The organism is uncultured Brevundimonas sp. (genome assembly GCF_963974615.1).
Classification (GTDB): Bacteria; Pseudomonadota; Alphaproteobacteria; order Caulobacterales; family Caulobacteraceae; genus Brevundimonas.
This window is the reverse complement of sequence record NZ_CAXBDH010000013.1, coordinates 1-55,735: the sequence shown is the minus strand read 5'-3', so window position 1 is coordinate 55,735 and position 55,735 is coordinate 1. Positions and strand designations below refer to the sequence as shown.

Annotated in this window: 57 protein-coding genes and 1 pseudogene (1 of these 58 cut by a window edge); 24 read left to right on the top strand and 34 right to left on the bottom strand. The window is 66.8% G+C overall.

The features are described from left to right. From AAC050_RS10485 to AAC050_RS10455, 7 genes are all read left to right on the top strand, one after another. Window positions 1–285: the end of a hydrolase gene (locus tag AAC050_RS10485; protein ID WP_339915031.1), read on the top strand. The gene continues 966 nt to the left of window position 1, outside the view; only the last 285 of its 1,251 coding nucleotides appear in the window; the start codon falls outside the window, past its left edge; the stop codon is at window positions 283–285. 3 nt (window positions 286–288) lie between these two features. Then, the gene (locus AAC050_RS10480) at window positions 289–1,296 is read left to right on the top strand and encodes an arginine N-succinyltransferase (protein WP_339915030.1); all 1,008 of its coding nucleotides are present in this window, start codon (window positions 289–291) and stop codon (window positions 1,294–1,296) included. Between the two features lie 24 nt (window positions 1,297–1,320). Then, window positions 1,321–2,739, top strand: coding sequence for a succinylglutamate-semialdehyde dehydrogenase (gene astD / locus AAC050_RS10475; RefSeq protein WP_339915029.1), 1,419 nt, complete (start codon window positions 1,321–1,323; stop codon window positions 2,737–2,739). A gap of 178 nt (window positions 2,740–2,917) precedes the next feature. Beyond that, window positions 2,918–4,255, top strand: coding sequence for an N-succinylarginine dihydrolase (astB, locus tag AAC050_RS10470; RefSeq protein ID WP_339915028.1), 1,338 nt, complete (start codon window positions 2,918–2,920; stop codon window positions 4,253–4,255). 79 nt (window positions 4,256–4,334) lie between these two features. Then, window positions 4,335–4,946: a DUF998 domain-containing protein gene (locus tag AAC050_RS10465; protein ID WP_339915027.1), complete on the top strand. Its 612-nt coding sequence runs from the start codon at window positions 4,335–4,337 to the stop codon at window positions 4,944–4,946. After that, a complete protein-coding gene (locus AAC050_RS10460) occupies window positions 4,943–5,374 on the top strand; it encodes a hypothetical protein (RefSeq protein WP_339915026.1) in 432 nt (143 codons plus the stop codon). Before AAC050_RS10465 ends, AAC050_RS10460 begins: the two co-directional genes overlap by 4 nt. Next, window positions 5,371–6,648, top strand: a complete 1,278-nt coding sequence (locus AAC050_RS10455) for an MFS transporter (RefSeq protein ID WP_339915025.1) — start codon at window positions 5,371–5,373, stop codon at window positions 6,646–6,648. The genes AAC050_RS10460 and AAC050_RS10455 overlap by 4 nt, the downstream gene beginning before the upstream one ends. 17 nt (window positions 6,649–6,665) lie before the next feature. On the opposite strand, the gene phhA is transcribed toward AAC050_RS10455, so the two are convergent. Further along, window positions 6,666–7,541 (bottom strand): phenylalanine 4-monooxygenase, encoded by an 876-nt coding sequence (phhA, locus tag AAC050_RS10450; RefSeq protein ID WP_339915024.1) that lies wholly within the window; start codon window positions 7,539–7,541, stop codon window positions 6,666–6,668. Window positions 7,542–7,622: 81 nt separating this feature from the next. After that, window positions 7,623–7,937, bottom strand: a complete 315-nt coding sequence (gene hspQ, locus AAC050_RS10445; protein ID WP_339915023.1) for a heat shock protein HspQ — start codon at window positions 7,935–7,937, stop codon at window positions 7,623–7,625. Between the two features lie 145 nt (window positions 7,938–8,082). On the opposite strand from hspQ, the gene AAC050_RS10440 reads away from it, so the two are divergent. Further along, entirely contained in the window at window positions 8,083–9,189 is a 1,107-nt protein-coding gene (locus AAC050_RS10440; protein ID WP_339915022.1) for a Ppx/GppA phosphatase family protein, read from the top strand. Here AAC050_RS10440 and AAC050_RS10435 read toward each other — a convergent pair. The 5 genes from AAC050_RS10435 to gyrA are packed head-to-tail and all read right to left on the bottom strand — an operon-like array spanning window position 9,168 to window position 15,112. After that, window positions 9,168–10,088, bottom strand: a complete 921-nt coding sequence (locus tag AAC050_RS10435) for a peptidylprolyl isomerase (protein ID WP_339915021.1) — start codon at window positions 10,086–10,088, stop codon at window positions 9,168–9,170. The genes AAC050_RS10440 and AAC050_RS10435 overlap by 22 nt on opposite strands. Window positions 10,089–10,111: 23 nt before the next feature. After that, complete coding sequence (locus AAC050_RS10430; protein ID WP_339915020.1) at window positions 10,112–10,981, bottom strand: peptidylprolyl isomerase; 870 nt, start codon at window positions 10,979–10,981, stop codon at window positions 10,112–10,114. Further along, a complete protein-coding gene (gene coaD / locus AAC050_RS10425; RefSeq protein ID WP_339915019.1) occupies window positions 10,978–11,466 on the bottom strand; it encodes a pantetheine-phosphate adenylyltransferase in 489 nt (162 codons plus the stop codon). The genes AAC050_RS10430 and coaD overlap by 4 nt, the downstream gene beginning before the upstream one ends. 50 nt (window positions 11,467–11,516) lie before the next feature. After that, window positions 11,517–12,320 carry an aminotransferase class IV gene (locus AAC050_RS10420; protein WP_339915018.1) on the bottom strand — a complete coding sequence of 268 codons (804 nt, stop codon included), beginning with the start codon at window positions 12,318–12,320 and terminating at the stop codon, window positions 11,517–11,519. Between the two features lie 2 nt (window positions 12,321–12,322). Beyond that, window positions 12,323–15,112: a DNA gyrase subunit A gene (gyrA, locus tag AAC050_RS10415; protein ID WP_339915017.1), complete on the bottom strand. Its 2,790-nt coding sequence runs from the start codon at window positions 15,110–15,112 to the stop codon at window positions 12,323–12,325. Window positions 15,113–15,237: 125 nt separating this feature from the next. Between gyrA and AAC050_RS10410 the strand changes: the two genes are divergently transcribed. The 3 genes from AAC050_RS10410 (at window position 15,238) to AAC050_RS10400 (ending at window position 17,106) form a co-directional block, all read left to right on the top strand. After that, on the top strand, window positions 15,238–15,804 hold the full coding sequence (locus AAC050_RS10410) for a superoxide dismutase family protein (RefSeq protein ID WP_339915016.1): 567 nt from the start codon (window positions 15,238–15,240) through the stop codon (window positions 15,802–15,804). 109 nt (window positions 15,805–15,913) lie between these two features. Then, on the top strand, window positions 15,914–16,471 hold the full coding sequence (gene lspA, locus AAC050_RS10405; protein ID WP_339915015.1) for a signal peptidase II: 558 nt from the start codon (window positions 15,914–15,916) through the stop codon (window positions 16,469–16,471). Between the two features lie 68 nt (window positions 16,472–16,539). Continuing rightward, complete coding sequence (locus AAC050_RS10400; protein ID WP_339915084.1) at window positions 16,540–17,106, top strand: DUF3035 domain-containing protein; 567 nt, start codon at window positions 16,540–16,542, stop codon at window positions 17,104–17,106. A gap of 108 nt (window positions 17,107–17,214) precedes the next feature. On the opposite strand, the gene AAC050_RS10395 is transcribed toward AAC050_RS10400, so the two are convergent. The 15 genes from AAC050_RS10395 to AAC050_RS10325 all read right to left on the bottom strand — a co-directional run bounded on the left by AAC050_RS10395 (window position 17,215) and on the right by AAC050_RS10325 (window position 30,718). Continuing rightward, on the bottom strand, window positions 17,215–18,120 hold the full coding sequence (locus tag AAC050_RS10395; RefSeq protein ID WP_339915014.1) for a DMT family transporter: 906 nt from the start codon (window positions 18,118–18,120) through the stop codon (window positions 17,215–17,217). A 64-nt stretch (window positions 18,121–18,184) separates the two neighbouring features. Then, on the bottom strand, window positions 18,185–18,652 hold the full coding sequence (locus AAC050_RS10390; RefSeq protein ID WP_339915013.1) for a DUF2269 domain-containing protein: 468 nt from the start codon (window positions 18,650–18,652) through the stop codon (window positions 18,185–18,187). Then, the gene (locus AAC050_RS10385; RefSeq protein ID WP_339915012.1) at window positions 18,652–19,956 is read right to left on the bottom strand and encodes an SDR family oxidoreductase; all 1,305 of its coding nucleotides are present in this window, start codon (window positions 19,954–19,956) and stop codon (window positions 18,652–18,654) included. Before AAC050_RS10385 ends, AAC050_RS10390 begins: the two co-directional genes overlap by 1 nt. Further along, window positions 19,953–20,402 (bottom strand): DCC1-like thiol-disulfide oxidoreductase family protein, encoded by a 450-nt coding sequence (locus AAC050_RS10380; protein ID WP_339915011.1) that lies wholly within the window; start codon window positions 20,400–20,402, stop codon window positions 19,953–19,955. The genes AAC050_RS10385 and AAC050_RS10380 overlap by 4 nt, the downstream gene beginning before the upstream one ends. Before the next feature lie 10 nt (window positions 20,403–20,412). Then, window positions 20,413–20,898 (bottom strand): single-stranded DNA-binding protein, encoded by a 486-nt coding sequence (ssb, locus tag AAC050_RS10375; RefSeq protein ID WP_339915010.1) that lies wholly within the window; start codon window positions 20,896–20,898, stop codon window positions 20,413–20,415. A 73-nt stretch (window positions 20,899–20,971) separates the two neighbouring features. Beyond that, window positions 20,972–21,409 carry a hypothetical protein gene (locus AAC050_RS10370; RefSeq protein ID WP_339915009.1) on the bottom strand — a complete coding sequence of 146 codons (438 nt, stop codon included), beginning with the start codon at window positions 21,407–21,409 and terminating at the stop codon, window positions 20,972–20,974. Beyond that, complete coding sequence (locus AAC050_RS10365) at window positions 21,406–22,080, bottom strand: hypothetical protein (protein ID WP_339915008.1); 675 nt, start codon at window positions 22,078–22,080, stop codon at window positions 21,406–21,408. The genes AAC050_RS10370 and AAC050_RS10365 overlap by 4 nt, the downstream gene beginning before the upstream one ends. Before the next feature lie 79 nt (window positions 22,081–22,159). Next, the gene (locus tag AAC050_RS10360) at window positions 22,160–24,724 is read right to left on the bottom strand and encodes a transcriptional regulator (protein ID WP_339915007.1); all 2,565 of its coding nucleotides are present in this window, start codon (window positions 24,722–24,724) and stop codon (window positions 22,160–22,162) included. Window positions 24,725–25,016: 292 nt separating this feature from the next. Next, window positions 25,017–25,853 carry a flagellin gene (locus AAC050_RS10355; protein WP_339915006.1) on the bottom strand — a complete coding sequence of 279 codons (837 nt, stop codon included), beginning with the start codon at window positions 25,851–25,853 and terminating at the stop codon, window positions 25,017–25,019. Window positions 25,854–25,983: 130 nt separating this feature from the next. After that, window positions 25,984–26,265, bottom strand: coding sequence for a hypothetical protein (locus AAC050_RS10350; protein WP_339915005.1), 282 nt, complete (start codon window positions 26,263–26,265; stop codon window positions 25,984–25,986). Window positions 26,266–26,366: 101 nt separating this feature from the next. Beyond that, a complete protein-coding gene (locus tag AAC050_RS10345) occupies window positions 26,367–27,200 on the bottom strand; it encodes a flagellin (protein WP_339915004.1) in 834 nt (277 codons plus the stop codon). A 398-nt stretch (window positions 27,201–27,598) separates the two neighbouring features. After that, a complete protein-coding gene (locus tag AAC050_RS10340) occupies window positions 27,599–28,012 on the bottom strand; it encodes a hypothetical protein (RefSeq protein ID WP_339915003.1) in 414 nt (137 codons plus the stop codon). 127 nt (window positions 28,013–28,139) lie between these two features. Continuing rightward, window positions 28,140–28,412 carry a hypothetical protein gene (locus tag AAC050_RS10335; protein WP_339915002.1) on the bottom strand — a complete coding sequence of 91 codons (273 nt, stop codon included), beginning with the start codon at window positions 28,410–28,412 and terminating at the stop codon, window positions 28,140–28,142. 154 nt (window positions 28,413–28,566) lie between these two features. After that, entirely contained in the window at window positions 28,567–30,048 is a 1,482-nt protein-coding gene (locus AAC050_RS10330) for a DUF2793 domain-containing protein (RefSeq protein ID WP_339915001.1), read from the bottom strand. 208 nt (window positions 30,049–30,256) lie between these two features. Further along, on the bottom strand, window positions 30,257–30,718 hold the full coding sequence (locus tag AAC050_RS10325; RefSeq protein ID WP_339915000.1) for a DUF4112 domain-containing protein: 462 nt from the start codon (window positions 30,716–30,718) through the stop codon (window positions 30,257–30,259). 43 nt (window positions 30,719–30,761) lie between these two features. Here AAC050_RS10325 and AAC050_RS10320 point away from each other — a divergent pair, with 43 nt between their 5' ends. Next, complete coding sequence (locus tag AAC050_RS10320) at window positions 30,762–31,736, top strand: endonuclease/exonuclease/phosphatase family protein (RefSeq protein ID WP_339914999.1); 975 nt, start codon at window positions 30,762–30,764, stop codon at window positions 31,734–31,736. Here the strand turns inward: AAC050_RS10320 and AAC050_RS10315 are convergent. The 6 genes from AAC050_RS10315 to AAC050_RS10290 are packed head-to-tail and all read right to left on the bottom strand — an operon-like array spanning window position 31,717 to window position 36,608. Continuing rightward, on the bottom strand, window positions 31,717–32,949 hold the full coding sequence (locus AAC050_RS10315; RefSeq protein WP_339914998.1) for a CCA tRNA nucleotidyltransferase: 1,233 nt from the start codon (window positions 32,947–32,949) through the stop codon (window positions 31,717–31,719). The genes AAC050_RS10320 and AAC050_RS10315 overlap by 20 nt on opposite strands. After that, window positions 32,946–33,608 carry a CoA pyrophosphatase gene (locus tag AAC050_RS10310; RefSeq protein WP_339914997.1) on the bottom strand — a complete coding sequence of 221 codons (663 nt, stop codon included), beginning with the start codon at window positions 33,606–33,608 and terminating at the stop codon, window positions 32,946–32,948. Before AAC050_RS10310 ends, AAC050_RS10315 begins: the two co-directional genes overlap by 4 nt. After that, the gene (locus tag AAC050_RS10305) at window positions 33,605–34,174 is read right to left on the bottom strand and encodes a DUF1285 domain-containing protein (RefSeq protein ID WP_339914996.1); all 570 of its coding nucleotides are present in this window, start codon (window positions 34,172–34,174) and stop codon (window positions 33,605–33,607) included. Before AAC050_RS10305 ends, AAC050_RS10310 begins: the two co-directional genes overlap by 4 nt. A gap of 41 nt (window positions 34,175–34,215) precedes the next feature. Further along, entirely contained in the window at window positions 34,216–34,710 is a 495-nt protein-coding gene (locus AAC050_RS10300) for an N-acetyltransferase (protein ID WP_339914995.1), read from the bottom strand. A 34-nt stretch (window positions 34,711–34,744) separates the two neighbouring features. Further along, window positions 34,745–35,518, bottom strand: coding sequence for an enoyl-CoA hydratase (locus tag AAC050_RS10295; RefSeq protein ID WP_339914994.1), 774 nt, complete (start codon window positions 35,516–35,518; stop codon window positions 34,745–34,747). A gap of 1 nt (window position 35,519) precedes the next feature. After that, window positions 35,520–36,608, bottom strand: a complete 1,089-nt coding sequence (locus AAC050_RS10290) for an MBL fold metallo-hydrolase (protein ID WP_339914993.1) — start codon at window positions 36,606–36,608, stop codon at window positions 35,520–35,522. Window positions 36,609–36,840: 232 nt separating this feature from the next. Here AAC050_RS10290 and AAC050_RS10285 point away from each other — a divergent pair, with 232 nt between their 5' ends. The 5 genes from AAC050_RS10285 (at window position 36,841) to AAC050_RS10265 (ending at window position 41,195) form a co-directional block, all read left to right on the top strand. Further along, window positions 36,841–37,800, top strand: a complete 960-nt coding sequence (locus AAC050_RS10285; protein ID WP_339914992.1) for a hypothetical protein — start codon at window positions 36,841–36,843, stop codon at window positions 37,798–37,800. 72 nt (window positions 37,801–37,872) lie between these two features. Further along, window positions 37,873–38,670 (top strand): exodeoxyribonuclease III, encoded by a 798-nt coding sequence (xth, locus tag AAC050_RS10280; protein ID WP_339914991.1) that lies wholly within the window; start codon window positions 37,873–37,875, stop codon window positions 38,668–38,670. A 2-nt stretch (window positions 38,671–38,672) separates the two neighbouring features. Then, the gene (locus AAC050_RS10275; RefSeq protein ID WP_339914990.1) at window positions 38,673–39,188 is read left to right on the top strand and encodes a hypothetical protein; all 516 of its coding nucleotides are present in this window, start codon (window positions 38,673–38,675) and stop codon (window positions 39,186–39,188) included. An 83-nt stretch (window positions 39,189–39,271) separates the two neighbouring features. Further along, window positions 39,272–40,177 (top strand): cobalamin biosynthesis protein CbiG, encoded by a 906-nt coding sequence (locus AAC050_RS10270; RefSeq protein WP_339914989.1) that lies wholly within the window; start codon window positions 39,272–39,274, stop codon window positions 40,175–40,177. Between the two features lie 70 nt (window positions 40,178–40,247). Further along, entirely contained in the window at window positions 40,248–41,195 is a 948-nt protein-coding gene (locus AAC050_RS10265; protein WP_339914988.1) for a glutaminase, read from the top strand. Window positions 41,196–41,467: 272 nt separating this feature from the next. Here AAC050_RS10265 and AAC050_RS10260 read toward each other — a convergent pair whose 3' ends face one another. The 3 genes from AAC050_RS10260 to AAC050_RS10250 form a co-directional block, all read right to left on the bottom strand. Continuing rightward, window positions 41,468–42,265, bottom strand: coding sequence for a hypothetical protein (locus tag AAC050_RS10260; RefSeq protein ID WP_339914987.1), 798 nt, complete (start codon window positions 42,263–42,265; stop codon window positions 41,468–41,470). A 347-nt stretch (window positions 42,266–42,612) separates the two neighbouring features. After that, window positions 42,613–44,313 (bottom strand): DNA repair protein RecN, encoded by a 1,701-nt coding sequence (recN, locus tag AAC050_RS10255; protein WP_339914986.1) that lies wholly within the window; start codon window positions 44,311–44,313, stop codon window positions 42,613–42,615. A gap of 99 nt (window positions 44,314–44,412) precedes the next feature. Beyond that, entirely contained in the window at window positions 44,413–45,228 is an 816-nt protein-coding gene (locus AAC050_RS10250; protein WP_339914985.1) for an outer membrane protein assembly factor BamD, read from the bottom strand. Window positions 45,229–45,472: 244 nt separating this feature from the next. Between AAC050_RS10250 and AAC050_RS10245 the strand changes: the two genes are divergently transcribed. From AAC050_RS10245 to AAC050_RS10215, 7 genes and pseudogenes are all read left to right on the top strand, one after another. Continuing rightward, the gene (locus AAC050_RS10245; protein ID WP_339914984.1) at window positions 45,473–46,408 is read left to right on the top strand and encodes a ribose-phosphate pyrophosphokinase; all 936 of its coding nucleotides are present in this window, start codon (window positions 45,473–45,475) and stop codon (window positions 46,406–46,408) included. Window positions 46,409–46,496: 88 nt separating this feature from the next. Beyond that, entirely contained in the window at window positions 46,497–47,573 is a 1,077-nt protein-coding gene (locus AAC050_RS10240; RefSeq protein WP_339914983.1) for a hypothetical protein, read from the top strand. A 157-nt stretch (window positions 47,574–47,730) separates the two neighbouring features. Then, a pseudogene (locus AAC050_RS10235) lies at window positions 47,731–48,342 on the top strand (50S ribosomal protein L25/general stress protein Ctc); the annotation flags it as partial. A gap of 154 nt (window positions 48,343–48,496) precedes the next feature. Continuing rightward, window positions 48,497–49,114, top strand: coding sequence for an aminoacyl-tRNA hydrolase (gene pth / locus AAC050_RS10230; RefSeq protein WP_339914982.1), 618 nt, complete (start codon window positions 48,497–48,499; stop codon window positions 49,112–49,114). Window positions 49,115–49,289: 175 nt separating this feature from the next. Continuing rightward, the gene (locus AAC050_RS10225) at window positions 49,290–49,817 is read left to right on the top strand and encodes a copper chaperone PCu(A)C (RefSeq protein ID WP_339914981.1); all 528 of its coding nucleotides are present in this window, start codon (window positions 49,290–49,292) and stop codon (window positions 49,815–49,817) included. Window positions 49,818–49,887: 70 nt separating this feature from the next. Then, window positions 49,888–50,985 carry a redox-regulated ATPase YchF gene (gene ychF, locus AAC050_RS10220; RefSeq protein ID WP_339914980.1) on the top strand — a complete coding sequence of 366 codons (1,098 nt, stop codon included), beginning with the start codon at window positions 49,888–49,890 and terminating at the stop codon, window positions 50,983–50,985. A gap of 328 nt (window positions 50,986–51,313) precedes the next feature. After that, window positions 51,314–51,796, top strand: a complete 483-nt coding sequence (locus AAC050_RS10215) for a hypothetical protein (RefSeq protein ID WP_339914979.1) — start codon at window positions 51,314–51,316, stop codon at window positions 51,794–51,796. Between the two features lie 24 nt (window positions 51,797–51,820). Here AAC050_RS10215 and AAC050_RS10210 read toward each other — a convergent pair whose 3' ends face one another. The 3 genes from AAC050_RS10210 to AAC050_RS10200 form a co-directional block, all read right to left on the bottom strand. After that, on the bottom strand, window positions 51,821–52,210 hold the full coding sequence (locus tag AAC050_RS10210) for a RidA family protein (protein ID WP_339914978.1): 390 nt from the start codon (window positions 52,208–52,210) through the stop codon (window positions 51,821–51,823). Next, window positions 52,207–53,832: a M28 family peptidase gene (locus AAC050_RS10205; protein ID WP_339914977.1), complete on the bottom strand. Its 1,626-nt coding sequence runs from the start codon at window positions 53,830–53,832 to the stop codon at window positions 52,207–52,209. Before AAC050_RS10205 ends, AAC050_RS10210 begins: the two co-directional genes overlap by 4 nt. Before the next feature lie 144 nt (window positions 53,833–53,976). After that, window positions 53,977–55,635: a M28 family metallopeptidase gene (locus tag AAC050_RS10200; protein ID WP_339914976.1), complete on the bottom strand. Its 1,659-nt coding sequence runs from the start codon at window positions 55,633–55,635 to the stop codon at window positions 53,977–53,979. Window positions 55,636–55,735 lie beyond the last annotated feature (100 nt).

Sequence of the window (55,735 nt, the reverse complement as noted above, 5' to 3'; positions counted from 1 at the left end):
GCCGCCCTGTTCGCGGCCGTGCGCAAGGCGGGGGCCCTGCTGGGTCAGCCGATCGCCTGGTCACCGTCGGGTGGCGTCTGCGAGGGCAACAACCTGCACGCCGCGGGCCTGCCCAATATCGACACCCTGGGCGTTCGCGGTGGCGACATTCATTCGGACCAGGAGTTCGCCTGGCCCGACAGTTTCGTGGAACGGGCCCAGCTGAGCGCCCTGATCCTGTGCAAGATCGCCTCTGGCGAGATCGACGCCGAACGGCTGAAGGCCCTGCGTCTGGAGACGATGTAATCCATGCTTGTTGTACGCCCCGCCGGCCCGGCCGATCTCGATCACCTGCTTGAACTGGCCATCCTCAGCGGGCCGGGCTTCACCAGCCTGCCCGAGGACCCCGACCAGCTGTCGGAACGCCTCGACCTCAGCCGCGACAGCTTCTCGGGCAAGCTGGAGCCCCAGGCCTGCTGGTACACCGTCATGCTGGAAGAGACCGACACCGGCGACGTCGACGGCATCGGCTCGGTCAAGGCGGCGGTGGGGCTGAACCGGCCCTTCTTCTCGTTCCGGGTCGTGACCAATACCCAGTCCTCGCCCTCGGTCGACGTCAAGCTGGACCACCAGACCCTGGTGCTGGTCAATGAATGCACCGGCTGGTCCGAGGTCGGCTCGCTGTTCCTCAAGGCCGACCGCCGCAAGGGCGGGGCCGGACGTCTGCTCAGCCAGGCCCGCTACATGCTGATCGGGGCCCAGCCCGAGCTGTTCCACGAGAACGTTCTGGCCGAGCTGCGCGGGGTCTTCACCCCCGACGGTGGCTGCCCGTTCTGGGACCATGTGGCCCACAAATTCTTCCCGATGCCGTTCGACGAGGCGGACATGATGACCGGCTCGACCGACAAACAGTTCATCCTCGACCTGGCCCCGCGCCACCCGATCTATGTCGAGCTGCTGCCCGAACCGGCCCGGGCCGTAATCGGCAAGGTCCATCCGCAGGGCGTGCCGGCCATGGCCCTGCTGGAGAGCGAGGGCTTCCGCCCCAACGGTCTGGTCGACATCTTCGACGCCGGGCCGACCGTGGCCTGCGGCCGCGACAACATCCGCACCGTGCGCGACGCCCGCCCCCTGACTGTGGCTGTGGCCGATCACGTCGAGGCTGAATTGCCATCGCTGATCTCGACCGGTTCGGTCAATGCGTTCCGGGCCGTGCGCCAGAAGGTCGGCATCGAGGGGGATATCGCCACCCTGTCCGCCGAAACCGCCGACGCCCTGCGGGTCAAGGCGGGCGATGTTGTGCGTGTGAAGGCCTAGGCCCAAGGAAAGATGAGCAGTTCCATGACCCGTTTCACCTCGATCGATCCCGCCACCGGCGACACCGTCTGGGAAGGCCCTGCTGCCACCGGGGCCGAGGTCGCCGATGCCGTGACCGCCGCCCGCACCGCCTTCCCCGACTGGGCCGACCGCCCGCGTCAGGACCGCATCGATGCGGTCAAACGCTACCAGACGGCGCTGAAGACCCGGGCCCCCGCCATGGCCGAGGCGATCAGCCGTGAAACCGGCAAGGCCCTGTGGGAGACCACCGCTGAACTCGGCTCCATGGCCGGCAAGGTCGACCTGTCGATCAAGGCCTATGACGAGCGCACCGGCGAACGCACCAGCGAGACGCCGTTCGGTAGCGCCACCCTGCGCCACCGGCCGCACGGCGTCGCCGCGGTGCTGGGCCCGTTCAACTTCCCCGGCCACCTGCCCAACGGCCATATCGTTCCGGCCCTGCTGGCCGGCGACACCGTGGTGTTCAAACCGTCGGAAGAAACGCCGCACACCGGCCAGCTGATGGCCGAATGCCTGGCCGAGGCCGACCTGCCGACCGGCGTGTTCAACCTGATCCAGGGCGCACGCGACACCGGCGCGGCCCTGCTGGACCAGCCGATCGATGCCCTGATGTTCACCGGCTCGGGTGCCGCGGGCGCGCATTTCCGCAAGAAATTCGCCGAGGACCCGCACGTGATCCTCGCCCTCGAACTGGGCGGCAACAATCCGCTGGTGGTCTGGGACGCGGCCGACGCCGAGGCCGTGGCCGGAATCGTGGTCCAGTCGGCCTTCATCACCACCGGCCAGCGCTGTTCCTGCGCCCGCCGCCTGATCGTGCCCGAGGGTCCGCAGGGCGACGCCATCATCGAGGCCGTCGCTGCCCTGGTCGACCGGCTGATCTTCGCCCCGTGGAACAGCACGCCCGAACCCTATGGCGGCCCGCTGATCTCGCCGAAAGCGGCCGAGGCCGCCTTGGCCGCCCTGCAGCAACGCATCGCCGCCGGAGCCAAAGTCATCCGCGCCTCGGGCCCGGTCGACAATCTGCCGGGGGCCTTCGTCAAACCGGCCATCATCGAGGTCACCGGCGTGACCGTGCCGGACGAGGAGATGTTTGCCCCCTTCCTCTCGGTGACCCGCGCCGCCAGTTTCGACGCCGCGATCGCCGAGGCCAACGCCACCCGCTACGGCCTCAGCGCCGGTCTGGTCAGCGACAACCCGGCCCACTGGGATCATTTCATCCGCCGCATCCGCGCCGGCGTCGTCAATTTCAACCGCCCGACCACCGGGGCCGCCGGCAACATGCCGTTCGGCGGCCTGGGGGCCAGCGGCAACCACCGCCCCAGCGCCTATTACGCCGCCGACTACTGCGCCTATCCGGTCGCCAGTTTCGAGGCCGGGGCGGTCAAGAACATCGAAGGTGAAATCAAGGGGCTTAAAGGATGAGTTCGGCACTTCTCTTCCTTCCCCCCTTGCGGGGGAAGGTGGCCGGCGGAGCCGGTCGGATGGGGGCTGAAACGCTGACGCGATCAGTTGATCGCGCCTTCAGACACGCCACCTCCCGCCGACAGTCCCCCCATCCGTCACGCTCCGCGCGCCACCTTCCCCCGCAAGGGGGGAAGGCATGAGTGGGGCCGTCGAAGCCAATGCCGATGGCCTGATCGGCCCGACCCATTCCTATGCGGGCCTGAGCCCTGGCAACCTCGCCTCCAGCCTGAACAAGGGTGAGGCCTCGAACCCGCGCGCCGCCGTGCTGCAGGGGCTCGACAAGATGAAAACCCTGGCCGACCTGGGCCTGCCGCAATATGTGCTGCCGCCGCACGAACGGCCCGACATCCCCTTCCTGCGCAGCCTCGGCTTTACCGGCAGCGACGCCGCCGTGCTGGAGCGGGCGTGGAAGGAGGCCTCCGGCTTCGCCGCCGCCGCCTGTTCGGCCTCGCCGATGTGGGCCGCCAATGCCGCCACCGTGACGCCCAGCGCCGACGCCGCCGACGGCCGGGTCCATTTCACCCCGGCCAATCTGCACACCAACCTGCACCGCAGCCTGGAACACGCCCAGACCAAACGGGCGCTGGATGCCCTCTTCCCCGACCCGGCCCGGTTCGCCGTTCATGACGCCCTGCCTGCCGTGGCCCATCTGGCTGACGAGGGGGCCGCCAACCACGTCCGCCTGTGCGCCGAGCACGGCGCGCCCGGGGTCAATCTGCTGGTCTGGGGCCGCGAGGCCTTCGAGCCCTGGGCCGACGCCTTCCCCGCCCGCCAGACGCACGAGGCCTCGCAGGCCATCGCCCGCCGCCATCAGGCCGCACGGCCGGTCTTCCCGCGCCAGTCGCGCGCCGCCATCGCCGGCGGCACCTTCCACAATGACGTGGTCTGCGTCGGAGCGCTGGACACCCTGTTCTTCCACGAGCTGGCCTTCGAGGACACGGCCGGGACCAGGGCCGCCGTCCGCGCCGCCGCCGACGGCCTGTTCGCGCCGCAGTTCGTCGAGGTCTCCAACGCCGACCTGCCGCTGGCCGACGCCATCAGCTCCTATCTGTTCAACTCCATGCTGGTACAGATCCCCGGCGAGGACCGGCTGACCCTGATCTGCCCGACCGAGACCCGCGACAACCCGCGCAGCCATGCGGTGGCGCAAGCATTGGCCGCCTCCAATGGTCCGATCGGGGCGGTGCGCTATGTCGATGTGCGCCAGTCGATGCGCAACGGCGGCGGCCCCGCCTGCCTGCGCCTGCGCGTGGTGCTGACCGAGGCCGAACAGGCGGCGACCAATCCGGCCATGCGGATGACCGAGGAGCTGCACGCCCGCTTGTCGATCTGGGCCGCCAACTGGTACCGCGACAGCCTGGCCCCCGCCGACCTGGCCGACCCGCAACTGCTGGCCGAAAGCCGCGGTGCGCTGGACGAGCTGTGCGACATTCTCGACCTCGGCTCCGGCTTCTATCCCTTCCAGCGCGGCTGACGAGGGGTTTCGCGCGGGCGTTGGCGGGCCTGACAAACCCGGCTAGCGTCGCCGGACCGGTACAAAGGAAAATTCCAGCGTGATCAGAAATCTGGCCTTCGGCTGCGCCGTCCTCAGTGTCCTGATCCTCGCCGGCCTGACCGTGGCCGGGGGCCTGGCCTATCCCGACTATGACCACCTGACCCAGTTCATCAGCGAACTGGGAGCCTCCGGCACCGTCACCGGCCCGGCCGTCAGCCTCGCCTTCATCATTTCGGGCGCGCTGCTGATCCTGTTCTGGCTGCTGTGCATCGGCCTGCTTCCGCGCTCGCTTCTGGCCACGGCCGGCTTTGCCCTGAGTGCCGTGAACGGTCTGGGCCTGATGTTCGGCGGGGTCTTTCCCTGCGCCTTCGAATGCAGCCTGGCCGACCCGACCCCGTCGGCCGTGCTGCACGACCTGTTCGGCGGCATCGGCTACCTCGCCGGGATCGCCGGGATCTGCCTGATCGCCCTCGCCGCGCGCCGCTGGCCCCACGGCCGGATTCTGTATCCTCTGGGTCTGGCCTGCGGCATTCCCGCCGCCGCCGCCATCTGGCTGCTGCATCCCGGCTTTGAATGGTATGGCGCGGCCCAGCGGGTGATCGAGATCGCCCTGGCCGTCTTCGCTCTGGCCGTCGCGGTCACCGTGCGGCGGCCGGAACCCGGCGCGTGAGTTCTTCCAATCCCTGGCTGCTGCTCGCCGCTGGCCTGAGCGCAGCCGCCGCGCTGGCGCATCTGGCCATTATCCTCGGCGGTCCCCGTTGGTATGCTTTTTTCGGAGCCGGGCAGCGCATGGTCCGGCTCGCTGAAAGGGGCTCTCCCATCGCCACCCTGATCACCCTGGGCATCGCCGCCGTACTGACCATCTGGTCCGTCTATGCCCTGTCAGGGGCGGGCGTGCTGCCGCCTGTGCCGCTGCTCAGGCCCGGCTTGGTCGCCATCAGCGCCATCTACCTGATCCGCGCCCTCGTCTTTGTTCCGGTCATGAGTCTTCGAACCGGCCGCGCCAGCCCCTTCGCCTGGATCAGTTCGACCATCGTGCTCGTGTTCGGCCTCGCCTACACTGTGGGAACATGGACGGCATGGGAGAGCCTGCAATGACCCCGAGCCGCCGCCTGCTGAACATCATCGGCGGCTCAGCCGGCAATCTGGTCGAATGGTTCGACTGGTTCGCCTATTCGGCCTTCGCCCTCTATTTCGCCCCGGTTTTCTTCCCCGAGGGCGACGGCACCGCCGGATTGCTGAAAGCCGCCGCCGTCTTTGCCGTCGGCTTCCTGATGCGGCCGATCGGGGCCTGGATTATGGGGGTCTATGCCGACCGACGCGGTCGCAAGGCGGGCCTGACCCTGTCGGTCAGCCTGATGTGCACCGGCAGCCTGATCATCGCCTGCACCCCCGGTTATGCCACCATCGGCCTGGGGGCCCCGGCCCTGCTGTTGCTGGCGCGGATGATCCAGGGCCTCAGCGTTGGCGGCGAATACGGCTCCTCAGCCACCTATCTGTCGGAGATGGCCACAGCGAAGCATCGCGGCTTCTGGTCCAGCTTCCAGTACGTGACGCTGATCTCGGGCCAGCTGCTGGCCCTGATGCTGCTGATCGGCCTGCAACAGACCCTGACCCCTGACCAGCTGGCCGCCTGGGGCTGGCGCGTGCCCTTCTTCGTCGGGGCAGCCCTCGCGGTGATCGTCTTCTGGCTACGCCGCCGTCTGGACGAGACCCGCGCCTTCATCGAAACGGATACGGCCGAGGCCCCGAAGTCCAGCGCCCTGTTGCTGGTGCTGAAACACCCCAAGGAGGCCCTGCTGGTGCTGGGCCTGACCGCCGGGGGCACGCTGGCCTTCTATACCTACACGACCTACCTGCAGAAATTCCTCGTCAACACCACCGGCTTCAGCAAGGCCACGGCGACCGAGATCAGCGCCGCCGCCCTGTTTGTCTTCATGCTGCTGCAGCCGGCCGTCGGGGCCCTGTCGGACCGCATCGGTCGCCGCCCGGTGATGATCGCCTTCGGCGTCGGCGGGGTGCTGTTCACCGTGCCGATCATGACCGCCTTGTCGACGGCCCAGAGTCCGCTGGTCGCCTTCGCCCTGTCGATGAGCGCCCTGGTTATCGTCAGTGGCTATACGGCCATCAACGCCGTGGTGAAGGCCGAGCTGTTCCCGGCCCACATCCGCGCCCTCGGTGTGGCCCTGCCCTATGCGATCGCCAACGCCGTGTTCGGCGGCACGGCCGAATACGCCGCGCTGTGGTTCAAGGACATCGGCATGGAGAGCGCCTTCTATTGGTATGTCACCGGCATGATCGGCGTGTCCCTGCTGGTCTTCATCTTCATGCGCGATACCAAAAACCGGTCCTTGATCACCCACCTGGACTGATCATTCGGGGGTCAGCCTCAGGCGGCGAAACGTCCGCCCCGGGCCGCATAGGCCTGGGTGCCGCGGGTCAGGACGCGATCGTCGGACAGGATGGCGTCGATGGTGATATCGTCCGTCCCCTTCAGCCGCTCATAGACCGGCCCGAAATCCTGCAGCGTGACCTGCTTCAGCGCCTCAATTGAATCGATGACGAAATAGACCTGCTGGAAGTCGTCGATCCGGTACAGGGTGCGCATCACCCGCTCGAGGTCGAAGCCCAGCCGGTTGGGAGAGGCATCCTCAAGCGCGAACACGCTCTCGGTCGCCGAAGAGACGATGCCCGCCCCGTAGATGCGCAGGCCATCGGCGTCCTGCATCAGGCCGAACTCGACCGTGTACCAGTACAGTCGGGCCAGATTCTGCAGCATGCCCAGCGAGGCCGCCCGCTGCCCGCCCTTGCCATAGGCCTCCATATAGGCGGCAAAATCGGGGTCACTCAGCATCGGCACATGGCCGAAGACATCGTGAAAGATGTCGGGTTCCTGCAGATAGTCCAGCTGGTCCGGCTTGCGGATGAACTGGCCGGACGGAAAGCGTTTGTTGGCCAGGTGGTCGAAGAAGACCTCGTCCGGCACCAGGCCGGGCACGCACACCACAGTCCAGCCGGTCAGGGCCTGCAGCTTGGGATTCATCACCGCGAAATCGGGGATGCCGCCAGTGTTCAGGTCCAGTGCCGTCAGCCCCTTCAGGAACACGTCGGCCGCCCGTCCCGGCAGGATTTTCATCTGCCGGGCATAGAGGGTGTCCCAGGTCTGGTGCTCGACGTCGGTATAGGCATCCCAGTCCTGAGGGATGGTCCAGTCGGCGGCCGCGCCCTCGGGCGGGGTTTCAAAGACATGCTCGAAATCGGACATGGACGCGCTCCTGCGCTGGCTCTGACGACTGGGAGCACCATCCTAGTCGTTTGGGGCGATCCCGTCATCATCGAGGTACCGTCAGTGGATCTGGTGCATGCGGGGGGCCAGGCGTCCACGGGCGTCGACATGAAACATCTGGACCTCGTCGCCACGCGGCAGGCGCGCCAGGTCTGCGTCGACTTCCAGCATGGCCTCGGCGGCATAGATCATCAGGCCGCTGTCAGCCCCGATGGCAAAGACCTTGTAGAATGGTCTGTCAGCCTGTTCCGGCGTCGTATCGCCGGGCGTACCGGAATAGGCGGCGTCGACGTCCACGATCACCCCGCGAAATGCATTATTCACGTGGCGAACGATCTGGCCGAGGCCGAATTTGGCGGTCCGGGAGTTTTCCATGAGACCACTGTGAACCCCGCAGCCTGAGCCTAATGCCCGGGGTCCTGTTCATTTTCGCGACAGTTTGTCTTGGCGCGAACGGCAGACCGCGACTACCATGTTCGGGACGGGCGCCGTTCTGGACCGCCCATTTGAAAGTTCGGCCATGCCGGAGATCGACGGCGCGCCAGTCCGGCGCGACGACCGGTCCCAGCCCCAAAGGCCCGCCAGTCAAGGGGCATCAGGCCGGGACGCGCCACTTTACGGTGCGCTCGACCTGGGGACCAACAATTGTCGGCTGCTGATCGCGAAACCCTCGCGGGACGGGTTTCGCGTGGTGGATTCCTTCAGCCGTATCGTCCGGCTGGGCGAGGGCCTGTCGCGCACGGGCCGACTCGACGACAGTGCGATGGAACGCGCCTATGAGGCGCTCAGCCTGTGCGCCGAGCGGGTGGCCAAGAAGGGCCTGGAATCCACACGATTGAGCGCGGTCGCCACCCAGGCCTGCCGTCAGGCGGACAACGGCGAAGCCTTCGTCGAACGGGTGCGCAGCGGCACCGGCCTGCGACTGCGCATCATCGATCCGGCCGAGGAAGCCAGCCTTGCGGTCGAGGGCTGTCTCGATCTGTTCGATACCGCTGCCGAAATGGTGCTGGTGGTTGATGTCGGGGGCGGTTCGACCGAACTGTCGTGGCTGAGGCGCGAGAACGGACGCTTCAAAACCGTGGACTGGTTGTCGGCCCCGGTCGGGGTCGTGACCCTGGCCGAACGTCATCCCGAACCGTCAGCCAATCATGACCAATGGTACGAAGCCATGGTCACCGACATGGGCGAGGCCCTGGCCGTAACGCAGGTCGAGCCGACGCTTCGATCCGTCTTCGTCGCCGGCCAGGCGCATATGGTCGGAACCTCGGGGGCCATCACCAGCCTCGCCGGCATCCACCTCGGTCTCAAACGCTATCAGCGCAATCTGGTCGACGGTCTGTGGATGTCCCGCGACGATTGCGAACGCGCGGCGATGACCCTCCAGCAGCTGGGCCCGGCCGGACGGGCGGCGGAATCCTGCATCGGTCCCGACCGGGCCGATCTGGTGCTCGCGGGGGCCGCCATCATGGAGGCGGTGCAACGGGCCTGGCCGTGTGAACGGGTACGGGTGGCCGACCGTGGCCTGCGCGAGGGTCTGCTGTTGCAAAACATGCGTCAGGACCGGCCGCCGACGAAACGCCGACGGTCCCGCAGTCGCCGGCGAGGTCAGGCCCCGGCGGCGGCCTGACGCGTGGTGACCTCGACCGGCAGGGTAATGTCGCAGACCGAAAAATCCGCGCCCCGCGTGGCCCTGATCCGGTCCGCCATCGCCCGGAAGGTTCCGGACCCGGTGTCCAGTATCCGCACCGTCGGCCGTTCATCCGGCGGCAGATCCACCGCGACGCGAACCCGGGTCATGTGATCCGGGCTGCCGGTGACCATGCCGTTGTCCCCGTCCCCGACCTTGAGCGCTCGCACCACCTCGAGGCCCGACACCACCATCCCCCAGACAGAATAGCGCTTGTCCAGTGCCGGATAGGCCTGTCGCATCAGGAAAAACTGGCTGTTGGCCGTGTCGTTACCCTCGTCCCGCGCCATACCGGCGACGCCCGGACAATACAGGCCCCAGCCGTGCACCTTGCCGTCACCAGTCAGGGCCATGGCCGCATCCGGCTGGGTCTGGACCGGCAGGGAATGCAGAAAACCCACCAGCGCACCGGACGGGGCCGCAACTGACGTGAACGGGGTTTGGGAATCGCGGCGGAAGGTGAATTCGGCCGTCAGGTCGGGATAGGGACTCTGCCCCTCGCCATTGCCCAACGGATCGCCGGTCTGGGCCATGAACCAGTCGATCACCCGGTGCCAGGCGAGGCCGTCATAAAACCCCCGACGCGCCAGCAAGCGAATGCGATCGACATGCAGGGGGGCGACCTCGGGAGCCAGCTCGACCAGTATCTGCCCCCGGTTGGTATCGATGACCAGCAGGTTTCCTGCCGGCACCGTCCGCCATTCGGATACGGCGGCGGGTGCGGCTGGCGCAGTTTGGGGCACGGCCGGCGGTGGCGGCCCGCCGACGTCCTGGGCCATGGCCCCACCCGCGCACGCCAGCGCAGCCAGACCGGTCAGAATAGTTGAGACTCCACGCATGGCCTGCCCTCCCCGAAAAACCATCAGCCGCCGACCAGTTCGGCCGGCGGTTGCACGTCACAGATACTGAAGCGGCTGCCGCGCTCGGCGCGAACCCGGTCGACCTCGGCCTGAAACCCCGGAGCCTGGGGGCTCATAACCCGAACCGTGGGCCGGTCGCCTTCGGTCATGACCGAGGCCGTCCGCACCCGGGTCATGATATCGGGATTGTCGGAGATACGCCCGTCGGTCGCCTCCGGCCCGGTCTTCAGCGCCCGCACGACATCCAGGCCCAGCACCACGCGACCGAAGGTCGTGTAGTTGCCGTTGAGACTGGCGTTCTCGCCCATCATCAGAAAGAATTGGCTATTGGCGCTGTCAGGTCCGGTCGACCGGGCCATGCCGGCGACGCCGGGGCAGAACAGGCCCTCGGCCCCGGCCTTGAAATCAACAGTGACGAACATCTGTGCATCGGGCTGGGTCACGACCGGCATCGACCCCATGATGCCGCGCAGACCCGGTCCGCTGTTCGGGACGGCGACAAAGCCGCTGTCCGAACCGCGACGGAAGCTGAACTCTCCAGCCATGTCGGGCAATTCGCTACCGCCCGCACCTGTGCCCTCGGGATCGCCGGTCTGGGCCATGAAGCCGGCGATGACCCGATGAAATTTCAGGCCGTCATAAAACCCCTGGTCCGCCAGGGTGCGGATCCGCTCGATATGACCCGGGGCCATGCGCGGTTCCAGCTCGACCAGAATCCGGCCCTTGTTGGTATCGATCACCAGCAGGTTCTCCGGCGCGACCAGACGCCAGTCGCCCGCCGCAGCCGGAACAGTCCCCGCCATGGCCGGGGCCAGTCCGGCAATGGTGGCCATGGCGAAGGCCGTGGCCAGAAGTCGATATTTCCGCGTCATGTGTGTCCCTTGACCTTGGCCCGAACCTGTTCGGCAACCGCCGGGCTGACAAAACTGTCGATGGCCCCGTCCAGCCGGGCAATTTCCTTGACCAGCCGCGAGGCGACCGCCTGATGGCGGGGGTCGGCCATCAGAAACACAGTCTCGATGTCGGCATTGAGGCGCTGGTTCATCGCCGTCATCTGGAACTCGTATTCGAAGTCCGCCACCGCGCGCAGGCCGCGCACAATGACCTGGGCCCCGAGGTGCTCGGCGAAATGCATCAGCAGGGTCTCGAACGGTTGAACCACAATGTCGGCCTTGATGCCCGCCACCTCGGCGCGGACCATCTCCACCCGCTCATCGGTGCTGAACAGGGGTCCCTTGTCATCATTCCGGGCCACACCGATGACCAGCCGGTCCACCAGCTTCACGGCCCGGCCGATGATATCCATATGACCGTTGGTCACCGGATCGAAGGTTCCGGGGTAAAGCCCGATACGCATGGCGTTTTCTCTCCGCTTTGGATCGGTTTAGCATCTGCGAAATGGTGAGCCTAGATCAGCTGGCCCGGGTTCGATCGCCAGGCCTCATGCAGGCGGTCAATCAGGGCGGGCGCTGTCGCCAGGATGTGATCATCGATCGCGCTGACGGCGCAGGCCGGCGTGGCGCTGTTGCAGATGAAGGCCGCGTCAAAACCCCCGAGTCCGGACAGGGACACCGGCGCGGTCCGGCTCGACAGGCCGACGCCGTCCAGCCCACGCTGCAGCAGGGCCTGACCGACCCCCGACAACATCGGGGCCATCGGCCAGGTCACGGTGTCACCTCTGACGAAGCCGATGTTCCACAGCGTGCCTTCGGACACCTGCCCCTGGTCATCGACGAACAGGGCGTCGTCGAAGCCGGCGTCGCGGGCCGAACGCCGCGCCCGTATCTGGCCGAAGGTGGCCGTATGCTTCAGATGCGCCGCCTCGCGGGCATGGACCTGGGTCTGCAGCCGCACGCTCTGTGCCAACGGCGGCGGCGGCGGAAAGCGCGCGATCATCACCCGGGGTCGACCGCGCCAGCTGACCTCGCGCGGCCGGATCTCGGGCGAAAACAGGCTGACGCGCAGCCAGCACGGGTCACCGTCTGCCGCAGCAAGGCGTATCAGGTCGCGCAGACGCGGCTCACCCACGGCCTCACCGAACAATTCAGCAGCAGACGCCTCCAGCCGGGCCAGATGCAGGTCCAGCCCGTGAACGCCGCCGTCCTCCACCCGAAAAGAGGTGTAGGCACCGTAGTTGATCAGGGCGAGGCAGGTCAGATCGGCGTCGGTGGCAGGTTCGCCGTCGACCGTGATCTGACGATCCGCGTCCATCGTCAGGCGTCGCCGCCCTCTTCGTCGTCCTGGCCGTCCACATCAATGCCGGTGTCCTCGTCATCGTCACCGGCGACGTCACCCAGACGTTCAACCGAAACGACCCGCTCACCCTCGGCGGTGCGGAAGATGGTCACCCCCTGGCTGGTGCGACCGACGGTGCGGACCTGGCTGACCGGCGTGCGGATCATCTGCCCGCCCGAGGTGACCAGCAACAGGTCGTCACCGTCCTCGACCGGGAAGGAGGCCGCCAGACGGTCCCCTGCCCGTCCGCCCAGACCGTGGGCCGTCAGGCCCTGGCCGCCACGTCCGGTGCGCCGGTACTCATAGGCCGACGATCGCTTGCCGAAGCCGGTCTCGGTTACGGTCAGGATAAACTGCTCGGCTGCGCCCAGTTCGGCGATCCGTTCGATCGACAGGGCAGCGTCGCCGTTGCCCTCGTCCTCGTCGTCCACCTCGACCACCGTGGATTCATCGTCGGCGTCCCCCGCCGCGCGGCGCATGGCCGTGGCGTGTTTGACATAGGCGGACCGCTCGTCCGGCGTGGCATCGACCCGGCCCAGCACGGCCATCGAGATGACCTCATCGCCGACCTTCAGACGCACACCACGGACCCCGGTCGAATCCCGCCCCTTGAACACGCGCACATCGTCGGCCTTGAAGCGGATGGCGCGACCCAGCGCCGTGGTCAGCATCACGTCGTCCTCGGCGGTGCACAGGGCGACGCCAACCATATGGTCCCCGTCATCCAGCTTCATGGCGATCTTGCCGGCCCGGTTGACGGTGGCGAAGTCGCTGAGCTTGTTGCGGCGCACGTCACCCGAGCGGGTGGCGAACATGATGTCGTAATTGCCCCACTCCGCCTCGTCCTCGGGCAGGGGCAGGACGTTCATGATGCTGTCGCCCGGCTCGATCGGCAGCAGGTTGACGAAGGCCTTGCCGCGCGAGGTCGGCCCGCCCAGCGGCAAACGCCAGGTCTTCAGCTTGTAGGCCTTGCCGTTGGTGGCGAAAAACAGCACCGGCGTATGGGTCGAGGCCGAGAACACGCCGACGATGGCGTCCTCGTCCTTCATCGTCATGCCCGACTTGCCCTTGCCGCCGCGATGCTGGGTCCGATAGGCGTTCAGCGCCACCCGTTTGACGTAGCCGCCGTGGGTCACGGTCACGACCATGTCCTCGCGCGGGATCAGGTCCTCGTCTTCCAGCTCGAAATCGCCGTCGCCGATCTCGGTGCGGCGCGGCACGGCGAACTCGGCCCTCACCTCCAGCAGGTCGGCGCGAATCACCGCCAGGATGTTGGCGCGGTCCGACAGCAGCAGCAGGTGTTTGGCGATGGTGTCAGCCAGGCCGCGGGCCTCGTTGAAGATGTCATCGCGACCCAGGCCGGTCAGGCGCGACAGGGTCAGGGCCAGGATCGCCCGGGCCTGTTCGTCGGTCAGGTTCAACTTGTCACCCTCGACCAGCATCGAGCGCGGATCGGCGATCAGCTCGATCAGGGCCATCATGTCCCCGACCGGCCATGACTTGGCCTGCAGTCGCTCGCGCGCCTCGGCCGGGTCGGCCGAGCTGCGGATGATGTGAATAACCTCGTCGATATTGGCCACGGCCACGGCCAGACCGACCAGCACGTGACCGCGGTCGCGGGCCTTGGCCAGTTCGAACTTGACCCGCCGGACCACGACCTCTTCCCGGAAGTCGAGGAAGACCTCGAGCATCTTGCGCAGGCCCATCTGCTCGGGACGGCCGTGGTTCAGCGCCAGCATATTGACGCCGAACGAGCTCTGCATCGCCGTATAGCGCCACAGCTGGTTCAGAATGACGTCGCCCGAAGCGTCGCGCTTCAGCTCGATCACCATCCGCATGCCCTGACGGTCGCTCTCGTCGCGCACATCGGAAATGCCTTCGATCCGCTTCTCACGCACCATTTCGGCGATGCGTTCGATCAGGGTCTGTTTGTTGACCTGGAACGGCAGCTCGGTGACGACGATGGCCTCGCGATCCTTGCGGATGGTCTCGACCGTCGCCTTGCCGCGCACGATGACCGAGCCGCGGCCTTCGCGCAGGGCGTTGCGCGGCGCAGTCCGCCCCATGATCTCGCCACCGGTCGGAAAGTCGGGTCCGGGCACCAGGTCCAGCAGGGCGTCGTCGGTGACCTCGGGATCGTCCAACAGCGCCACGCAGGCGTCGATGATCTCGCCCAGGTTATGCGGCGGGATATTGGTGGCCATACCGACGGCGATGCCGCCCGCGCCATTGACCAGCAGGTTCGGAATCCGCGCCGGCAGGACAACCGGCTCAAGTTCCTTCTCGTCGTAGTTCAGCTGGAAATCGACCGTGTCCTTGTCGATATCGGCCAGCAAGGCCACGGCGGCCGGGGCCATCTTGGCCTCGGTATATCGCATCGAGGCCGGCATATCGCCGTCGACCGAGCCGAAATTGCCCTGGCCGTCGACCAGCATCAGCCCCATCGAGAAGGGCTGCGCCATACGCACAAGGGCCATATAGACCGAGGCGTCGCCGTGCGGGTGGAACCGGCCCAGCACGTCACCGACCACACGGGCGCATTTCGAATACGAGCGCTCGGGCGTCATGTTCAGGTCGTGCATCGAATACAGGATGCGCCGGTGCACCGGCTTCAGCCCGTCACGCGCGTCCGGCAGGGCCCGCGAAACGATCACGCTCATGGCGTAGTCGAGGTAGGAGCGTTTCAGCTCTTCCTCGATCGTGATGGTGGAAATGTCGCCGTGCCCGCCGGACGGGGGCACAGGGGTCTCAAAGGTGTCGTCGGTCAAGGAAATCAGGCTTTAAATGGCCGGAATCGGAACGTGATCCGCTATAGGTGTTTTCTAGCATCCACGCTCGACAGAGGCAAAGTCCCACCACCCGTCAAAGCCCGTCCCTGAAAGGAATTTCAGCCATGCGCCCCATTCTTCTCGCCAGCGCCCTCCTCCTGCCCCTCGGAGCCTGTGTCAGCCTGACCGAAAACCACTACGGACCACAGCCCGCCGAGCAGGCGGCGATGGGGGATTTCGGCGAGGCGACGCTCAGAAACGCTGCAGGAGAAGCCATCGGACGCGCCGCCCTGACCCAGGGGCCGACCGGCCTGCTGATCCGCATTGAAGCCTCGGGCCTGACTCCCGGCTGGCACGGCGTCCATATCCACGCCACGGGCCGCTGCGACGCCCCCTTCACCTCGGCCGGCGGCCATATCAACCACGCCGCCCCCGCCGCCCCGCACGGTCTGCTGAACCCCGACGGCCCCGATGACGGTGACCTGCCCAATATCCATGCCGACGCCGACGGACGGGTGAATGCCGAGGTCTTCACCTCGCGGGCCCGAATCGCCGCCACCGGGCCCGGTCAGTGGTTGTGGGACGCCGACGGCTCGGCCCTGGTCATCCATGCCGGGTCCGACGACCACCGCAGCCAGCCCATCGGCGGAGCCGGTGGCCGCGTCGCCTGCGGCGTGATGGCCGCAGGCTGAGCCTGACGCACGCTCCATTGCCGTCGACCGGAACCGCATCGTCAGATTTGATCTTCGCGCCCCGGCCTGCGCCTGCTACCCCCCGGGCCTCATTCCAAAAGCGATCCGCATGAAAATTTCTCGCCTTGCCTACGCCGCCTTCGGCTTCGCCCTGGCCGTCATCGTTCTGGACCAGCTGACCAAGGCCTGGATCCTCGACGCAATGAACATGCTGACCGTCTCGGGACAGTTGATCGAGCGCGAACAATGGTTCTTCCAGTCGCTGCCGGTCCTGCCGCCCTTCCTGCGGTTCAGCTTCGTCCTCAATGACGGGGTCAGCTTCGGCCTGCTGGGCGGCGGGACCGCGCGCTGGCTGCTCAGCGGCTTCTCCATCGCCGTCGCCGTCGCGCTGGGCTGGTGGGCGACCCGGGTCGACCGTCGCCTGCTGATCACCGCTATCGGCCTGGTCATGGGCGGGGCTGTCGGCAATGTGATCGACCGCATCCGCTTCGGTGGCGTGGTTGATTTCATCGACTTTTCCGGCACGGTCATCGCCGGACACAGGGTCTTTCCGTGGATATTCAATATCGCCGACAGCGCCATATCAGTGGGTGTGGTGCTGTTGATCGTCGACAGCCTGTTGTCGGAACGTCATCCTCCGGTTGGCGAAGCCGCCGAAAAGTCGTAATCAACTCTCCTTCTAGTCGTTCCAGAGCCGCGTCGATGACGCGCGTCCAACGAGCCGAGCCCCTGATCATGCGAATTCGCAACGCCGCCGTCCTGACCCTTGTCGCCGCTTCGGCCCTGTCTCTCGGGGCTTGCACGAGCCTCCAGCAGAGCATCGGCATGACCAAGATCACGCCGGACGCCTTCCTGACCGTCTCGACCGCCCCGCTGACCGTGCCGCCCGAATACGGCCTGCGCCCGCCGGCACCCGGCCAGCCGCGCCCGCAGGAACTGGCTCCCGAGAGCGCCGCGCGCCAGATCCTGCTGGGTCAGCGTCAGTCGATCACGCGCACCCCCGCCGAGCAGTTGTTCGTCGCCCAGGCCGGCGCCGACCGCGCCGACCCCCTGGCCCGCTATGTGATCGATGATGAATTCGGGGACCTGGCGCACAAGGAAGAAAATTTCGCCAGCCGACTGCTGTTCTGGCGACACGACGTGCCCGCCTCACAGTCGGCGACCGTCAGCCAGACGGCGGCGGGATCGATGACGATCGATGCCGCCAGCGAATACGAACGGCTTCAGGCCCTGACCGGCGGCCGGAGCGGAATCACCATCACGCCGCGGCGCTCGGTCGGCTTCAAGATCCCCGGCCTCTAGACCGGCATCGGCCTCAACTGACGCCCTCACCCAGGGTTCGGGTCTGCGCCATTCTGACTCCGGAACCTGTTCCGACGTCTGACTGACTCCGTCAGGTGCGGAAAGACGCTAGGCCCTGGCCGCCCCGGCCCGGAGCCCGCGCTCGGCCAGGGCCACCACCGCGACCCCGCCCATGGTCAGGGCGGCTCCAGTCAGGATCTGCACGGTCAGCACATCACCGAGGAACAGCCAGCCGATGGCGATCGACACCACCGGCGTGGCCAGCAGATAAGGGGTCACCCGCCCCGCCTCACGCCGCTGCACCAGCCAGAACACCAGGGTCGTGGCCGCCACGGACGACACCAGACCAGCCCACAGCACACAGGCCCAGATCAGCGGCGTGGCCGCCCGCACCGCCTCCAGCTGGCCGTGTTCGAAGACCGCCGATCCAAAGGCCAGGGTCGGCAGGGCTACGAGGGCCAGCAGACCCTGCATCTTCAACGGCGGGATAGAGGTCGTCCGCCGCGCGATCACCGTCGTCATGCCCCAGGACGCCGCCGCTGCGATACCAACAGCAATGGCCTTCCAGTCCTGCAGCACATGGGGGTCCCCCATCATCCAGGCGACGCCGACGAAGGCGATGGCCATCCCGACCAGGGCGTATTTCGACAGCCGTTCACCCAGCAGCAGAAAGGCGAATAGCGCCGTGAACGGAATCCACAGCTGCGCCGCCACCGAGACGGGGCTGACGTCCTGGGCCAGCCAGAACGCCAGATAGATCAGCCCGTAATGCACCGGTCCCCCCAGCACGACGATGATTGCCAGACTCTTCCAGTTTGGAAAGGGTGGCCGGACAAACGGTACAAGGCAGGCCGCCGCGAAACCGAACCGCATCGCTGCCATCAGCAGCGGCGGCAAAACCTCGGTCCCCACCTTGGCCGCAGCATTGTTGACCCCCCAGATCACCACCACCGCGGCGATGGCGAGGATTTCCGGCAGGGCCAGGGACGGGGACGGGGATGAGGATTGGGTCACCACAGGCCTATGGCACAGCTACTGACACCCGACTCATCACATCGGGTGAGCACCTGTGACTGGCTCAAAATACCGGTTTGGCGACCATCAGCACATAGATGCCCATCACTCCGGCGAAAGCCGGCCAGCCGAGCACGAACCACCATGCAAACAGACGATGATAGGCTGCAGGCAGCGGCGCTCCGTCCCTGACGGCCGTCTCGGCCAGACGCAACATGCGGATCTGGATCCACACCACGGGCAGCCAGCACAGTCCGACCAGACCATAGAGGCCGTATGCCACCACCAGCCACGGCTCGAACGGCGACCATCCCTGAAGCAGAACCAATCCGAGCCCGCTCAGGGGCTGAACGACAACCGCCGTCGCGGTGAACACCATATCAGCCAGAACAACGATACGGCCGACCGCCACAACGGTCCGGGCCTCACGGGTCGCGTTGGCCCGCAACATGAAGAAGGCGATCCCGGCACCGGTGCCGAACAACACGGCACCAGACAGGACATGCACGATCTTCAGTACGAAAAAGAGCATCAGCGCCGCCGGTCCGTAGCGGCGACAAACAGGCAAAGCGCCATCATCGGCAGCACCTTCAGCCAGGGGCCAAGAGGGTCGACCCAATACTGGGGCAGGCTAATCGTTGCAGCGGCCAGATAGCCGACCGTCGACACGGCCATCGCCAGGGCAACTCGCGCCGTCCACGGTCGCACGAACAACGCTAGGCCCAGAACGACATCCAGCAATGCCCCCCACCAGGCCACCGGCACGGCGGCGGTGCCGTAGCCACCCTCGTGCAGAATCGCCACGGCAGCGGCCCAGCCGGGTCCAAAGCTGATCACACCGGTCAGCAACCAGAACAGGCCCAGCGTCATGATCGCGACCGGTCGCACAAACCACAGTCGGGCATGCCAAACGTCCTGCACCGTAGCCGGAGCCTGCGACAGTTGGTCGGCGAGACTGTGGGGCGTCACCTTGAGCGCATGCACCCAAGCCTCGGGGTCTCCCTCGACCCCGTCATCCATCTGCCGAAGGGCTGTCGACCGCAACGGGGATGCCCACCCCAGGCGGCCGACAACGTCACCCAGAGCAACAACCGGCCAGGCCAGGGCTCGCGGAACCCGGAAGACCGGTGCCGACGGCAGACCAAACCAGCCGCGGTACAATTCCAGAATCTGCACGAGAGTCAGACTCTCGGTTCCGGCGACGTCATAGGTTCGGCACACCGGAGCTTCCGACTTTAAGGAAGCCACAACGGCGGCACAGACATCCTCCATCGGTACCGGCCGAAAACGCTGGTCTCCGCCGATCACCGGAATCACCCCCGGAAACGCCGCTAGCGCCCGGATCAATCCCGTGCCGCCAAACACCGCGCGCCCGACAACCAGCGAGGGTCGAAGAATGGTCCAGTCCAGATCGGACGCCGCCACCAACCGCTCGGTCACGGCCTTCGAACGCCCATAGGCCGTCCTGGCCGCGTCTTCGGCTCCGACGGCCGACAGATGCACGAAACGGCGAATACCGACGGCCTCACAGGCCGCAATGAGCGCCCGGGGGCCGTCGACGTGGGCTATGCGGGTACTGTCTCCGCCCCCGTCCTGAAGCACGCCGACGCAATTGACGACCGCCGACACCCCGACCAGCAGCGGGGCCCAGGCCTCTGCCGTGGTCAAATCGCCGAAGTCCACCTTGACCCAATCATGGCGCGGTGCGCGGCGACGGGCTTCGTCAGGCTTGCGTGCCCCCGCCCGGACCCGCCAGCCCTGACGGGCCAGTTCCGCTGCGACATGCGCCCCGATAAAACCATTGGCACCCAGCACCAGAACGCGGGGCCTCGTCATCCCAGCATCCGGTCGGGATCGATACCGGGGGACAGCACGCAGACCGCGCCCCCCAATCCCAGTTGCATCCGATGGCGGGCGACGAAATCATAGCCCCGGTCGCGCAGCCCGGCGGGAATAACCCTGAACACAGCGGTCAGACGAAAAATGCCTCCCAGCCTCGCCGCGATACGCAACACGGCCTCCGACCGCAGCCATGGCCGGCCGTCCTGCAGCAGGATCATGGTCGGCCGGTCATCGAGGTCGAGGCCATAATGGGCATAAAGCGCGCGACCCAGCTCAGACCCGGCCGCCATCAGGCGAAACCGGGCCGTACGATCATGGCGTAGTATCAGGCGCGCCGACCGGGAGCAGATCGGACAATCGCCGTCGAAAACTACCACCGGGCGATCATCGGCAAAGGCCGGGACGGCCGGGTCGCTGCGATAGCTGAACGCCGGCCGCACCGTTGTCGTCCTAGAACGGGATGTCGTCGTTCAGGTCGTAGCTTTCCTTGGGGCCGCTGGGCTTGTTGGCCCCGCCGGTCGAGAAGCCCGAGGCATAGTCGTCGTCGCCGCCGCTCCGGCTCGCACCGCCGCCGGCCGAATCATTGCGGCCGCCCAGCATGGTCAGCTCGCCCTTGAACTTGCCGACCACGACCTCGGTCGAATATTTCTCGACGCCCGACTGGTCGGTCCATTTGCGGGTCTGGATCGCGCCCTCGATATAGACCGTCGAGCCCTTCTTCAGATAGTTCTCGGCCACCTTGATGATGTTGTCATTGAAGATGACCACCCGGTGCCACTCGGTCTTTTCCTTGCGCTCGCCCGAGGACTTGTCGCGCCACTGCTCCGAGGTCGCCAGCGACAGGTTGCAGACGCGCTCGCCCGAGGTGAGCGAACGAATCTCCGGATCCTTGCCCAGATTGCCGATCAGAATGACCTTGTTGACGCTGCCCGCCATAGCCGAGCTCCCATGCTTGAGTTTGAAGCGCGCAACCTAGTCGATCACGCGCCAATGTTCCAGTTTTGTTCGTCTAGTTTGCCGGTTCCGGCGGTGGCGCGGCCACGGCGATCGGCGTCCCGTCGATCTCCCGCTGGATCGCCGCCGGAATCGCCAGTCGGCCGTCCCCGGTCCGCGCCAGGGCCATAAAGCGGTTGCCCTCCAGCGTCTTCGAGAAGGAGACGCCGAAACGGTCGATGAAAATAAACTGCCCCTGATAGGCTCCGATGACGTCGCGCCGGGTACCGCCCATACGCAGGAAGCGCAGGCGCATTTCCTCAAGACGCGCGGCACAGAATTCGATCTGGGCCTGATCCCGGGCCAGGACGCTGAAATCCGGCACCCCTTTGCCGTCTTCCGCCAGGTTGACGGCGTAGCAGACTCCCGGCGTATAGGGGGCCTCCGTCGCGCCCTGACAGGCTGCGGCGGCCAGACCGGCGGCAGCGACAGCGGCGACGGTCAGGGCTCTCATCGACCCAGTCCCGGAAACTGACAATTGCGATCCTGCTCGGCCAGGGTGCGGAACCGGGCATTGTCGCTGGACTGTTCCACCCGGCGCGGCACCAGCCGCAGCGTGGTATCGCCCCAGCGACCGTACAACGCCTCACCGGGCCGTACGCAGGTGCCCGAATACAGGGCCTGGACGCAGGCGTTGAGGCCCATGTTCGATGACAGCGAACGCCAGTCGGATCCGGTGTGACGCAGACAGGCACTGCCGGCGGCCACCGGCGTCGACGCGGGCTGGGACGGCTGGCTCGGCAATGTGACGCTGGGAGCGGGATCGATCTCGACCATCTCGACTGGCGGCAGGCGCGGCGGCGGCGCAAAGGCTGCGGTCGGGGCCGCGGCCAGGGCCCCGGTCTCATCCAGCCCGACATCGAGCGCATCCGTCGCCAGACCGTTGCGGCGAGCGCAATCGGTCAGGGTGGCCATGCCGATGAACTGGCCGTCGACAAAACAGCGCAGTTCCCGCGTCGGTTCGAGGCTCGGTGCATCCGCGACATCGACCGTCAGCCCGCCCATCGACGCAGGCGGTGCCTCCGATGACCGCCGTCCCCCGCTGAAGATCAGGGCCGCGACAATAGCCAGAAGCACGGCGACGCCGGCACCGATCGCCAGGATAGTACGGTTGTTGAAAGGCATTGAAGGCTCGCGCAGCTGAGGCGACCCAATAACCCCGTCCGGGGCCGGGGCGTCAACCGGGAAGGTTCAGTGACCGGCGCTATCCACCGAGACGGGCGAGGCCTGCCCTGTAGTTGGCGAGTTGCGCCGTCAGATAGGCCGGGGCCGTACCTGTTATGGCCGGCTTGGTCGAGGCGGGGGACAGCGAACGATAGGCGCTGCGCAGAGCCTTCATCGCCGCCTGCAGCCGGTCGCCGGTCGCCTTCAGATCAGCCGGAGCGAGCGAAAGGGTCCTCGGCAGATCCAGGCCGAAGGTCTTGATCGCTGAGTTCGTGCCGTCGGAACCGACAAACCCCGGGGACAGGCCGAGTCCGGCGAGCGCGTCGCGCCCCGTCTCGCCGGCCGTCAGCACCGCACCGGTCTTGCCGTCACGGGCCGCCACCGTCAGGCGCTGCAGACCGGTGAGCAGGGCGGTACGGATATCGCCCGACATGGCCGTCGACGCCGCCTCCGAGGAGACGGTGACCTTCAGCGTATTCCGCGAGGCCTGCTCGATCTTGCGGGCAAGGCTTTGCAGGGTGTCACGCGCCTCGATGGTGACCGCCATCGGGCGCCCCCCGCTGGCGGGTGCAACGTAGAAACGATCACCGCTGCGAAGCGAGGTCGAATCCAGCAACCTCTTGGAATCGTTCTGATCGATCTCACCCTGCGGCAGACCCAGGCGGTCCAGCACACTGGCCCCACCCGTGGTGACGGCGAGGGTGAGCGGCGCTGCCTGCTGGCCGTCTCCGGCCCAGGAGCGGGTCCATTCGACCACACCGGTCAACGGATCGAGCCGGGTCAGATAGCCCTGGGTCGGGTCCTCGGGCTTGGCCCCGATGGCCCGGTCGGCCACACCGGTGATCCAGACCTTGCCGTTATGCACCTTCACATCCGCCGCCGTATCGTCGCCGGCGGCTCCGTAATAGGTGAGACGGTCCGCCGCCGAGGCGACCAGGGTCGTGTCCAGCACCGCGACAAAGGCATCGGTGCCGCCCGAATGGACCGTATTGACGGTGGCGACGCCCAGCGCCGCATTACGCGTCGTGCCCGTCAGAATAACCTTACCTGCGGACACGGCGATTCCGGCGATCTTGCCGCTGGCGACGCCCAGGTCCCGGGTCGCCGTCAGGGTCGGCGCGCCGGCACCGAGCGCGAACTGGCGCACAACGATGCGACCGTCCTCGACCCCGGCAGAATACAGGTTCGTACCGTCGATGGTGATGGACTGAACGCCATCGTCGCCTGTGGTACCGAACTGGTTTACCCCCGACGCGGTCGCGATCGTCGGAGCCGAAGGGTAGGCTTGGCTTTCGGTGAAGGACTGAACATAGCCGTCCCAGCCACCGACGCTGCCGCCCCCCGGAATGGCGGACCGGGCCCGCCCGCCGACATAGACGGTTCCGGTGGGGCCGAAGCTGACGGATGTGGCTTCGTCCGCCGCCCGCGCGCCCCGGCGCTGGGTCCAGAGCTCCTCACCGTTGGCATCGAAAACCGTGACAAAGCTGTCCGCGACGGTCGCCACGTCACCGGTCTTGCCGGGCTCAAGTGCCCCTACAACCGATCCCGCGACCGCGACACGCCCGTCCGTCCCCACGGAAATCGCATAGCCGCTCGCGGTCGATGCCGCTCCGAGGGCGCGGGTCGCCACCAGACGACCGGCGGAATCATATTTCATCAGCGCCACGTCACGCTGGCCCTTGATCGGCTGATTGGCCGGACCGGCGTCGATGTCCGCGACGACCCATAGCGAACCGTCCGGCCCGGTCGCACTTGCGCGCACGGTTTCCACACCCGGCGGCATGGCCGTCTGCAAGGCACGCCCGTCCACCCAATGGGTGTCGCCGGTGTTCGGGCCCGTAATTACCGGGGCGGTGCCGAGGTCCGACTGGAATTTCAGCAGCTGATGCCCGCCCGTAAGGCCGGCGTTCTGAACCACATAGACAGCGTCAGAGGTCTGGGTCGTAGTGAAGCCCACGACCTCGCTGCTGTCTCCCCGGATCGAAAGGGCCCAGCGGTCAGGTCCCGCCGGCAGGGTCACGGCCTTGCCCCCCACGGTAATGGTCTGGGGTTCAGCCTTGAGAAGCTCGCGACCGACCCGGGTGACGACACCGGCCGTTTGGAGCTGTGTATTGATGTGGGTCAGCACATTGGTCAGGCTTCGGGGTGTCGTCCCCATACCGGCCAGGTCGATCGGTACCGCGGTCGTCACCCCGGCGTTGCGGATCGTGATGTCGAAGACGACGGTGCCTGAAAAGGCCGCCACGACAGAGTCCGGATCGCCTTCGTGAATGGGGCCGGTGATCGAATTGGTATTGTCCCGGGGGACACCCGCAGTCGTCTTGCTGAGCGCGGACGTCGTGCCCTGCACCAGGCGCAGCGCATCAAAACTCGTCGCCGACAGATATTTGCCGACCTCGTCCAGCCCGGAGGCGAACCGCTTCTCGATCAGGGACAGTTCCGGTGAGGATACGCCCTTTACCCCCGAACGACTTACGAGCGCGTTCAGGGTTTCAAGGCCTTGATACAGTGCGAATAATTTCCGATAATCCGAAGACGCCCCCTTCAGGTCGAGCTGGGCGGCCCCCTCATCGACAATGCGACGCCCGGCAAGAGCCGTGCGCACCAAGGCATCAGGCTTGGGAAGCCCGTAGGCCGCGCTCCACGGCGCGGTCGGCTGCTTTTTCTGGACAGCCGCGGACCTACCCGTAAAGGACCCGGAAGCCCCCGAATAATCCAGACCGAATAGTCCTAGAACATAGCTGTTGTTGATCACCACAAACTCCCGTCCCTCAGTGTGGGCGGCGCCGGGTAACAACCCCTTAACAGATTGACGGCGGGGCATTAACCGAGTCGGGGTCGGACAAGGAAATCAGGGCCGTGCGCTTACGACCGGGAGCCTCAACTCAGGGCGGGCGTTAGCCGCCCCGGAACAGCGACAGGATGATCTGCGGAGCCTGGTTGGCAATCGACAGGGACTGGGCCCCCAGCTGCTGCTGCACCTGAAGGGCCTGCAGACGAGCACTTTCCTTGGCCAGGTCGGCATCAACCAGATTGCCGATGCCCGACTCCAGTGTGTCCATCAATTTGCTGACGAAGGTCTTGTGCGCCGCGATCTGCTTGGCCTGGGAGCCGATTTCTCCGAGCGCCGCGTTCAACTGGGTCAGCGAGGCGTCGAGCTTGGTCAGCGCCGTTGACGCCCCCGTGGTCGTCAGCAGGCTGTCTGTCAGCGAAAGCGTAATGATCGACCCGCCCAGCGAGAGGTTTTTTGCAGACAGGGTGATGGTAGACGAGGCGTCGGCATTGGCCAGGAACTCGATTCCGACCGTCAGGCTGCCGTTGAGAATATTGCCGCCGTCGAACGCCGCATTCTGCACCGCAGAACCGATCGCGCGAAGCAGGGCCTTGAAGTCCGAATCCAGCAACTGGCGCGACTGGGTGCCCAGCGAAGTATCCTTCGCGGCGACCACCTTTTCCTTGAGCTGGATCAGCAGATCCGAAACCGATTCACCGGCAGACAGGGCCACATCGGCGATCGAGGTGGCGCGGTCCAGGCTCTGCTTGACCGCCCCCAGAGCCCCGACGTCTGCCCGTTGGCCCTGGGCGATGGCCCAGATCGCGGCATTGTCCTTGGCTCCCTGGATCTTCAGTCCGGTGCTGATGCGATTCTGCACATCGCCCAGACGTTCATTCGTCCGGGTCAGATTTTGCAACGCAATGGCGGCGGCTACATTGGTATGGACGCTATTCGTCATCCGACTCGATCCCTCAGCAATTACTCGCAAGCTAGAGGTCGATTCGTGTCCGTATGGTTAACGCGCGCTAACCACGCCGATTAACCGCGCGGATCGCTCCTGCGCGGCGGTAGGGATTTTTTCGCCCCGTTCAGACGGAGGTGTCGATCACCGCTCCCTCGACGTAGTTCCCCTCCTTGAGGAACTCGACGATCTGCTCACGAGGCAGTTGGCGGACGACTTCACCGGTAACCCGGTCCAGCGTCTTGTAGATGAACTGCCCTTCACGGGCGCCCTCCTCAATGACCAGGCGGTAGCGATTGGCACGCTCCGCATCTTCAGAGGCCTTGGATCGGGAGAAATCACCTCCGGTGGCGGAACCACTGACGGCGACTACGGGCGGTACGATGTCTATCCTTGCATTGTTGTTCATGGGTCCTGCCGGTGGCTTTCGACCGCCGGCTCCCGGTTAGTGCCCGGTGAATGGTCGGGCGGAACCGCGCTGTGCGGTTCCGCCCTTCCCATTCAGTGTTCCTAGCGGAACAGGCCGAGCAGGATGGAGGTCGAGGAGTTGGCAATCGACAGAGCCTGCACACCGAGCTGTTGCTTGGTTTGCAGTGACTGCAGTCGGGCGCTCTCCTTGGCCAGGTCGGCGTCCACCAGGTTACCGACACCGGCTTCAATCGAGTCCTGAAGCTTGCTGATGAAGGTGAGGTGAGTTCCAAGCGAGTTGGAGCCGGTACCCAGACGGGCCAGCGAAGCACCGATATTGGTGATCGACGCATTGACCAGGGCCAGGGCGGCCGTCGCATTGGTCGAGGTATCGACGACCGTCGTCGCAGCGACCGTCACGTTCGCACCGCCCAGAGACAGGTTTTCACCCGCCACCTTGATGGTGCTGCCAGTGGCATTGGCCAGCGCCTTAAAGCCGGCAGTGCCGGTCGAGCCGTTGATCAGGTTAACGCCGTTGAACGCAGCATTGGACACCACGGTGGCGATCTGGTCACGGATGGATTTGAAGTCCTCGTTCAACGCACTGCGACCGGAAGTCGACAGCGACGTATCTGTAGCGGCGAGAGCTTTTGTCTTCAGTGAGTTCAGCAGATCCGCGATCGACTCACCGGCGGCCAGGCTGACATCCACGGCCGACTGGCCACGCTGCAGGCTGTCCTTAACGGAGTTCAGGGCACCAATTTCAGCACGTTGCCCCTGGGCAATTGCCCAGATGGCACCATTGTCTTTGGCGCTCGAAACTTTTTGACCGGTGTTGATGCGGTTTTGAACCTGCGTCAGTTCCTTGTTGGTAACTTGCAGGTTCTGCAGGGCAATCATTGCGCCTACGTTTGTGTTCACGCTGTTCATAGCCATGACACGTCATTCCTTCTTCTGGTGTCCGACGCCATTTTGGCTGCCGGGAGCGTTCTGCTCAGACCCTTCGCAGCAAGGACGAGGCCACAGCACCGGTTGAAGGCAGATTCACAACGCGCTGTTATTTATACGGTAGTTCTTGTTTACCACGTCGATCGCCCGGCAGGATGTGCCGGTTTGGCGATCAGGGCGGCAGATTTTGCCGGGCCCCCGGCATTTTCTGCCGGTTCGGACGCCGTCCCGGCCCATCGTCGGGCTCCCCACGCAACCGCCACCGGTCCTGAAGGGCCCTTTCCGCCCGCAAGGTCTCAACCGCCAGACGCCGGGCGGCGTCACAGGCGACCAGATCCGCGCCCCGCGTCATATAGGCGACTTCCAGATCGGCCAGACCGGGCTGTTCAACCAGTTGTTCCAGTCGACACGGTGTCGTCGCCGTCTCCGGCAGGGTCAGCCGCGGCGGTATCGGCGCAGACGGCGGGCGATATCCGGCACAGCCGGCGATCATGAGCATGCAGACGCCCGGCGCGCTCCGGATCCAGGGGTTCAAGGGCATCTTCGGCGCTCCTGGCCTGGGCCAGGGCCGGTGCGGTCACCCGCATCACAGCCAGGGCCTGTTGATGATGACGGTCCAGGGCCAGCCGTTGACCGGCCTCCCCCTCGATTTCCAGCCGACGGGCAGCGGCATCCGCGCTCGCGACCTCGGCCCGGGTCTGGGCCGCCTCCAGACGTCGTCCGGCGAGATTCAGCGGGTCCCAGCGAAAGCCCAGTCCCCGCCCGGCCACGACCACAACGAGGATGAGCAGGACAAGCACAACACTTCCCCACCCGGTCGCCGTCAGGACTCCTGGCAAGGACGGCCGCTTCACGGGAAAACCTTCCGGTTCAGCTCGAAACGGGGGCCGTCGAGCCGGGCATACGAACGACGGCTGAGCCGGAAACTCATGACCGTCCTCCCCCGCCCAGCCGCAGGCGCAGATTGGCCAGAAGGGCCACCATCTGCTGCGCCGTCGGAGCCACCAGATAAAGCACCAGGATCAGGGCCAGCAGCGTCATCAGCCCGTCGACCATCCGGGGCATAGTGTCGGCCGGTACCCGCGCCACAGCCCGGTCCAGCACCGTCATCAGCCCCGCACTGATCGCGAACACATAGAGTCGTCGCCACAGCCAGCGCCCTTCGGCGAGAGAGGCCGGCACAGTCATCGGGTCGGTCATCGGTCGTCCTCCGGATCGGTCGGCGGGCCGGGTGACCTGTGCCAGCCGGGTCCCGTCTCATCGCGACATTGTTCAGGTGAAAGGTGGTCGGGGGCATCCCGGACGGATTCATCCAGAAGCTCGGTCTGTCGGGGTCTGGGGGTCATGATCCGGCTCATCCGGACACCACCAGCCAGACGACCCCGGCACCGCCTGAGCCGCCGGTTCCCCCCTGGGTCAGGCCAGCTCCGCCACCACCGCCGCCCGCACCGTGGAGTCCGCCCGCGCCACCGTCCTGTCCGGAACTTGCGGCCGAGGCCCCGCCCCCGCCGCCACCACCACCGGCCCAGTGAAGCGTCGGCAGCGGAGCCGCCTGTCCGCTGGCTCCGGCCCCGCCGGATCCGCCCACGCCGCCGTCGGCCGCAATCCCCAGCACAGCCCCGACTCCGCCCGGGCCGCCCTCATGGGCGATGTCGGCCGGATCCAGTCCGCCTCCGGCACCCCCTCCACCGGAACCGTCAGGACGGATCAGAGCCTGACCGGCACTGCCCGGTCCGGCAGGGGTCGCCCCGCCACCGTCATTGGCCGGAACGACACCCGCGCCGCCCGCGCCCCCGGTGCCGGAAACGCCGTCCCCGACCGCGCCCCCCTGTCCGGCCATTGCAGTCAGCAGCACCTGTCCGCCCTGTGAGACCTGACTGATCCCCCCGGCCTGACCGGCGATCCCGACACCCCCGGTTCCGCCACCACCGACCTGGACCGTCAGTGGTCCCGCGAGGGCTGTGGCAGACCAGCGGGCCCGGCTGATGCCGCCTGCGCCGCCGCCACCGCCGCCGAAGCGGGCGGTTCCCCCCGCCCCCTGCGCCCCGGCACCGCCGCCGCCGCCGCCGCCGACGCAGACGGCCTCGACCGTCGATGCCCAGTCCGGTGGCGTGAACACTCCGTCCGCGGTGAAGACCATAACCGCGACCCGGCCACTCCCTTGCGGGAAGCTGACCCGTCCGGAACCGGCGTCCACCGAAAAGGCCTCGTACCAGCTGGTGCCATCGGCACTGACCTTGAGCCGAAGATCGTTGTCACCGATCAGACCCAGCTCGGCCCGGCCGCTCCAGCCACTCTGGAACAGCAGCGACAGCACATCGGCCGCGCCCTCCTTGTTCAGGGTCAGACGCAGATCGCCGTCCCCGCCCTGCCCGGCTTCAAGGGCCGTCCACAAGGCCGTGTTCAGTCTGGCGGCAAAGGGATTGGTCGCATCCGCCGTGGTGTTGACGCCCAGCCGGCTCAGTCCCTGGACCTGACCCAGGCGATCACCCAGAGCTTCCCAGACCCCGCCGCTGCGCACCACCAGTTGATCCTCATCGAGAATGGCGGCGATCACCCCGTTCGGCACCGCGACGGCGGTCCACCCGCCCGCCTCGGCCCGCATGAGGTCGCCGGGCGCGGCCAGGGCCCAGGCCGTACCCGTCGCGCCCGGCGGCAGGATGTAGAGATCGCCGTCTGACGGCGAGACCGGCTGACCCTGCTGCGTGCGACTGATCACCGCCGGATGAACGAGGGCATCCAGCCGGGTCAGCGCCTCATTGAGGGTGACGTGTTTCTGCATCTGGCCGGCGGCGAGATAGGGCAGGCCCAGTCGGGCGCTGGTGTCGTCGCTCATGAAAATCTCCGTTTCAGCTTTCGGAGATCAGTCTGGTGCCGCGCCGGACCAGGGCGGGAAGATGCAGGGCCTCAAGACCGCAAGACCTTGCGGCTCAAGCGATTGCACGACATCCGGAAGGTGGATTCAGCTCAAACATGTCGCACGCGCCCGGGCCGCGACAGCCTGTCTCGCGGCGTTCAGCCGGTCTCAGGCGATCGGGGGCCGCTCAGCTATGCAGATAAACGATCCGGCGTTTCTGCCGGTCCTGACGCATCGCCTCAACGTGCCGTTCATGATCGCCCGAAGCGCGGGCCTCGCGTTCGCCGTCCTCGACCCAGTGGGTGGTCTCGATATGTTTCTGCAGGGCGTTGGCGGCCATCAGCTGGCCCGGGAAAAAAGTGTCGACCAGGTCGCCCGCGACCGGCACGGTGCCAACCGCGGTATCCACCGCCATATAGGCCGCCATCCGCGCCAGGGTGGACGGCGTGGCCTGGACCCGTATTCCCTGCAGCAACAGCCAGCCCCCGGTCGCCACCGTATAGACAGTCCCGACCACGGGGATCCAGGTCAGCAAGGCGTCCAGACCCCAGCCGAACGGGCCGATACCGATGATCCGGTCGGAAAGCTTCTTCACGCCCTCGACATTCGTCCAGATCTTTTCGATATCCCCGATGCTACGTCTGGCCATTCAGTCGTCTTCCATTCGAGATCGCAACAGGACATCCCGATCAGTGATCACCGAGATTGGCAAGTCCGTGCGTCCGCTGCTGAAGCCGGCCATCGCCCTCATCATCAGTGCATTCACGGGCGTTTTGTTGCTGATCGCGATCGCCGCCCTCAGCCGGATCGAGCATCGCTGGGCCGACATCCTTGCCCAGTTCACCGCCCCGGCCCTGGCCATGGCCCTGATGCTTCTTGCCCTGTCGTTGCTGCTGCGCCGGCCAGCGACAGCCGGTCTGGTCGCCATCGTCGCCGGGGTCCTGCTGATCGCCGTCTGGCCGCAGTGGGCCCCCTCGGACAATATCGCCCGACCCGACGCACCGATGGTCAGACTGTATTCGGCCAATCTGTGGGCCCGGAACACCGATGTCGAGGCGATCCGCCGCTCCATAGCGACCGCCGATGCCGACGTCGTCATTCTGATCGAGCTGGGTGACGTTCCGGCCGGCCGGCTCGACGACATTCTGACCGGCTATCCGCACCGGGTGATCACGCCGCGCGTCGACCGGTACGGCGGGGCCGCCCGCTCCCTGATCGCCTCGCACTATCCGCTGACCGCGGTCGCCGACGTGGCCGACGGTCTGCAGGACGTGGTCGCCGTGGCCGAAACCCCGCTCGGCCCCGTCAATGTCGTCGGCGTCCACCTGACCCGGCCATGGCCGTTCCAGTACCAGTGGGGCCAGATCAGCCAGGTCCAGGCCCTGGCCCGACGGCGCGCCACCCTCACAGGGCCGGTGATCGTCGCCGGGGATTTCAACAGCGTTTCGACCGGCCGCATCGGTCGTCAGGTCCAGGCTGAAGCGGGTCTGGTTCCCGCCCCGGGCTGGCCAGGGACATGGCCGTCGATTGCCCCGGCAGCCGTGAGCATGACCATCGACCAGGTCTATCGCTCGCCGGACCTGGCCTTCGTCAGCCGCCGGCTGGGCCGTCGGACCGGGTCAGACCACCGGCCGGTCGTCACCGAATTCACCCTGGCGGCGGACTGAGCGCCGGGTCGAGCAAAGCCCTCAGCCGGGCCTCGTGACCGTCGGCGGGAAAATCGTCGGCGATCCACCCGGCCTCGAAAGCCTTCAGTAACCGCCCTGTTTCCGGCCCCGGGGTCACGCCCAGCCGCGCCAGATCGCGTCCACCGACCGGCAGGGACGGCACCGCCCAGCCGGCGATGAGCGTCGTCAGCCGCTCGTCGTTGGCCGGGTCGCTGGACACGGCCGCCCGCTGGCGCATCAGCGCGTCCTCCACCGCCCGCCCCCCCAGCCGGTACACGGTCGCCCTTGCTGCCCGGTCACTCATGTCCGGCTGTACAGCCGTCGCGGCTTCCGCCCCCGCTACCAGCCGGTCCCGCACCGCATTCGACAGGCGCAGCCGCACAGCCAGCGCCCGCAGACCGTCGGCATCGGCCGGCACCAGGCCCGCCAGCCGCAGGACCGGGTCGGTGGTCAGGTCGCACAGGCGCTGGAACACGGTCCCCGCCATCGCCTCGGGCAGAAGCTGCGCCAGCACACCCGTCGCGGCCATGGCCTGAACGGCGCGATGCGGGTCAGGCGCGGCCAGCAGTTTCATCAGCTCCGTCGACACCCGTTCCGCCGACAGACGCGCCAGCCCTTCGACCTCGGCCGCGCAGGCGGCCATCGCCGCCGCATCCGGCACGTCCCGACCGTACCAGGCGTAAAATCGGAAGAAGCGCAGGATCCGCAGATAGTCCTCGCGAATGCGGACCACCGGATCGCCGACAAAGATGACCCGCCCGGCCAGGGCGTCCGCGACCCCCTCGCCCGTGGGATCGTAGATCCGTCCCGTCAGGTCCGCGTACAGGGCATTCAGGCGGAAATCGCGCCGCGCCGCATCCTCGCTCCAGTCGTCGGTGAAGGCGACGGTGGCCTTGCGGCCGTCGGTCGACACATCCCGGCGCAGGGTGGTGATCTCATAGGGCCGGTGACCCGACACGGCCGTCACCGTGCCGTGCGCCAGACCTGTCGGCACCGCCTTAAGCCCCGCCTTCCGGATCGCTGCAAAGGCCGCCTCCGGCTCCAGCGTCGTGGCGATGTCGATGTCGGCGACTGCCTGACCCAGCAGGGCATTGCGCACACTGCCGCCGACGAACCGGGCACAGTCGGGCCCGCCCGCCGCCTCCAGCGCCGCGAACACGGCCCGCGTCGCCGCACTGGTCAGCCAGGGCTGGTCCTGCAGGCGCGCGGTCACGCGGCATCCTCCGCTGTCGCCACATCGGCCTCCGGATCGTCGCCGTACAGGCGGGCACGTAACGCCCGGACGATCCCGGCGGTCACGCCCCAGATGTAGCGTTCTTCCCACGGCACGGCCCAGTACCAGCGTCGCGGCTGCCCCTCGCGATCGTAAAAGTCCTGACGATGATTCAGGCCGTCCATCAGAAAGTCCCACGGCACTTCGAACAGTTCGGCGACCTCGTCCGGGGCCGGCACCACCTCCGGCGGCCGGTCCAGCCAGCCGATTACCGGCGTCACCAGAAAGCCGGTCCCGGTCTCATAGGCGTCGCCCAGTCCCAGCACCTCGACCCTGTCAGAGGCCAGGGCGACCTCCTCCCAGGCTTCGCGCAGGGCGGCCACGGTGGCCGTCTCTCCGGCATCCAGTCGACCGCCGGGAAAGGCGATCTGTCCGGCGTGACTGGCCAGACTATCGGCACGACGCGTCAGCAGCACGGTGGCACCCTCCGGTCTGGCAATCACCGGCACCAGCACGGCGGCCGGCTTCAGCGTCCGTTCCGGCCGGTCCGCGTCCGGATTCAGATCAAAGTCCGACCGGCCCGCCGTTCGGTCCGGCGACCAGTCCACGACCGGTTCCAGCCGCGCGGTCAGACGCTGTTTCAACGACGGCAGGCTCATTCGACCCCGGCCCCGACCGGTCCCAGCGCAAAGAACTCGCCGTCGCTGCGAACGACCAGCCGTCCGCCCTCAACCGTCGCCGTCTCGACCAGCTCATAAAACAGCGAGCGGACGATCCGGGCCCACAGGTCGCCGCGCACATGCAGGCGCGGGGCCGGCTCGCCGGTTACCGGATCGGTCTCGACCACGATCGGATGGTCGGCTCCGGCCTCGACCGTGTCGCCGACATCGGTGGTGAAGCGCAGCCGTCCATCGTCGCGCTCCAGCGTCACCGCCCGAAACGGCAGGTCCTCGACCTTGATCTTCAGCTTCTCGACCGGCGTGACCAGATGATAGCCGTCAGGGTCCTTGCGCAGCACGGTCGAGAACAGCCGCACCAGCTCGGCCCGGCCGATCGGCGAACCCTCATGCATCCACACGCCGTCGGCGCGGATGATGATGTCGATGTCGCCGCAATGCTCCGGATGCCACAGATGCACGGGCGGCAGGCCGCGCCCCGGAGCCTGTTTCGCCGCCCCGGCCACGGCGGCCAGTCCTCCGGTCTGTTTCTCGGCTCGATCGCTCATCCGTCAGACTTAGGCGTGCCCGGCCTTTCGGAAAAGGCGTGTCAGCCGATCGGCCGCACCGGACCACTCACCGACGGCACGGTCAGGGGCAGCCACAGCAACCGGCGTCGGTCCACCGGCCCCGGCAGATCGACGTCCGGTGAGGGCGCAAAGCCGAAGCGCGAGAAATAGGGCATGTCCCCGACCAGCAGAACGCCGGACACACCCTCGGCCCGGGCATGGTCGACACAGGCGGCCACCAGATCCGCGCCCAGACCGGCGCGACGACTGACCGCCTCGACCGCGATCGGCCCCAGGAACAGGGCGTCGGTGTCCCCGACACGGATCGGCCACAGCCGCACCGAGCCGATGACCCGGTGGTCCTCGCGGGCCACGAAACCGGCCAACGACACCATCTGTTCGCGCAGGCGTTCCGCCGTCTTGGCGAATCGGCCCGGGCCGAAGGCAGCCAGCACCACGGCCTCGACCGCCGCAGCGTCAGCGGCGGTTTCGACGTCTATGCGCACGGTCGGGTCATGGGCGGCGGAATGGGTCATGGGCGGGCGCTGATAGGGCCATGGCCCGACCAGATCAATCGGCTTTGAAAAAATCCGGCACCCGCTTCTGACTGAAGGCCATAAAGGCCTCCATCGCCTCCGGGCTGCGCATCTGGCTGCCGAAGGCCTCGCCCTCGCGCTGCATCAGGGTCCAGAGGTGTTCAGCGTCGCGCATCAACTGCTTGGTCTTGCGGATCGAATTGGGCGCGCGGGTCGCCAATTTGCGGGCCAGGTCCTGCGCCGTGGCCTCCACCTGATCGGCAGGAACGGCCCGGTTAGCCAGACCCCAGGCCAGGGCCGTGCGCCCGTCGATGGCCTCGCCCAGGGCGAACAGTTCAAAGGCCCGAGGGTGGCCGATTGCCGCCGGCAACAGCATCGACGACGCGGCCTCCGGGGCCAGGGCCAGATTGATGAACGGAGCCGACAGCAGCGCGTCCTCGGCCACCACCACCATGTCGCAATGCAGCAGCAGCGTCAGGCCGATGCCGACCGCGCGCCCCTGCACCGCCGCCACCGCCGGCTTGTCCAGATCCGCCAGCGATTTCAGGAAGCGAAACACCGGCATGTCTGCGGCTTCCGCGCCCTGCGACCCCAGGGCGATGAAGTCGGCGATGTCATTGCCGGCCGAAAAACTGTCGCCTTCGCCCCGGAACAGCAGCACCCGCACCGCATCGTCGGTCCGCGCCCGCTCGGTCGCCTCGGCCAGAGCGGCGTACATCGCTTGGGTGATGGCATTCTTCTTCTCGGGCCGCGCCAGGGTGACAGTCAGGATGCCGCCGTCGAGGGTGGTCAGGATATGATCGGTCACGTCAGGTCTCACTGCTTGAGGTCAAGGTCCACCAGTCCACGCCATCGGCGTCGCGGGCAACCTGTGCCCGGCCGTTGCGGGCCAGATAGTTGAGATGCGCCAGGCTTTCGCCGGTCGCCATGCCCAATAGCTCGTCGCCGATGGCGCGGGCGAACAGGGCACCGAACACGTCCACGGCACGACAGGGCTTGGCCAGCGTGCGCTCCAGCCGCTTCAGGCCGGTCTCATGGCCCCGGATCAGGGCATCGAGCCGGGCCTGAACGCCGTAGAACGGCTCGCCGTGCGACGGCAACACCAGGGTCGTTTCCGGAAACACGGTCTTCATCCGCTTCAGCGAGACCAGCCAGTCGCCCAGCGGGTCGGCGGCGGGCTCGGTCGGCCAGATGGCCACGATCGACGAAATGCGCGGCAGGATCTGGTCCCCGCCCAGCACCACATCGTCGGACTGCCGCCACAGACAGGCGTGCTCCGGACTGTGGCCCTCGCCGATCACCACGCGCCAGGCCCCGTCGCCGATCGTCAGGACCTCGCCCTCGCTCATGCGGGTGAAGACTGTCGGCAGCGGCCGCACGACCTTGCCGAACCCGCCGAAATGCTTGCGGTAGCCGGCGACCTGAGCCGCACTCCAGCCTGCGGCGTGATAGAAGACCGCCCCGTCCTCGGGGGCCGGCTGGCCGGTGTCGGCGATCAACATGCGCGCCATCACATATTCCAGCCGCGTCATCAGCAGCGGCACCTGGAACCGCTCGCACAGCCAGCCGGCCAGGCCGATATGGTCGGGATGCATATGGGTACAGATCACCCGCTTGACCGGTCGCCCACCCAGTGGTCCGGCCAGGGCAGCCTCCCAGGCGGCAATCGAGGCGGAGGTGTTCAGGCCGGTATCCACCAGGGTCCAGCCGTCACCGTCTTCCAGCGCATAGACATTGATGTGATTGAGCGCCATCGGCAGGGGCAGTCGCAGCCACAGCACGCCCGGGGCCACCTCGACGGCCTCACCACTGCCGGGACGATGCGGAAACGGATAGGTCAGACCCCGGCCGTCGACCGGTGCCGTCGCTTCGTCGGGAAGGACCACGCCGTCCGCCAATGAAAGTCTCCTTTGAAAACCTAGCCACCATGCCCCGCCCGGGCGACGGGGTCCAGAGCCGAACGACCTGAATGCCACCGTCACCGGCCAGCCACGTCGAGCGCGGCGCGGACCCGGCAGGTAGCAGGCTCGTGTTCATCCGATGACCACAGACTGGTCTCATCCGCGCCTTGACCGCGCCCTCGACGGACGCCAAGGCTGGGGGACAAGAGTCTAGTCCAGGAGTTTTTTGGTGCTCAGAAGCAAATTTACCGCTGCCATCGGGGGCGCGTTCGTCCTCGCCATGACGACCGTTCAGCCGGCCGCCGCCCAGACCAACCCGGACTATACGACGGATTCCGCCGCCAAGCCCGAGGCCACACAGGAGGAGTCTCCCAACCGCCGCCTCGGTCGTCATGAACGTCCGCGCCGGCAACCTCGCCCGACTGCGCCGGTCGCCCCGACGCCCGAAGAGCTGGTCGCCAGCGCCCAGCTCATAGCGACAGCCGCCGCGATCAATTGTCAGGTCACCGAAGCCGTCGAACTGGGTCTGACCACGGAACAGGAAGCCGTATACGAAGCCGCCTGCGCCACCGGCCCCGGCTATATACTGATCTCCTCGACCCCGCCCCAGGGCGTCGACTGCGTCCTGCTGGCCGGTCAGGGTCAGATCGCCCGGGCCGCCGATCCCGCCGCTGATGTCGGTCAGCAATGCACCCTGCCGGCCAACCAGAACGTCATCGCCGTGGTCCAGGCCTATGCCAACGAGGCCGGCGTCGACTGCACCGTCGACCGGGGCTCCGCTATCGGCAAGACCTCCGAAGAGCATCTGATGTATGAGGTCGGTTGCGCCAACCAGGGCGGCTACTGGCTCGAACAGACCCCGGCCGGCTGGAAGACGACCGCCTGCTGGGAACTGGTCGGACGTCAGTACACCTGCCGCTACACCACCGAACAGCAAGCCAACAGCGCGTGGAAGTCGGTCCTGGCCGGCACCGATGCCGCGGCCTGCGACGTGACCCACAGCCGTCGGGTCGGCACCGACGCCGCCCAGCTGGCGATCTATGAGGTCAAATGCGCCGTCGGCGATGGTTTCTTCGTCCGGGTCGGCGATGATCGCCACGCCCAACGGGTTCACCCGTGCGCCGAAGCCACCCATATCGGCGGTGGTTGCACCATCGGCGTACCGGCTGCCGTAACGCCCGCGGAATAGAACGCCCCGAAGCCGGTCCGGCAGGCGCACGACGCCTTGCCGGACCGGCCGGCTCCGCCTAGCGTCCGCGCCATGCGCATCGCCACCTGGAACGTCAATTCCGTCAACGCCCGCCTGCCCACCGTGCTCGAGTGGCTCGAGGCGGCCAGTCCCGACGTCGCCTGCCTGCAGGAAATCAAATGCGTCGACGAGAAATTCCCACGCGAGGCCTTTGAGAGCCTCGGCTACAACGTCGAGACCCACGGGCAGAAATCCTACAACGGCGTCGCCCTGCTCTCGAAATATCCGCTGTCCGACATCCGCCGTGGCCTGCCCGGCGTCGACGCCTCAGGCTTCGAGGCCGAGTTCGAACAGGCCCGCTATATCGAAGCCCTGATCGAGGCACCCCGCCCTGTCCGGGTCGGCGGCCTCTACCTGCCTAACGGCAATCCGGTCGGCACGCCCAAATTCGACTACAAACTGGCCTGGTTCGACCGTCTCCACGCCCACGCCCGCGACCTGCTGGCGCTGGAGGAAGCCTTCACCCTGTGCGGCGACTACAACGTCATTCCCGAACCCCGGGACGCCGACAAGCCAGAAACCTGGGCCGGTGACGCCCTGTTCCAGCCCGAAAGCCGCGCCGCCCTGCGTGCCCTGAAATTCCTCGGCCTGTCCGATGCCGGCGAGCTCGGGAACCAGCCTGACGGCACCTATACCTTCTGGGACTATCAGGCCGGGGCCTGGCAGCGCGACCACGGCATCCGCATCGACTTCCATCTGCTGTCGCCCCAGGCCGCCGACCGGTTCCGCGGTATCGTGACCCATCGCGACGCCCGCGACATGGAAAAACCCAGTGATCACGTCCCCGTCGTCGTCGAACTGGAGGACTGAGCGTGGCGGACGCCTTGCGGGTTTTTCTTCTGGTCGCCCTGACCGCGGCGGCCCTGACTACGGCGGCCCTGGCCCTGGCCTGGTGGATGGAGCCCGGCCGTCGCCTGCGCCGCGCCCTGATGAAGTCACTCGGTGTCACGCCGGAAGCCGAAGCCCTGTCTCCGGGCGAGGGTCGCGCCGCCGGTCTCGATTTCGACGGTGCCCAGATCGCCGTGCTCTGGAACCGGGGCAGCCACGGCCTGGTCTATGGTTTCGAGGAGATCGAGGGCGGCGAGATCATCGTCGACGGCCATGTTCTGGCGCGAATCCGGCGCGGCGAGGTGCGCAAGGCGCTCGACGTTCTGGCCCCGGATGCCGAAATGGTGGTGCTGCGGCTGCTGTTCGACGACGCCCGTCATCCGGAATTCGAACTGGCCTTGTGGAATGCGACCCTGCCGGCCCAGACCGGCTCACCGGCCGAGGCCCTGCGTCTGGGCCGACGCTGGCTGTCGCATCTGGAAGCCCTGCTGAAGCCCTGAATAATGCCCGGGCCCTTCCGGTCCGGCGGGCCGGGCGCTAGAACCTCGCATTCTGTTCGTCCCGAGTTCCTGAGGAGCCCGCCGTGGCCCGCCTTTTCGACGCCTACATCATCGCTGACTGGACCGCCGCCGAGGGCAAGAAGCTCGGCGATCAGTCGATCTGGATCGGCGTGGCCAAGCGCGACGTCCGCTTCCGCCTGTACAGCGAGACCCACAATGTCGCGACCCGGGTCGAGGGCGAGAAGCTGCTCACCTCCCTGCTAGCCGACCACCGCAAGCGCGGCGACCGGGTCATGGTCGGGTTCGACTTCAACCTCGGCTTCCCGACCGGCACGGCCGAACGACTGAAACTGACCGGCACGCCGTGGGCGGCGATGTGGAAATTCCTTGCGTCCAACGTCGTCGACAAGGCCGACAACACCAACAACCGCTATCAGGTCGCGGCCAAGATCAACCGGCTGATGACCGACAACGCCTGGCCGATGTGGGGCGCGCCGGCCAGCCAGGCCCAGCGCTGGCTGACCACGACCAAGCCGCCCGCGGGCTCGTCGGCCGACATCCCCGAACACCGCGCCACCGAGATCGCCGCCCGTCGCGGCAAGCTGCAGCCCAAGGGCGTCTGGCAGATGCACGGGGCCGGGGCCGTCGGCGGCCTGACCCTGGTCGGCATCCCGATGGTGCGCCGTCTGGTCGAGGCGCTGGGCACCGCCGCGGCCGTCTGGCCGTTCGGCACCGGCTGGCGCGAACTGGCCCCCGACGACGTCGAGCCGCTGTCGACCCTGGTGGTCGAGGTCTGGCCGGCCCTGTTCGAGGCCACGCCCGCCCCCGGCGAGTTCAGGGAACAGGTCCAGGTCCGCACCGCGGCTGAAGCCTTCGCCAAAATGGACGACAAGGGCACCCTCGCCCGCGCCTTCGCACCGCCCAAGGGCACCGATGAAGCCGTGATCGCGCAGGTCGAGTCCGAAGAAGGCTGGATCCTGGGGGCCTGATCGCCGCAGGACGTCGGGTGTGAAGACAGGCTAGGGTGGACATGCCGATAGCGGTGAGCGACCGAGTTTCATGCACGACCTGAGCGCCATCGTGGCCGACATAACCGAAGAGATGCAGGCCGCCCCGGATCGGGGCCGGCCGGCCGGTTACATCCCCGCCCTGGCGCGGGCCGATGTCAGCCAATTCGGCATGGCGATCGTCACCGCAGACGGCAGCGTCCATACCGGCGGCAGTGCCGACGCGCCGTTCTCGCTGCAGAGCGTGACCAAGGTCTTCGCCCTGACCCAGGCGCTGGGCCGGGTAGGCGACCAGCTGTGGGACCGTGTCGGCCGCGAGCCCTCCGGCAGCGCCTTCAACTCCATCGTCCAGCTGGAATCCGAACACGGTATCCCCCGCAATCCCTTCATCAACGCCGGGGCCATCGTGGTCGCCGATGTCAATCTCGCCCGGGGTGCGCCGGGTGCCGCGCTGGCCGAGCTACTCAATTTCGTCCGCTACCTCGCCGATGACGACACCATTGCCGTCGACACCGAGGTCGCCGCCAGCGAGCAGGAGACCGGATTCCGCAACGTCGCCCTTGCCAACTACATGAAATCTTTCGGCAATTTGCGCCGCTCGCCTGAAGAGGTCCTCGATCTCTATTTCAGTCAGTGCGCGATCGCCATGAGTTGCCGCCAGCTGGCGATGGCCGGTCGCTATCTGATGGCCGCCGGCCTCAACCCCACCAGTGGCCACAGGGTCGTCCCGGAAGCCCGGGCCCGGCGGATCAACGCCCTGATGCTGACCTGCGGCCACTACGACGCCAGCGGCGACTTTGCCTTCCGCGTCGGCCTGCCCGGCAAGTCGGGCGTGGGCGGCGGAATCCTCGCGGTCGCCCCCGGACGCGCCGCCATCGCCGTCTGGTCGCCCGGCCTCAACGCCCAGGGCAACTCCCAGCTCGGCACGCTGGCCCTCGAGCGGCTGGCGACCCGCACCGGCTGGTCGGTGTTTGACCGGGGTGCCATTCCGGATAGCTGAGCCTGCGGTACCTCACCCCCGTCATCCTCGGGCCTGTCCCGAGGACCCATTCATCCGTCCGCACAACGGTTGAAGTCTCGCACGTCATCATCCGCCTGCGTCCCCCTACGGATCGCACCCGCTGACCGATGGGTCCTCGGGACAAGCCCGAGGATGACGGAGGTGAGATTGTCGGGGTTGAATGATGCGCGCGCGTTGGGTCAGCCCGGCTTGGCCGGGTCAGACTGACGGGTCGCGATCGAGAATGTCAGCTATGGGGTGGGAAGCGGACCTTAGGCAAACAGCCCCTTCCGCGCCCGTTCGATCGCAAAATCCGCCTCGATCGCCCATTCTCGATCGAACGGGAACATATCGTCCTTCAACACCGAACTCGTCCTAGGCAGGTCGAGTTTGGAATAGTCGGCAGGGATCGCCAACGCCAGTTCCCACGCCTCTGAGTCGACATTCTGGGACAGCCTGCTGAGGACGAAGCGCATCCAGTATAGGATGAACCATTGGTTTTCCGCTATTTTTGGCGAACCCCGTCGCTTCCCGGCGTGGATCTCATCTATCTGGATTATAGCGGTTCGAGCGGCCTCATAGGCCACTTCCACCGCACCGGTTCGCTCGCAGAGATCGGCATAGAAGGCGTTGAGCATGACCGGCGCGCGAGACGATGGCACCTCTGCTCCATAGGCCCGATACGCTTTCTCGGCAGACTCTTTCGCTTGTATGCTTTTGCCCGCATTTCTGAGAACAACAGCGTGGGCTAAACGGACGCCCGCAACGGGGTGTCTCATCATCGCTTCCCTCGTTCTGCCCACACCTCTGGATGCGCTGCCCCCAGAATAGAAAAGCCTCAAGATCACCGTAGCGATCAACATTCCGGCTGGGACTACCATCCAACCAAACAATGGAGGCGTGCCCGCGCGAGTGGCCCAGATGCCCAGAAGGCTGGTCGCAAGGCTGAGAGTTGCGACGGCTAGGGCCACCACTATCCGTATGCGCCATAGGGCTTTGACAAAGAGGAGGGCTGTCAGTGTGAAGACCGCTGGTGGCCCAAAAAATTGATAAAGCTCCCACTCGGTCATGCGATTACACGGCTTTCATCAGGGGCGCAGGGCAAAGACAACCTACGCTAGGGCGATGCCTCTGTCGCCCTGTGTTGAGACAGGTGAGCAAGGTCCGCAATGGGTCGAGAGCCGCCAGTCGCTTACGGCTGGACAACGGACGTTCGCGAGCATAGCCGTAAACGATGAAAGCCAAGCGGATCGTATTGGTCGTGGCGACCTTGTTGGCCCTTATTGTCACCGCATGGGTTGGGCTGACTATCGCCGCGAATGTCGGCGTCGATTTCTCTCTGCCCCACATCAACAGTGAGTGACTGAACGTCCTCTCCGGGTCGAAAAGCGGTCATCTTGGTCCTCGCCCCGGCCCCCTACCCGATCAGCACCTTCGCCGCCGCCCGCGCCTCATCGGTGATCGTCGCGCCGGCCAGCATACGCGCGATCTCTTCCTGACGGTCAGCGGGATCGAGGGTGTCGACCGTGGCCGTCGTCACCCCGTCGGCATCGGCCTTGCGCACCTTCCAGTGGGCGTGGCCGCGTGCCGCCACCTGCGGACTGTGGGTGACCACCAGCACCTGGGCCCCGGTCGACAGCCGTTTCAGGCGCTGGCCCACGGCCTCGGCCACCGCCCCGCCGACGCCCTGATCGACCTCGTCGAAGATCATCACCGGCTGGCGCTGGTCGGCGCGGCTGGCCAGGGCCGCCTTCATGGCCAGGGCGAAACGCGCCAGCTCCCCCCCCGAGGCGATGGCGTCCAGCGGCCCGAACGGGGTCCCGGCATTGGTGGCGATCTGGAAGCGCACGGTCTCGAGGCCATGCGGCCCGCGCCGACCCTCGGCCACCGGCTCGAAATCGACGCGGAACCGGGCCCGGTCCAGCTTCAGCGGCCCCAGCTCGCCCATCACCGCCGCGGCCAGCCGCTCACCCGCCGCCTCACGCGCCGAGCTCAGAAAGGCAGCCGCCACGTCATAGGCCTCGCGCGCCACGCTGGTGGCCCGCTCCGCCTCGGTCAGCGCCTCGGCCCCGTCCTCGATCAGCCGTAGCTGGTCGCGGAACCGCTCGCGCAGCACCGGCAGCATCTCGACACTGGTGTTCAGCTTGCGGGCCGCGGCGCGCAGGGCGAACAGCCGCTCCTCGGCCTTGTCCAGACGGCCGGGTTCGAAATCGAAGGCGGCGGCGGCGGCATCGACCTCGGCGATCGCCTCGACCGCCTCGACCAGGGTGCGGTCGATGGCCTCGGCCGCAGCCAGCAGCCGGGCGATCACGGGGTGATCTTCCTCGGCCCCGGCCTGCAGGGCCCGCTGGCGCGCATGTTCGACCGCGCGCAGGGCCGACGACAGCTTCTGACTCAGCTTGTCCCCGCCCAGCGCCGTTCGCGCGTCCGACAGATCGGCTAGGGCTTTTTCGGCGGCCCCCAGAATGGCCCGCTCCCCGGCCAGTTCGGTCTCCTCCTCGGCGCGCGGGTCCAGCGCGTCGAGGTCGGCGAGGTTCAGCGCCAGATCCTCGGCATGGGCCGCGGCCTCGGCGGCGGCGGCGCGCAGCTCGGCCAGCCGGGTCGTCGCGGCCTTCAGCTGTTCGGCGGCGGCCGCGACATCGGCCAGCTGCGGGGCCAGACCGCCATAGGTGTCCAGCAGGGCGCGGTGGGTCTTCCAGTCCAGCAGGCCGACGGTTTCGTGCTGGCCATGCACCTCGACCAGCGCCTGACCGATCTCGCGCAGGGCCGTGACCCCGGCGGGCTGGTCATTGATGAAGGCCCGGCTGCGTCCGTCGGTCGACAGGATGCGGCGCAGGATCAGCTCTTCGCCCGCCGCGACGTCAAAGCCACGCTCGGCGATCAGGGCGATCAGTTCGGGATCGTCGGGGGCCGAGAACACCGCCGTGGCCACAGCCTGCCTGGCCCCCTCACGCACCAGACCGGCGTCGCCGCGCCCGCCCAGGGCCAGACCCAGGGCATCGAGGATGATCGACTTGCCGGCCCCGGTCTCGCCGGTCAGCACGGTCAGGCCCGCCTCCACCTCGAGGTGGAGCGCGTCGATCAGGACGATGTCGCGAATGGTCAGGGCGGTCAGCATGGCGGAATGATTCGTGGCTTTCCCTATACTAGCCACGAAAGCCGACGTTCGGGGCGCGTCAAGACGCGCCCCGAACTGCGGGACCATCGTTAGTCAGGCTCAGCCCGGAATGATCCGGCGCAGCCAGCTCTCGCGCTGCCCCTCGGGGGCGACCTCGGGGCGTTTGCCCTGTTCGGTCAGCAGCTTATAGGCCTGGGCGTACCAGGGGCTGCCCGGATAGTTGAAGCCCAGCACCGCGCCGTTACGCACGGCCTCGTCCTTCAGGCCGATGCTCAGATAGACCTCGACCAGTCGATAGAGCGCCTCGGGCGTGTGCGAGGTGCGCTGGAAGGCCGGATTATCGATGACGGTCTTGTAGCGGTTGATCGCCGCCAGCGGCTGGTCGGCACGCTGGTAGTAGCGACCGATGGTCATCTCCTTGCCGGCCAGCTGGTCGTTGACCATGTCGATCTTGACGGTGGCGTCGATCGCATAGGGGGTGCCGGGATAGCGGCGGGCCACCTCGCGCAGACCGACCAGGGCGTTCTCGGCATAGGCCTGGTCGCGACCGACGTCCGTGATCTGCTCAAAATAGCAGGTGGCCTTCATATAGTAGGCATAGGCGGCCGACGGATTGCCCGGGAACAGCTGGATGAAACGGTCCGACGCGGCGATGGCGTCCACATAATTATTGGCCTGATAGTAGGCGTAGATCTGCATCAGGATCGCGCGACGGGCCCATTCCGAATACGGGTGCTGGCGCTCGACTTCCTGAAAGTAATCAACGGCATCGCTCCAGCGCCCACGCTCGAGGCGCTGGTAGCCGGTGCTGTACAGCAGCTCGACCGGCCGCTCTTCATAGGCCAGCCTGGGGCGATCCCGGGTGCCGGAGCAGGCGGCGACGCCGAACACTGTCAGGGCGACGGTCGCAACCATCAGAACAGTACGAAACTTCGAAGCAGACAAAGGCGACCTCATGACATGCCGACGCGGGTTGGACCCGTACGGTGCCCCAAACGTAGCGCGACCTCTACACCAGCGACCCCAACTCGCCAATGCGCACGCAAACGGAAGAATTGCGTCACAGCGACTTGAAGCGAACCTGTCCGCTGTTATGAAGCGCGCCAGTAGAAGCGCCCTCCCCATTGGCGGTTCGATGACGGCGAAAGGATGACCGGCGATGAAGCTGCTTGCAGGCAACTCCAACCGGACCCTGTCCCAGGCGATAGCCGACCACCTCGACATGCCGCTGACCAAGGCCCAGGTGAAACGCTTCGCCGACAATGAGGTGTTCGCGGTCATCGAGGAAAACGTCCGCGGCGAGGACGTCTTCATCGTCCAGTCGACCAGCTATCCGGCCAATGACAACCTGATGGAACTGCTGATCATCACCGACGCCCTGGTGCGGGCCTCGGCCAGGCGGATCACGGCGGTCATGCCCTATTTCGGCTACGCCCGGCAGGACCGGAAGACCGGCGGTCGCACGCCGATCTCGGCCAAGCTGGTCGCCAATCTGATCACCCGCGCCGGTGCGGACCGCGTCTTGACCATGGATCTCCACGCCGGACAGATCCAGGGCTTCTTCGACATTCCCACCGACAACCTGCTGGCCACGCCGGTGCTCGCCCGCGACATCAAGGACCATTATCCGCGCAGCAGCGAACTGATGATCGTCTCGCCCGACGTCGGTGGTGTGGTGCGCGCCCGGGCCCTGGCCAAGCGGCTGGATGCCGATCTGGCCATTGTCGACAAGCGGCGGTCCAAGGCGGGCGAGAGCGAGGTCATGAACATCATCGGTGAGGTCGAGGGCCGCCGCTGCATCCTGTTCGACGACATCGTCGATTCCGGCGGCACCCTGGTCAACGCCGCCCAGGCCCTGATGGACCAGGGGGCCGAGTCGGTCTCGGCCTATATCAGCCACGGGGTCCTGTCGGGCCCGGCGGTCCAGCGGGTCAGCGACGGGCCGCTGAAGGAACTGGTCATCACCGACTCGATCGAAGTGCCCCACGAAGTTTTGAACTGCAAGAAAATCCGGCGCGTAACGGTGGCACCATTGATCGGTGAGGCAATTCGGCGAATCGCCAACGAGGAATCGGTCTCCAAGCTGTTCGATTAACGGTCGGAAAACCCCTTCGACCACGTTATACAGGTCAACAGGATGCCGGTCTCCACCGGCGTTGCGCTTTTACGTGGGGTTTATGCCTATGTTTCAGACCACTGTACGTTCCGGTCTGTCGATCGCGGCCGTCGCCGCAACCGTCCTCCTTGCAAGTTGCGCCACGCCCGAACCCGAACCTGTTGCCGCACCGCCACCGCCGCCACCTGCCCTTACCCTGAACGAGGGCGTGGCCGAGGCCGCCTCCATCTATGTCGCCTTCATCAAGGAGGTCGGATCAATCCAGGCCGGCTTCCCGGACGCGGAATCGATCCAGGCCGCCCTCCGCCGTGGTTCGTCCTATGAACCGGCCCAGCTTTCCCGCGGCATGATTGCCTATGGCTCGATCCTGGCCCTGCAGTCGCCGGAGTTCGTAGCCGGAGTCCGCACCTTCGCCGTCGACCCGGCCCAGCGTCAGCGGATGGTCGAACGGATCATCGCCAACCCCGCCTATGCTGCCACCCTGCCGGGGGCCGATGCGGCCGCCGGTTTGATCATCGAGGTGATCGGCAAGGATTCCACCGCCCTGATGACCATCGCCAACGCCGTCGAGGAAGACGCCTACACCATCCAGGGCCGCGGCGATCCCCGCCGGCGCTGGGCCGTAATCCACGTGCCGAACCGCGAAGATCGTCTGGAAGGGGCCAAGGCCCTGTCCGCCATCGAGATGTTGCCTTCGCCCGAGGAAGCCGCGCGCCTGTTCGCCGCCGCCAACACCGGTTCGGGCCTGTCCCTGACCGCCGCCCAGGCGGGACCTCCCTATACGCCGGCGGTGACCAACGCCCTGGCCATTGCCGCCCTGGCGGCCCTGGGGGCCGGGGGAGACGATGCCCGGGCCAATACCGAAGCCCTCGTCGTCGAATCGAACAGCGAATTCTGCCTGAACATGTCCAAGTTGATGCTGTTCCAGTGCCTGGCCGCCTCCCGTCCGCGCTATGAGGATATATTCTGCGTCGGTCGGCACGTGATGCGCGACCTGGCGACCTGCACCGCCGGCAACATTACCCCGGTCCCCACACTGACTCCGGTCCCGGAAACGGCTGTGGCCGGAAATACGCCGGTTCAGACCCCGGTCGCGGCCAGTGCGGCGGCGGCATCGTCCCAGGCGGTCACCGCAATGAAGTAATCGTCCCGGTTCGTACGGCGCGGAAATGTCCGTGTCGTGCGCGAGCGGTTGCGTCCCGGGTCATGACCGTGTAATGACCCGCGCTCTTGAATTCGAGGGTCCAAGACCCCGCCGCGCGGGCCTGCCCAGCGGCGTTTGTGTTATTGAGGCGAGCCAGATGGCCGAGATCATCCTGAACGTCGACGTCCGTGAAGGCGTAGGCACCGGCGGCGCACGCGCCGTACGTCGTACCGGCGGAGTACCGGGAATCCTGTACGGTGGCGACAAGGCCCCCGTGTCTATCTCGGTGAACGAGAAGGACTTCCGCAAGTCGCTCTACACCGGCAAGCTGCTGGGCCACCTCGTCACGCTGAAGTACGGCGACGAGAGCCAGTCGGTCATCGCCAAGGCGGTGCAGTTCGATCCGGTTTCGGATCGTCCCCTGCATTTCGACCTGATGCGCGTCGACATGAAGCAGATCATCAAGATCGAAGTGCCGGTCCACTTCATCAATCAGGACCTGTGCGAAGCCTTCCGTCAGGGCGGTTCGCTGGAAATCGTCCGTCACACGGTCGAGGTCTCGGTCCGCGCCGATCACATTCCGGAAGACCTGACGGTCGACCTGTCGAACCACAAGCTGGGCGACGCCATCCGTATCTCGGACATCAAACTGCCCAAGGGCGTTGAGCCCGCGATCTCCGACCGCGACTTCATGATCGCCGCGATCAAGGTCTCCTCGGCCGCCATGTCCGAAGCCGCCGATCAGGCCGCCGATGAAGCCGCCGAGGCCGAAGCCGAATCCGTCGAGGTTCCGGCCACCGCCCAGGGCGACGAAGTGGCTGCCGAAGGCGAAACGTCGGAAGACTGATCGCCTGCCGGTTGACTGTTCTGGAGCGGCCCATTCCTTTGCGGGGATGGGCCGTTTCCTTTTCCGGAGCTGAGCGATGATCATCCTGGCCGGGCTCGGCAATCCGGGCCCCAAATACCAGAACAACCGCCACAACATCGGCTTCATGGCCGTCGACGAGATCGCGCGCCACTGGCGGTTCGGAACCGCGCGGGCCAAATTCCAGTCGGTCGTGGCCGATGGCGAGGTCGACACCGCCGACGGACCCGTCAAGGTCCTGCTGATGAAGCCACAGACGTATATGAACGAGAGCGGGCGGGCCGTCAGCGAGGCCGCGCGCTTCTACAAAATTCCGCCGGAGGACATCATCGTCTTCCATGACGAGATCGACCTGGCCCCCGGCCGGTTCCGGATGAAGACCGGGGGCGGGGCCGCCGGCCAGAACGGGGTCCGCTCCCTGATCAGCCAGCTGGGCCCGGATTTCCGGCGCGCGCGCATGGGCATCGGTCACCCCGGCGAGGCCCGGCTGGTGCACGGCCACGTCCTCAGCGACTTCCACAAGGCCGACCAGCCCTGGCTGGAGGCCCTGCTGGACGCGGTCGCCACCGCCCTGCCCTTCGCCCTGGCCGGGGATGACGAACGCTACCAGGGCGAGGTCCTGCGACTGGCTCCGGCCCCGAAATTCAGCCCCCGTCAGGTGGCCCGGGACGATTAGGTGTGGAAAGCTTGGCTGAAACGGTCGAAACAGACGGCCCATACAGGGCATGGTCCTCGCGCCCACCTTCGTCTGACCACAAGCGGGAACTAGACTGAGACTCACCGCACGTCAGAGCGTGCTGTCCAGACCGAACGTCGGCGTCCTCACGGACTCCGGAAAGAGGAGATTGACCATGAAGCCCAGCCTTGTCCTTGCCACCGCCCTGTTGGGGCTGACTGCCTGTCAGCCTGGTGACCAGGGGTCGACCACGACCTCGGTCAATGCCGACGGCACACGCAGCGCGATCCGGACAGCCGGCGCCTGGTGCCGTCCCTCCCCGGCCGGAGCCCAGACCGGGGCCTGCTACCTGACGCTGGAATCCTCTGCCGGAGACCGTCTGACCGGGGTCGCTACGCCGGCGTCGACCGCGACCCAGATCCACAACATGACCACCGAAGACGGCATGATGCAGATGGGGGAAATGGCCGAAGGCCTGCCCCTGCCGGCCGGCGAGACCGTGCTGCTGGCCCCCGGCGGACGGCATCTGATGCTGGTCGGCCTGACTGCCCCCCTCGTCGTCGGCGACCAGGTGCCCCTGACGCTCGGCTTTGAAAAGTCGCCCGCGCTGACGGTGCAGGCCGAGGTGCGTCAACCGGAACCCGCCCCGACCGACACTCCGGCCGCCGCCGCGGCCGCGGTCGCCCCCGCCAAGAAACACTGACCCTCGCTGCAAGCGCGAACCTGACAAACGGACCGCGACCGGCTAAAGGCTCGCGCTCACGAGGAATACCATGGCTCTTAAAGTCGCGATCGTTGGACTGCCCAATGTCGGCAAGTCCACCCTGTTCAATGCCCTGACCAAGACGGCGGCGGCCCAGGCCGCCAACTATCCGTTCTGCACCATCGAGCCGAACACCGGCGACGTGGCGGTCCCGGAACCGCGCCTGCAGGCCCTGGCCGACATCGCGGGCTCGAAGGAGATCATCCCCTCGCGCATCACCTTCGTCGACATCGCCGGCCTGGTGCGCGGCGCGTCCAAGGGCGAGGGTCTGGGCAACCAGTTCCTGGCCAACATCCGCGACTGCGACGCCGTGGCCTTCGTCGCCCGCTGCTTCGTCGATGACGACGTCACCCACGTCGAGGACCGGATCGATCCGGTCAGCGACCTCGAGATCATCGAGACCGAGCTGATGCTGGCCGACCTCGAAAGCCTCGAGCGCCGCGTCACCGGCGTCGAGAAAAAGGCCAAGGGCGGCGACAAGGACGCCCAGCAGACCCTGCGCCTGATCAACCTCGCCCTCGTCCCCCTGCGCGCCGGCAAGCCCGCCCGGACGGCCACGATCGACAAGGAGGACGAGAAGGCCTGGCACATGCTGCAGCTGCTGACCTCCCTGCCCGCCCTCTACGTCTCCAACGTCGACGAGGCGTCGGCTGACAAGGGTAATGAGCTGTCGGATCTGGTCGCCAAACGCGCCGCCGAGGACAACGCCAATTCGGTCGTCATCTCGGCCAAGATCGATTCCGAACTGGCCGTGCTGGACGAGGACGAACAGAAGGAATTCCTCGAAGGCCTGGGTCTGGCCGAGCCGGGCCTGAACCGCCTGATCCGCGAGGCCTACAGCCTGCTGGGTCTGCAGTCCTATTTCACCGTCGGCCCCAAGGAAGCCCGCGCCTGGACCATCCCGGTCGGGGCCACCGCCCCCCAGGCCGCCGGCGTCATCCATACGGATTTCGAAAAGGGCTTCATCCGCGCCGAGACCATCGCCTACGACGACTTCGTCTCCCTGAAGGGCGAGGCGAAAGCCCGCGAGGCCGGCAAGCTGCGCGCCGAGGGCAAGACCTATGTGGTCAAGGACGGCGACGTCCTGAACTTCCTGTTCAGCGGCTGACGGCGGACGGACGGCGGGGCGTAGAGCGGTCGGTTTGATCAGTCGTTGGCACTTTAGTCCTACACGTTCCCACCACCCGTCATCCTCGGGCCTGTCCCGAGGACCCATTTCGCCGCCGCACCGACGATTGAAGCTTCGCGTCGTCATCAAGCGGGCACCCCTGATCAACAGGTCGTAGCCGTTCAACGATGGGTCCTCGGGACAAGCCCGAGGATGACGGGATATATAGTCATAAAAGACAGACACTTCGGTTTCGCTTGTGCTGACCGATAACGCAGTGCGGATCTCAAGGGTGGTGAACCGGCATTCCCCCACGTAGGCTGATCGCATGGATCACCCCCGTTTCCTGTGTGTTCTTGCGGCCACCGCTACGGTGACGTTGCTCGCAGGGGGCTCGGCCTTGGCATCACAGCCTGAATGCTTCGATGCCGAAGTGTCCGCCCGGATTGCCCGACAAACGCCGACCGTCATGAATGATTGTGGACCTGACTGCATCGTCATGGCGTGGCCGTGGATCGTGGAGTTGGACGTCAGGCGGGTCTATTCAGGCGACCTTGCGCGAGGACCGGTCACCGTTCTGACGGTGCAGCACACCTACTATAACCAAGTTCGGAACGGTCGGCACTGGTGGCTGAGACGAAATACGCTCGGCACCTACAACGTCTTGCAGCCTGCCCAGGGCGAAACGCTTCAGAAATGTGCTGCTGATAGCCCGGCCGCGAGCCCATTTATTCAACCGCCCGATGGCAAGACGCTGGATGACCTACGTCGTGAGGGCGAAGAGTATTACGGTCCCGCACCCTACACCTGAGGCCCGCAACGCCCCCCCCCAACCTCACCCCGCCGCCACCGCCTCGATCTCGACCATCCAGCCGGCCTCAAACAGGCCGGTGACGATCACCGTCAGGGCCGGCTGGCGGCCGGCCAGCCATTTCAGTCGCGCCTCGCGGTTCTCCAGCGCATGGCGGCGGTCGGCCAGGAAGGTGGTGACCTTGACCAGATTGTCCATCGTCATGCCCGCCGCGACCAGCTGGGTCTCGACATTGGCCCAGACCTGATCGCACTGGCCGCGGAAATCCGTCGCCAGCGACCCGTCGGGCGTGACCGGGATCTGGCCGGACAGGAACAGCCAGCGGGTCGCCCCGGTCACCTCGACGGCCTGCGGATAGCTGCCCTCGACCGGCGGCGAACCGTCTCCGGTCAGGGGCTTCAGGCTCAGCGTCATTGACGGGCGGCGGCGCTGCGGGCGCGCACGATGGCGAACTCCGACTCCGGCTTCCAGCCGGGCCAGTCGCGGCTGTTGGCGAGATCGAGACCCAGACGATACAGCAGGGTCAGGTTTTCGACCGCCGAGGTGAAGTCCATCTCCGCCGACCATTCATCGCTGGCCTTGTGATAGACGGCCCCGAATCTGGCGCGCCACGCGGCCTCACCGGCCTCCATCCCGCCGTCGACCCAGTCCCAGCCGTGCCAGGGCATGATCGCCGGCACACCCATGCGGGCGAACGGGAAGTGATCCGACCGGTAGTAGAAGCCCTGCTCCGGCATATGGTCGTCCGAGACATAGCGCCCCTCGGCCGCGGCCAGCACCTCCAGCCGGTCTTCCAGATCGTTCTGCCCCTTGCCGAAGATCGGCACGTCCCGGGTCGGACCCGACAACGGCAGCATGTCGATATTGATGTCGGCGACGGTGGTCTCCAACGGATAAACCGGGTGCGCCGTATAGCCGTACGACCCCATCAGCCCCATTTCCTCGGCCGCCATATGGGCGAAGACGATCGAGCGTTTCGGACGCGGCGCATGGCTCAGTTCACGGGCCATCTCCAGCACCCCGATGGTGCCCGAGGCATTGTCCCACGCCCCGTTGAAGATGGTGTCGCCATTGGCCCCGGGATGTTCGGTATTGACCCCGATATGATCCCAGTGCGCCGAATAGATGATGGTCTCGTCCGGCCGCTCGCTGCCCGGGATGCGGGCCAGCAGATTGTGGGTCACCAGGGTATCGCTGGTCTCGGTCGCCTTGACCGACAGGATCACGCCTTCCAGCGGGATCGCCCGGAACGATCCGTCATCGGCCGTCGCCAGACGGCCGGGGTCCAGTCCGGCGGCCATGGCCCATTGCGTCGCGACGTCCCGGTTGATCGAGCCCGAAAACTCCAGATCCGCCGCCCCGGGTGTCAGGGTCCGGGTGCGACCGTTGAACCGCGCGGCCCGCTGCCATGCCGGGCTGTCTGCCGGCTGGGCCACCAGGGTGATGACCCCGACCGCCCCGCGCCGGAACGCCTCGTCCGCCTTGTAGGCCCCGGACTGATAATTGGTGTCGTACGCGCCGTTGAAGCGCTCACCCTCGGGCTCTCCGGACATGACGACGACGACCTTTCCGGCCACATCGACGTCACCGTAGTCGTCCCACGACCGTTCGGGGGCGAAGATGCCGTATCCGGCGAAGACCAGCGACGCCCCGGTGATCGCGGCGACGCCGTCATTGGTCGCGGCCCGCAGCAGGATATCGGTGCCCACATCCAGGTCATGCGTCTGGCCGTCCGGTCCGGTCCAGCCGGCACTGGCCGCCCCTTCCACCGGGGTGAAGCGCTTCAGCGCGACCGGTTGCAGCCACTGGCCGTCGGGGCCACCGGGCTCCAGCCCCATGGCCTCATACTGGGCCTGCAGCCAGGCCAGGGTCATGCGCTCACCCTCGGTGCCGGGATAGCGGCCCTGATAGGCGTCGGCACTGATGGTGCGAATTTCATCGCTGATGCGCGTCGCCGAAAAATCCTGCGCCGCGGCACTTCCGGCGACGAACAGCAAGGCAGCGGCAGCGACGCCACTCATCATGCGACCAAACATGCAGTACCCATCCACAAATGCCCCGCGGGCGTTGACGCGGCACAGTAGGGCGGCCCCGCGGAGCCGCCCGTTAAGTTTTGGTCATGTTCCTCGCCAGCCGCCCCGGACCGGAGTCGGGGACGGCCTCGACGGGATTGGCTGCCCCTAGCGGCGCGCCGCCGCGCTTACGGCACGGGCCGGACCGAACTCGGACCCCGGCATCCACGCCGGCCAGTCGCGGCTGTTGGCCAGGTCCCGACCGATCCCGTAGATCAGCTCGAGATCCTCGATCTGGCCGCGCAGATCCCAGTCGGGCGACCATTCGTCATCGGCCTGATGGTAGCGGCGCGTGACATAGGCGTCGCGTTCGGCATTCCGTTCGGCGATCGGTTCATCGCGGAACTCACCCCCGCCGTCGACATAGGCCATCGGCACACCGCGCTTGGCCAGGGGGAAATGGTCCGACCGGAAATAGCTGCCGGCGGCGGGATTGCCCTCGGGCCGGGCGGTACGCCCCTGCGCCGCCGCGGCCGCCGTGACCCGCGCATCAAGGTTCGACTGGCCCGAACCGACGATGTCGACATCCGACACCCGGCCGTAGACGTTCATCGAATCGATGTTGAAGCCCCCGACCGTCGTGGCCAGCGGATAGACCGGATTGGCGGCATAGAATTCCGAGCCCAGCAGACCGCTTTCCTCGGCGGTGAAGCTGATCATCACGATCGACCGCTCCGGTCGCGGCTCCGCCCCGAAACGACGGGCCAGCTCCAGCAGGCCGGCGGTGCCGGTGGCGTTGTCGACGGCCCCGTTGAAGATGGCGTCGCCGTTCGCATCGGGTGTGCCGACACCGATATGGTCCCAGTGCGCCGTATACAGGACGGTCTCGTCCGGATGGGTCGCCCCGGGCAGCCGGGCGATGACATTGTGGGTGGTGATCTGGCTGGTCGCCACGTCGAAATCACCGGTGAAGCTCGCCCCGGTCAGGGTGACCGGCTGGAAGTCACGACGGCGCGCGGCCAGCTTCAGGGCGTCGAAATCCTGACCCGCACGACGGAACAGATCGACGGCCACGTCCCGCTGGATCCAGCTCTCCATCGCCACACGCTCGGCGGCGGCGTTGGCGCGCACGATATCGAACTGCGGTCCCGACCAGCTGTTGGCCACGGTGGTCCAGCCGTAGGAGGCCGGGGCCGTCTCGTGGACGATGATGACGCCGGCGGCCCCCTGACGGGCCGCCTCCTCGTATTTGTAGGTCCAGCGCCCGTAATAGGTCATGGCCCGGCCGTTGAAGGTATCCAGCGCCGGCTCCTCGAAGTCGGCGTCATTGACCAGCACGACGATGACCTTGCCGCGTACATCGACGCCCTTGAAATCATCCCAGTTCCGCTCCGGGGCCTTGATGCCGTAGCCGACGAACACCAGCGGCGCATCCGTCAGGGCCACATGATCGCCGGGCAGCCGGGTCGAGATGACGATCTGCTGGCCCGGCGTCAGCGGGAGGGTCGCATCACCAACGTGGAAATGGGCATTGGCGTTGGAGACCGTGAACCGGTTCAGGGTCACGTCCTGGGTCCAGCCTCCGCCCGGTCCGCCGGGCTGGAAGCCCGCGGCGGCATATTGTTCGCTGAGGTAGCGAATGGTCATGGCCTCGGCCGGGGTGGCGATGCCGCGCCCCATGAAGCTGTCGTCGGACAGCACGCGCACATGTTCCGACAGGCGGGCAGCATCGAAGCCGGCGGGTGCGGACGCGCCCCCGTCAACAGTGGCGCAGGCGGCGAGCAGCGCCCCCGCAGCAAGAACGGCGACAGACGAAACAAGGCGCATGGACAGGAATCCTCAGGCGAATGAACGATCTCGGCTCACCCTAGGCCATTTTTGTTTCAGGTCGACTCGACCTGAATCCAAAAAATGGTCCAGATTCAAA

What these genes read in the sequence shown, in the direction of transcription:
- AAC050_RS10480 (WP_339915030.1), top strand. Translation starts at nt 289, where the DNA reads ATGCTTGTTGTACGCCCCGCCGGCCCGGCCGATCTCGATCACCTGCTT.
- astD (WP_339915029.1), top strand. Translation starts at nt 1,321, where the DNA reads ATGACCCGTTTCACCTCGATCGATCCCGCCACCGGCGACACCGTCTGG.
- astB (WP_339915028.1), top strand. Translation starts at nt 2,918, where the DNA reads ATGAGTGGGGCCGTCGAAGCCAATGCCGATGGCCTGATCGGCCCGACC.
- AAC050_RS10455 (WP_339915025.1), top strand. Translation starts at nt 5,371, where the DNA reads ATGACCCCGAGCCGCCGCCTGCTGAACATCATCGGCGGCTCAGCCGGC.
- phhA (WP_339915024.1), bottom strand. Translation starts at nt 7,541, where the DNA reads ATGTCCGATTTCGAGCATGTCTTTGAAACCCCGCCCGAGGGCGCGGCC.
- hspQ (WP_339915023.1), bottom strand. Translation starts at nt 7,937, where the DNA reads ATGGAAAACTCCCGGACCGCCAAATTCGGCCTCGGCCAGATCGTTCGC.
- AAC050_RS10440 (WP_339915022.1), top strand. Translation starts at nt 8,083, where the DNA reads ATGCCGGAGATCGACGGCGCGCCAGTCCGGCGCGACGACCGGTCCCAG.
- AAC050_RS10435 (WP_339915021.1), bottom strand. Translation starts at nt 10,088, where the DNA reads ATGCGTGGAGTCTCAACTATTCTGACCGGTCTGGCTGCGCTGGCGTGC.
- AAC050_RS10430 (WP_339915020.1), bottom strand. Translation starts at nt 10,981, where the DNA reads ATGACGCGGAAATATCGACTTCTGGCCACGGCCTTCGCCATGGCCACC.
- coaD (WP_339915019.1), bottom strand. Translation starts at nt 11,466, where the DNA reads ATGCGTATCGGGCTTTACCCCGGAACCTTCGATCCGGTGACCAACGGT.
- AAC050_RS10420 (WP_339915018.1), bottom strand. Translation starts at nt 12,320, where the DNA reads ATGGACGCGGATCGTCAGATCACGGTCGACGGCGAACCTGCCACCGAC.
- AAC050_RS10410 (WP_339915016.1), top strand. Translation starts at nt 15,238, where the DNA reads ATGCGCCCCATTCTTCTCGCCAGCGCCCTCCTCCTGCCCCTCGGAGCC.
- lspA (WP_339915015.1), top strand. Translation starts at nt 15,914, where the DNA reads ATGAAAATTTCTCGCCTTGCCTACGCCGCCTTCGGCTTCGCCCTGGCC.
- AAC050_RS10400 (WP_339915084.1), top strand. Translation starts at nt 16,540, where the DNA reads ATGCGAATTCGCAACGCCGCCGTCCTGACCCTTGTCGCCGCTTCGGCC.
- AAC050_RS10390 (WP_339915013.1), bottom strand. Translation starts at nt 18,652, where the DNA reads ATGCTCTTTTTCGTACTGAAGATCGTGCATGTCCTGTCTGGTGCCGTG.
- AAC050_RS10385 (WP_339915012.1), bottom strand. Translation starts at nt 19,956, where the DNA reads ATGACGAGGCCCCGCGTTCTGGTGCTGGGTGCCAATGGTTTTATCGGG.
- ssb (WP_339915010.1), bottom strand. Translation starts at nt 20,898, where the DNA reads ATGGCGGGCAGCGTCAACAAGGTCATTCTGATCGGCAATCTGGGCAAG.
- AAC050_RS10370 (WP_339915009.1), bottom strand. Translation starts at nt 21,409, where the DNA reads ATGAGAGCCCTGACCGTCGCCGCTGTCGCTGCCGCCGGTCTGGCCGCC.
- AAC050_RS10365 (WP_339915008.1), bottom strand. Translation starts at nt 22,080, where the DNA reads ATGCCTTTCAACAACCGTACTATCCTGGCGATCGGTGCCGGCGTCGCC.
- AAC050_RS10355 (WP_339915006.1), bottom strand. Translation starts at nt 25,853, where the DNA reads ATGACGAATAGCGTCCATACCAATGTAGCCGCCGCCATTGCGTTGCAA.
- AAC050_RS10350 (WP_339915005.1), bottom strand. Translation starts at nt 26,265, where the DNA reads ATGAACAACAATGCAAGGATAGACATCGTACCGCCCGTAGTCGCCGTC.
- AAC050_RS10345 (WP_339915004.1), bottom strand. Translation starts at nt 27,200, where the DNA reads ATGGCTATGAACAGCGTGAACACAAACGTAGGCGCAATGATTGCCCTG.
- AAC050_RS10335 (WP_339915002.1), bottom strand. Translation starts at nt 28,412, where the DNA reads ATGACCGACCCGATGACTGTGCCGGCCTCTCTCGCCGAAGGGCGCTGG.
- AAC050_RS10330 (WP_339915001.1), bottom strand. Translation starts at nt 30,048, where the DNA reads ATGAGCGACGACACCAGCGCCCGACTGGGCCTGCCCTATCTCGCCGCC.
- AAC050_RS10325 (WP_339915000.1), bottom strand. Translation starts at nt 30,718, where the DNA reads ATGGCCAGACGTAGCATCGGGGATATCGAAAAGATCTGGACGAATGTC.
- AAC050_RS10310 (WP_339914997.1), bottom strand. Translation starts at nt 33,608, where the DNA reads ATGAGCCTGCCGTCGTTGAAACAGCGTCTGACCGCGCGGCTGGAACCG.
- AAC050_RS10305 (WP_339914996.1), bottom strand. Translation starts at nt 34,174, where the DNA reads ATGAGCGATCGAGCCGAGAAACAGACCGGAGGACTGGCCGCCGTGGCC.
- AAC050_RS10300 (WP_339914995.1), bottom strand. Translation starts at nt 34,710, where the DNA reads ATGACCCATTCCGCCGCCCATGACCCGACCGTGCGCATAGACGTCGAA.
- xth (WP_339914991.1), top strand. Translation starts at nt 37,873, where the DNA reads ATGCGCATCGCCACCTGGAACGTCAATTCCGTCAACGCCCGCCTGCCC.
- AAC050_RS10265 (WP_339914988.1), top strand. Translation starts at nt 40,248, where the DNA reads ATGCACGACCTGAGCGCCATCGTGGCCGACATAACCGAAGAGATGCAG.
- AAC050_RS10260 (WP_339914987.1), bottom strand. Translation starts at nt 42,265, where the DNA reads ATGACCGAGTGGGAGCTTTATCAATTTTTTGGGCCACCAGCGGTCTTC.
- recN (WP_339914986.1), bottom strand. Translation starts at nt 44,313, where the DNA reads ATGCTGACCGCCCTGACCATTCGCGACATCGTCCTGATCGACGCGCTC.
- AAC050_RS10250 (WP_339914985.1), bottom strand. Translation starts at nt 45,228, where the DNA reads ATGGTTGCGACCGTCGCCCTGACAGTGTTCGGCGTCGCCGCCTGCTCC.
- AAC050_RS10245 (WP_339914984.1), top strand. Translation starts at nt 45,473, where the DNA reads ATGAAGCTGCTTGCAGGCAACTCCAACCGGACCCTGTCCCAGGCGATA.
- AAC050_RS10240 (WP_339914983.1), top strand. Translation starts at nt 46,497, where the DNA reads ATGTTTCAGACCACTGTACGTTCCGGTCTGTCGATCGCGGCCGTCGCC.
- pth (WP_339914982.1), top strand. Translation starts at nt 48,497, where the DNA reads ATGATCATCCTGGCCGGGCTCGGCAATCCGGGCCCCAAATACCAGAAC.
- AAC050_RS10225 (WP_339914981.1), top strand. Translation starts at nt 49,290, where the DNA reads ATGAAGCCCAGCCTTGTCCTTGCCACCGCCCTGTTGGGGCTGACTGCC.
- ychF (WP_339914980.1), top strand. Translation starts at nt 49,888, where the DNA reads ATGGCTCTTAAAGTCGCGATCGTTGGACTGCCCAATGTCGGCAAGTCC.
- AAC050_RS10215 (WP_339914979.1), top strand. Translation starts at nt 51,314, where the DNA reads ATGGATCACCCCCGTTTCCTGTGTGTTCTTGCGGCCACCGCTACGGTG.
- AAC050_RS10210 (WP_339914978.1), bottom strand. Translation starts at nt 52,210, where the DNA reads ATGACGCTGAGCCTGAAGCCCCTGACCGGAGACGGTTCGCCGCCGGTC.
- AAC050_RS10205 (WP_339914977.1), bottom strand. Translation starts at nt 53,832, where the DNA reads ATGTTTGGTCGCATGATGAGTGGCGTCGCTGCCGCTGCCTTGCTGTTC.
- AAC050_RS10200 (WP_339914976.1), bottom strand. Translation starts at nt 55,635, where the DNA reads ATGCGCCTTGTTTCGTCTGTCGCCGTTCTTGCTGCGGGGGCGCTGCTC.